Source organism: Calothrix sp. CBUCES-K 9914 (assembly GCF_059640475.1).
Window position 1 is genome coordinate 1 of the sequence record NZ_JBXXZH010000063.1, and the last position, 41,019, is coordinate 41,019.

Annotated in this window: 18 protein-coding genes; 10 read left to right on the forward strand and 8 right to left on the reverse strand. The window is 39.4% G+C overall.

The window, feature by feature from the left end; genetic code table 11:
* Positions 1-85: 85 nt before the first annotated feature.
* Both AC2JBO_RS16235 and AC2JBO_RS16240 read right to left on the reverse strand, forming a co-directional pair.
* Positions 86-1,432, reverse strand: coding sequence for a cytochrome P450 (locus AC2JBO_RS16235; protein ID WP_496954687.1), 1,347 nt, complete (start codon positions 1,430-1,432; stop codon positions 86-88).
* 59 nt (positions 1,433-1,491) lie between these two features.
* Positions 1,492-3,384 carry a lipoxygenase family protein gene (locus AC2JBO_RS16240; protein WP_496954688.1) on the reverse strand — a complete coding sequence of 631 codons (1,893 nt, stop codon included), beginning with the start codon at positions 3,382-3,384 and terminating at the stop codon, positions 1,492-1,494.
* Positions 3,385-3,636: 252 nt separating this feature from the next.
* Here AC2JBO_RS16240 and AC2JBO_RS16245 point away from each other — a divergent pair, with 252 nt between their 5' ends.
* Both AC2JBO_RS16245 and AC2JBO_RS16250 read left to right on the forward strand, forming a co-directional pair.
* The gene (locus AC2JBO_RS16245) at positions 3,637-4,197 is read left to right on the forward strand and encodes a sigma-70 family RNA polymerase sigma factor (RefSeq protein WP_496954689.1); all 561 of its coding nucleotides are present in this window, start codon (positions 3,637-3,639) and stop codon (positions 4,195-4,197) included.
* 27 nt (positions 4,198-4,224) lie between these two features.
* Positions 4,225-4,812, forward strand: coding sequence for a cupin domain-containing protein (locus AC2JBO_RS16250; RefSeq protein ID WP_496954690.1), 588 nt, complete (start codon positions 4,225-4,227; stop codon positions 4,810-4,812).
* A 50-nt stretch (positions 4,813-4,862) separates the two neighbouring features.
* Here AC2JBO_RS16250 and AC2JBO_RS16255 read toward each other — a convergent pair whose 3' ends face one another.
* A complete protein-coding gene (locus AC2JBO_RS16255) occupies positions 4,863-7,187 on the reverse strand; it encodes a hybrid sensor histidine kinase/response regulator (RefSeq protein ID WP_496954691.1) in 2,325 nt (774 codons plus the stop codon).
* A gap of 448 nt (positions 7,188-7,635) precedes the next feature.
* Entirely contained in the window at positions 7,636-13,041 is a 5,406-nt protein-coding gene (locus AC2JBO_RS16260) for an ATP-binding sensor histidine kinase (RefSeq protein WP_496954692.1), read from the reverse strand.
* A 365-nt stretch (positions 13,042-13,406) separates the two neighbouring features.
* On the opposite strand from AC2JBO_RS16260, the gene AC2JBO_RS16265 reads away from it, so the two are divergent.
* Together AC2JBO_RS16265 and AC2JBO_RS16270 are read left to right on the forward strand one after the other, a co-directional pair.
* Positions 13,407-13,592: a hypothetical protein gene (locus AC2JBO_RS16265; protein WP_496954693.1), complete on the forward strand. Its 186-nt coding sequence runs from the start codon at positions 13,407-13,409 to the stop codon at positions 13,590-13,592.
* Positions 13,593-14,371: 779 nt separating this feature from the next.
* Positions 14,372-18,796: a two-partner secretion domain-containing protein gene (locus AC2JBO_RS16270; protein ID WP_496954694.1), complete on the forward strand. Its 4,425-nt coding sequence runs from the start codon at positions 14,372-14,374 to the stop codon at positions 18,794-18,796.
* A gap of 258 nt (positions 18,797-19,054) precedes the next feature.
* Here AC2JBO_RS16270 and AC2JBO_RS16275 read toward each other — a convergent pair whose 3' ends face one another.
* Positions 19,055-19,462, reverse strand: coding sequence for an ExbD/TolR family protein (locus tag AC2JBO_RS16275; RefSeq protein WP_496954695.1), 408 nt, complete (start codon positions 19,460-19,462; stop codon positions 19,055-19,057).
* Positions 19,446-20,102: a MotA/TolQ/ExbB proton channel family protein gene (locus AC2JBO_RS16280; protein ID WP_496954696.1), complete on the reverse strand. Its 657-nt coding sequence runs from the start codon at positions 20,100-20,102 to the stop codon at positions 19,446-19,448. The genes AC2JBO_RS16275 and AC2JBO_RS16280 overlap by 17 nt, the downstream gene beginning before the upstream one ends.
* Before the next feature lie 430 nt (positions 20,103-20,532).
* Here AC2JBO_RS16280 and AC2JBO_RS16285 point away from each other — a divergent pair, with 430 nt between their 5' ends.
* Positions 20,533-22,374 carry an energy transducer TonB gene (locus AC2JBO_RS16285; protein WP_496954697.1) on the forward strand — a complete coding sequence of 614 codons (1,842 nt, stop codon included), beginning with the start codon at positions 20,533-20,535 and terminating at the stop codon, positions 22,372-22,374.
* Between the two features lie 301 nt (positions 22,375-22,675).
* On the forward strand, positions 22,676-24,844 hold the full coding sequence (locus AC2JBO_RS16290; protein WP_496954698.1) for an acylase: 2,169 nt from the start codon (positions 22,676-22,678) through the stop codon (positions 24,842-24,844).
* 37 nt (positions 24,845-24,881) lie between these two features.
* On the opposite strand, the gene AC2JBO_RS16295 is transcribed toward AC2JBO_RS16290, so the two are convergent.
* Together AC2JBO_RS16295 and AC2JBO_RS16300 are read right to left on the reverse strand one after the other, a co-directional pair.
* Positions 24,882-26,207, reverse strand: coding sequence for an MFS transporter (locus AC2JBO_RS16295; RefSeq protein ID WP_496954699.1), 1,326 nt, complete (start codon positions 26,205-26,207; stop codon positions 24,882-24,884).
* A 52-nt stretch (positions 26,208-26,259) separates the two neighbouring features.
* Complete coding sequence (locus AC2JBO_RS16300; RefSeq protein WP_496954700.1) at positions 26,260-29,058, reverse strand: TonB-dependent siderophore receptor; 2,799 nt, start codon at positions 29,056-29,058, stop codon at positions 26,260-26,262.
* 598 nt (positions 29,059-29,656) lie between these two features.
* Between AC2JBO_RS16300 and AC2JBO_RS16305 the strand changes: the two genes are divergently transcribed.
* The 4 genes from AC2JBO_RS16305 to AC2JBO_RS16320 form a co-directional block, all read left to right on the forward strand.
* The gene (locus AC2JBO_RS16305) at positions 29,657-35,020 is read left to right on the forward strand and encodes an amino acid adenylation domain-containing protein (protein ID WP_496954701.1); all 5,364 of its coding nucleotides are present in this window, start codon (positions 29,657-29,659) and stop codon (positions 35,018-35,020) included.
* A 37-nt stretch (positions 35,021-35,057) separates the two neighbouring features.
* Positions 35,058-35,918 (forward strand): TauD/TfdA family dioxygenase, encoded by an 861-nt coding sequence (locus AC2JBO_RS16310; RefSeq protein ID WP_496954702.1) that lies wholly within the window; start codon positions 35,058-35,060, stop codon positions 35,916-35,918.
* Between the two features lie 107 nt (positions 35,919-36,025).
* Complete coding sequence (locus tag AC2JBO_RS16315) at positions 36,026-40,639, forward strand: type I polyketide synthase (protein WP_496954704.1); 4,614 nt, start codon at positions 36,026-36,028, stop codon at positions 40,637-40,639.
* 30 nt (positions 40,640-40,669) lie between these two features.
* Positions 40,670-41,019: LLM class flavin-dependent oxidoreductase (locus AC2JBO_RS16320; protein ID WP_496954703.1), on the forward strand; the 350-nt coding region annotated here is incomplete at its 3' end.

Genomic DNA, 41,019 nt, shown 5'->3' on the forward strand with positions numbered 1-41,019 from the left:
GCTGAGTGCTGAGTGCTGAGTGCTGAGTGCTGAGTGCTGAGTGCTGAGTGCTGAGTGCTGAGTATAAGAACTCAGCAATCAGCGCTTATAACTGTTTTGTGAAGCCTTGTAAAATTAAGTTGTTTGGGGTAACTGCGGTGACTTTTTCAAAATCCCATTTGACTTCTGTAAAAGATTCCCACTGGTATTTCTTGAACAGGTATAAACAAAACATCTTGATTATACCAACCGATAAAGACCTACCTGGACACGCGCGTTCGTGTTCTTTGCCGTTCCAAGATAAAATATCTGAAAAATCACGCTCGATGTTAAAGGTGTCTGGATTTTCGTATTTTTTCGGGTCGCGGTTTGCTGTGAAAACTGAGCCAAGTAATCTTGTACCTTTTTGAAATGGACATTTTTGGCTACCTATTGTTACTTCACCTGGTTGTTTTGCTAGCTGGCTAACAAATCTTACGGGTGGATAGAAACGCGCGGTTTCTAAAATGACTTTATCGACTGTTTCTAATTGCTCCAGCGCGCGTCCATCTGGTGTTTCCTGTTCATTCCAAACAGCGTGTACTTCTGATGCTACGTTATTACTGAGAGCTTTATCTAGACATAATACTCCAATTACAGAACCTAGTAGTGCGCTTGTTCCTGCTGTTCCAGCTATATGAATTGTATCGAAAAGACTGTTAGCTATTTGATGTTCGTTTAATTGGTATTGGGCGCCTGTTTCAAGATAAGCTTTCCATTTAGGAGACTGTTTGTATTTCTCGATTAAGCGCTTACGATGTTGAATGCTGGGTCGAGTTTTGAAAGCTAGGAGCGTTTTACTAACAAAGTTGGGCAAGGAAGAGAGAATTAGGTTTTCGATAAATCCCACTGATGCTGTGACTTCTTCTTCTGATAATGATATATCGAAAACAAGTTTGTGCAACATCCAAACAATCATCCTAGGCAAATCTTTTCCAACGTGCAATTTGCCTTTTTGTGCTGCGTCTGCTAAAACTTTATCGACTAGATGCGCTAAAGTATCCGCGTTTTCAATTGGGTTTGGCAATGCTTGTAATATGACAGCGCGACTTCCCGTATGCTCTAAACCATTCATTCCCAAGGTTAGTGGGTTGTTGAGCATGTAACTTGGAGCTAATATTTTAATAATGCCTAAATCATTTCCTCGCCATTGAGGTTCTGTTTGCATTAGTTCTTTTACATCAGCATGGGAAGCGTGTATTATCGCTTGGTCTACTGCGTAAAATTTATCACCGATATTTTGTTTGCGAACGTTAAGAACATCTGTCCATGCTCTGAGTATAAGCAAACCATCTGTATAATAAACCCACAACCGCAGCAGCTTACCAACGGTTGTATCATAACCGACTTTGGCGATAATGCGTGATAACCAGAGTTGACGGTCGTGTGCTTTGAGTATTTTTTTCGGTTCCATAATTGTTTACCAGTTGTTTTAGTTCAAGCGTTTTGTTTCAATTCAAATTAGATATTTATTTAGATATTTATGCTTTGAGGAATTTTAGAAGGGAGTAGGTAATCGTAAGATGGACGCTTTGAATTACGCTCGTTGATAATAGCTTCAATTTGCTTGAGCTTTTCGTGGAACTTCTCCAACCTCGGTTTAACCTGTGCTGGAAAGTGATTTACTGGATAAGCACCCAGATTTTTGTAGTAAATAGAACCAAGTAAAGTCAGTATATTTAGTTGTCGTTGAGCTTGTTCTAAAGGTGGAAGTAAGTTTAAATAATCTTTTTCAGTTACTTCACCTTTGAGCGTCGAAGTTGGCATGTAACCTGCTAGTGGAACTGCGGGTGCATAGCTCATTACATTTTTTTGTGGATAGTTGACGGCGCCATGTTGTGCGCTAGCGGTGAAAATAATTAGCGTCGCAGCATCGATAAGATAATTGAGCGTCTGGATACCTCCATTTTGTTCACCAAAATCTGGTATACGTCCCCCGTCGAAAGCTTGAACTTCTGCTGCCCATACTTGGAGGTCTGTATCTTTTTGAATATCTTCATCCTTTGAATAATAAAGGCTTAAGTAGTCAGATACCCATTGATGAATGGCGTTCCAAATTAGCAGTGCATCATCTCGGTAGGGATAAACGGGCAGTTTTTCAGGATCGTCTACTCCGCGTTGTTTGAGTTGCTTCGGTAACATGGCGCCGTTGAAACTATAGCTTTGTAATCCAAGTGCGACTAAAACCCGTGAGTTATCAATTGTCGAACCGAGTAATTGATCGACTCCACCAACAGGTGCAATTAGAAGTCGTTGAGCTGCATCGTTAATTGCTAGAGTGCCTTCAAAATGAGGACGTAGAAGTAAACTCAAAGGATGAGTATTCGGTAATTGTCGGTGAGTTGCTATAACGAAAGGCCCTACAAATAAGTGAGTTCGACCTAAATGGCTGACAGCTTCATGGAAATTCGCATCTGCAATAGTTACGATTGTTTTGGCAAATAACCAGGCGTATTTGTCAGATTTGGGCGTGATAATTGGGTTATTGGCGCCACTCGTTTGACCGCACTGAATTGCAACCGCGCGCAGTAAAGGTGATGCATTTGAATTTTTAGGAACAGCAAAAAGCGCTATGGGAGCATATAAATACTTTTGATACTTTAGGTAAGTACCGTTGACTGCGTTGTCTAAAATTTTGTAGTCTGCTAAGTACAGCCTTCCAGAGTCGAGCGCTGCTTCCAACGAATCATCACTACCCATAACCTCTTGATACTGAGTATCTTGGATTGGAAAACGCGCGTCTAAACTAGTTACTCGTTCAATCATCAAGGGGTTAAAACCAGCTACTTGCATGTAGGCAAAGCTTTCATCTGCTTGGAAACTAGCTGCAAATTGTGGTGGCTTAAGCACCGGGAACAACTTATTGTAATCATTGAGACTGGTTACATGTCCGGTAGGATGTCCTCTTTCCAAACGGGCATTAACACGACCCAAAAGGTCTCGGAAAATTGAGAGTCCACAGTCCTTGATAATCGATAATAGCAACTCATCAACTTCGCGGAAATCTTTGGACATTCTGGCAAGGAGTAACTGAGGTGCTATTTGTAGAACTCGACCCAAGATACTAAGCTGTGTTGGAAGTGCTTCGGAGCGTACTGACTCAAAGATAAAATTTCTGATATCGTCGCGTAATGACTCAGAACCACGATTACCTCGGTTAGTAATTAGCGTGTTTACGAAGATAATCTTTAACTGCTTAACCAACAAACGATACCAAGCTATGGAGAAATCTTCCTTTTCCGGAAGCTTATCAACCATTGCCAGAGGCGGAATTCGCGTATAATTGTATTGATATTCCTGCCTTATTTTGTCTGAGATATTTGTAACCGTGAGATTCCTTAAATTAACTTCTGGTGGGGTAGTCATAAATACTTATTATTTTATTATACTTAGAGAACCTTTTTTATATATAATTGCGTTATTGCATAGCTACAATCCGGACTTTTGCAATTACTGAAACAAAATAAAAGATGTAGAGAATCTTGGTGATGGTATTTTAAATCACGTATAAATAACCGTGTAAAATATCAATTGATAATTACACATGTTATACATTTGTTATTTGTGTCTTGATACTTGGTATAATTGGTAGTCAGATAAAAAAAACTAAGCCTGTAAATGGATTGCCGACCCGTAGCTTCTGATGAAGCATTGATAAGTAGAATCGCTGCTGCTGACCAGACTGCTTTGTCTGAACTATATAATCGCTATGCCAAAATTATTTATTCTGTTGCCTTTAACAGCTTAAAATCAGTTGAGGAAAGCGAAGAAGTTGTGCTAGACGTTTTTTCTCAGGTTTGGCGAATCGCTGAACGTTATGATGCTGAATTGGGCAGAGTCGATACTTGGCTTTTTATGCTTGTTCGCAGTCGGATTTTGGATAAACTTCGCAAACAAGCCCGAAGTCAGCTATTATCCCCTGTTATAGCTAAACTTTCAGATATCCAAACCTCACCCGCAAATTTTGACCCGACTGAGAATGTACTAATTTACGAGCGACGCACGCGCGTGTTAGCTGCGCTAAAACTTCTACCTCAGTCGCAGCGTCAAGTTATTGAGCTAGCTTACTATCATGGTTTAAGCCATAGTCAAATTTCGGTTCAAACCGGTATTTCCTTGGGAACGGTTAAAACTAGAATTAGATTAGGATTAAATAAGTTGAAATCTGCTCTCGAATAGCACCCGTAAAACACCGTAAAACTCCCAATGGCTATTGAAAACTACTGTTTCTGCGAATTAGTTCCACTTTACGTACTAGATTTACTTACTGACTCAAAGCGGGTTTGGGTCGAGCGAGAGTTACAACAATCTCCAGAGCTCGCAGAAGAATTAGCTTATTACCAAACTGCTGCAACGGCTATTCCTTACGGCGCCCCTATTGTGCCAATGGCTACAAACTTAAAAGACCGACTGTTCGCACGCTTAGAATTGGCGCCACCTCAACCCCAAGATGATTCAGAAATAAAGAAGTCACTAACAACGGTTCGTCGTCAAGATTTTCAGTGGCAACCTCATAATGTTCCAGGTGTAGAAATAGCAACTTTATATATAGATAATACTAAGCGCGAACTTGTAGGAGTTTTACGCGCGCAACCTGGTGTTAACTATCCATTGCATCGTCACGCAACAGCTGAAGAAATTTATATATTGGAAGGTGATTTAGTAGTTGATGGTCAAACTTATGGCGCCTTTGACTATATTCGCTCCGAACCAGGTTCAACCCATGCTCCTCATACAACAGGTGGTTGTATGTTCATATATCGTACTTCTATGGATATTGAGTACATAACTTAATAATTGTAGGTTGGGTGAGGAACCCAACCCAACCCAACCCACAATCAAGCTCAAAAGTTGCATACTAGGCTGGCTACTACAGCAATTAGTTCTTTTGGTTCGATCGGCTTGGAAATATGTATTTGGTAGCCTGATGTAATTGCCCTAACTCTATCTTCATCCCGTGTGAAGGCGGTAACTGCTGCGGCTGGAATTTTTGTACCTACCTTAACCTCCCACTCCCGAACCTTACGGATAAAATCGTAGCCGTCGCCCTGTGGCATACTAATGTCGGAAAGAATTACGGTGGGTTTCCACGTAATTACTTCTGCAAGCGCCTCAATAGTTGAACTGTATGCTCGCACTTCTGCCCCAGAGTTTGTGAGTACTGTTTTTAATAGGTCACAAGCATCAAGCTCGTCGTCTACTACAAGCACCCGCGCGCCCTGAAGCTGAGACTTATATAGTAAGTTTGTTTCATCTTTTGGTATTAGCGAAGTGCTAATTTTTTTCTGGTAGTTGACAACTGGAAGCTTGATAGTGAAAGCAGCCCCTTTGCCTTCACCGTCGCTCGATACCTGCACCGTTCCACCGTGAAGCTCAACCAAGTGGCGAACAATTGCAAGACCCAGCCCCAGCCCCCCAAATTCTCTTGTAGTTGAGCCATCGGCTTGACGAAAGCGGTCGAAGACGTGCGGTAAAAATTCTGCTTTAATACCGACACCACTATCACGCACTATTAATTCGGCTTGCTCTGATACCTGCCTTAAACTAATCTTAACCTGTCCACCTTGAGGCGTGAATTTAATAGCGTTTGAGAGAAGGTTTGATACTATTTGTTGAATGCGATTCTCGTCTCCCAAGACAGGTTTGGTGTCGGTATCAAGTTGCAATTCTAAATTGATGCCTTTTGCTTCGGCGGTATGGCGCAGCGAATCTACCGTACTTGTAATGGAGGTGCCTAAGTCGAGTAACTGTGTTTTAAGTCGGAGTTTTCCAGTAATAATTCGTGATGTATCGAGGAGGTCATCCACCAGTTGTGCCTGAGCTTTCGCATTCCGCTCAATAGTTTTGAGCGCATGTTGTACCTTATCCTCTTTGAGCTGCTTCATAGATAGCAACTGCGACCAACCAAGAATAGCGTTTAAGGGAGTTCTAAGCTCGTGAGACACAGTAATTAAAAATTCATCCTTAAGACGGCTAGCATCCTCTGCTTTGGCGCGTGCAGCCTCGACCTGCGCTAAATTTTCGTCCCGTTCGCGCTCACGCTCTTGAAGAAGGTTTGCTGAGAATTTGAGCGACTCGCCTAAATCGGCTACTTCTTTGATGGAGGATTGACTAATACAAGGATATTCTCCCCTAGCAAGTGCTTCTGCGGCGGTAGCTGCTCTTACAATGCCGTCAGATATTTTTTGCGAGAGAATAAGGGCGCCTACACCACTTACCAAGAACAACGCCAACCCCGACCCAACAACGAGCCACATCGCGCGGCGAGCCGGAGCTTCAATTACTTCGACAGGAACAGCGACGGCAGTCTTCCACTGTGAAAAATTGGTTTGACTAAAGGCAACATATACTTGTACATTATCCAAGGTGGTTTCGCGGTAAACTTCTTCGGTCTTTTGAGCGATACGTTGCAAGAAAGACTGTGTACTCTTTTGCCCTATAAAGCGCTCAGGGTTGCGAGTGCGAGCTACAACAGTACCCCGTCCATCGATAACTGTGCGCGTCCACTCTCCATCTGTAGGTGTCTGGGTCTTGATTACACTAGTGAGTGCTTTTGGAGTAATTACAGCAGTAAGTACGTACCGTAGCTTGCCACTACGCATTACCGGGACGCGGATAGGAAAAGCCCATTCTTTACCTGTGCGCCCTTTAACGAGGTAGCCCACTGTTGTTAGATGTGTTTCGACAGTACGGCGCAGGCTTTCTGGCTCGTTAACAGAAGGTAACGGCGTACCAAAAGGAAGAGACGTGTTTACAACTTGATGACCATCTGGTGTTAGAAGAATCACAGTTAACCAAGTTGATTGGGTTTGTGCGGCGCGTTGCGCTTCAGCATAAAAAGCTTTGAGGTTGTCTTGGTCGAGTTGTTCAGATGCAGCAAGTGCTTGAAGCGTTCGAGCCGTGCTTGAGACTTCCCGCTCAACATTTTGCGAGAGGTCGCGCGCTGCTATAAGTATACGGTGTTCAGATGCAGCGCGCGCCTCTGTTGATAGCCTATGTACTACAAAGACTGCAAAAAGAGCAACTGGGAGTAAAGCCCCTGCTACAAGCAGCACAAGGTGCCACTTTAGAGGCGCCGCCCTACCAAAAGTCGTCAAATCATGATTTTCACTTTTACGCAACCTAGCTCCCAAATGTGAGAGTAAATTAGCCTTGGTTGATTTTGCCACGCTTTTTTCCCGAAACACAAGCTCGTAACTGGTGATTATAATTACCAATTGAGCTACAGCAGTGATAGTTAGAAGACATTCTAGCTTCTCTGTGCCCTCTGCGTCTCTGTGGTAAATATACAGTTTGAAAGGTTAAATTAATTACTAAAAATACACTGGCAGGCGGGATGCTTATCCTACGGTTTTTATTAAACTTGCTCTATTTTCTAGAGTATTGGAAAAAGCACTCTATGCACGTATCTGCTGACTGCGGCGCTATGAGTCGGCGCATACTCAAACTTTACGCTTCTCAGTATTGATGGCACGGCTTCGCCGTGCCGAGACCAATTGTGCCAGTTGCGTAAGTTCTGGATTCATCACTCCTCAAACACTTTCTCCACGAATTTCTCGCAACAATCTTATAATTATTAAGATTAAGAAAGTTAAGTTATATCAAGAGCAAAGATATTTACATTGACATCTCAATAATAAATTCCGTACCCTGACCCAGAACAGAATTACAACTCAATTTTCCGCCATGTGTTTCTTCAATAATTTGTTTAGCGATAGCCAACCCTAAACCCGTACCTTTACCGACATCCTTTGTAGTAAATAAGTGGTCAAATATTTTTGATTTGACTGATTCACTTATCCCCTTACCATTATCAGCAATTGAGATTTTTACCTTGTCGTTTTCGATTGAGGTTGTAATTATTATTCTGTTTATATTTGCCTTGATTTCATCAAAACTGCGTCCTATATTTGACTCCTCTAAAGCATCAATTGCATTAGCCAAAATATTTATAAACACCTGATTTAATTGCCCAGGAAAGCATTTAAATTGTGGTAAGTTACCATACTGTTTAACAACTTCAATTGCGGGGCGTAGCTCGTTAGCTTTCAGGCGATGTTTGAGAATTAAAATTGTGCTATCAATACCATCGTGGACGTTAAAAGGAATTTTATAATCTTTATCAGCACGGGAAAAAGTTCTTAAACTGGTGCTAATGTTTTTTAATCTATCACACGCCATTACCATTGCATCTATAATCTTAGGTAAATCTTCTAAGCTATAATCCAAGTCAATTTTGTCTGCATGAGCAAGAATTTCTTCACCTGGATTTTTTAAGCTTTTTTGATAGAGTTTCAAATGGCTAACAATATCTGAAAGGGTGGGTTTAGCTTGTTTGAGACTCGCAGAAATAAAGCCGAGAGGATTATTCATTTCATGAGCAACCCCAGCAACTAAATTACCTAAAGCTGACATTTTCTCGCTTTGAACTATTTGTAATTGGGCTTGTTGTAAATTCTGTAATGCTTGTTGTGATTGTTGATAAAGTCTAGCATTTTCTAGGGAAATGGCAGCTTGGGAGGAAATTAGATTAATTACTTGCAGACGTTCCTGAGTAAATACCCCGCTTGTGAGTTTATTCTCTAAGTATAAAATCCCAACTAAATGCCCTTGATTAATAATTGGGGTACATAAAATGCTCTTGGGTTGATACTCTAGAATGTATTTCCCAATCAACCCAGGAATATCTGTTTGGCAATTATTTATAACAAGGTATTTTTGAGTATTCTTGACATAATTGATAATTTTTATGGGAATATCTTGGCAGGTATCTAGTAATTGTGGGTTAAGGATAGTTTCTGTTTCGCCTTGGAAACTATCTTGATAATTAAGCGAGGTAATTGCTCGTATTTGCCAAGTATCATCTTGAGGAAGAATTAAGACAGCTTTTTTCGCACCAGAATTTTTCAGGATAATTTTGGTGAGAGTAGTGACGAGTTGATCTAATTCGATGCTGCTAGAAATAGTTTGAGCAGCTTTGAGGATAGAGGTAAAATCTAGGGTATCAGAAATACTGGTGCTACTAGCAGTGGAGGTATTAGCAGATGAAGATGTTCGAGTAAAGGTAGTGTTGGCGATAGTTTCCCAAGGATTGAGGGTAAACTGTCGCTGTTGCAGGATAGGTTTGAGTAGTTGGGGATAGCGTTTTTCTAAGTCATCGGTTTTGCCTTTCGCTCCCCATTTGGCGTAGCAATAGTAGCCTTCTTGCATATAGCCTGCCGCGACTTTCTCTTTGCCCCAATTCAGGTATAATTTAGCTGTGAGTTCGTTAGCTAAGGCTTCTTCTTGAATAAAACCATTTTCTTTTGCTCCTTGGATCGCGCGCTCGTACATTTCAAATGCCCCGACTTTATTCTCTAAAACTCGTTGTTTTTCTGCTTCGACTAAACACCATTTATGTAAATAATTCATAGGAGCATTTTGCGCCCACTCGTGCAGCATAGTTTGATGGGTTTCCATTTGAGCAAAAATTTCGGCTTGCTGATGTTCTGCCTGTGTGGGGAAGAGTGCTAGGTAAGTTAATGCTGCATAAAAATGAAAAATAGGAACATAAAGCGTTCCCGATAATGCCATCAAATATAGCTTAAATTCGGCAATGTTGTTGATTGCAACAGTGTAATCATCAAAAGAGTAGGCAAGCAGAAGTTTGTAAAAATAAACCTCTGCGAGCGCGGTGAAATCATTATCTTGGTGGTGTTTGGGGATCATCACTGTTTCATCGTAGGCATTGCCGATTAGGCAATGAGGTTGACTGACTGATTCAATCAAGTTTTCTGCCACTTGTTTTGCCAAATCCACATATACTTGAGCAGAATATTGTTTCACCTGAGCCAAAGCCATACTATAGTCAGCCATATTTTTGACAAAACTGCCCAGTTCCGCACCACCAAAAAACTTGGCATTACTATGGGTAGCCAGAGAATAACCAGCATATGAGAAATTTCCAGTTTGTATACCTGTATCGTAGGCTGTTTTCAGAATAGGAATTGTAGCATTCAATCGCTCTTGGCGGTGTTGAATAAAAGAGCCAAACAGAAACATTACGATGGTCTTGTTGTCTTGTGTATTAAATTTTTCAAGTAAATTTATAGCAAGTTGACCAAAAGCATAGCCCGCAACTGCATCTCCCAAAAAAGCAGACATTACCATACCATGAATAGCATAGCCAATTGTTGATGCCACACTGTTGCCAGATTGGAGAGATAGGCTGACCATAGTTGAACTGAGCCACGGTAATAAACGAGGCATCCCTTGGATGATTGGTGCAAACAACATACCCATCAATTGCATTGCTGCTTGAATAGTACCATCAGTTGTTAGTGGCAGATCAATGAATTCTTCAACTTCTATATTTTCGAGTTGATGAGCAAGAGTTTGTAGTGCTTTGTCAATTTCGGTTTCGTCAGGTTCATCCGGCAGTTCAACCCCTAATTGCCTTAGTGCTTTTCTGCCAATAGTGACCGCTTCCAATACATTACTTTGTAAAGTTTGCGCTCCAATTTGAATTTCGTAGACTTTAACTTTATCTAAAACTATCTGAGCTTCTTGCAACACCTTTAATGCCATTTTTTCCATGCTTTCAAGGTCACCATTTAAGTAGGCAGTTTCAGTTGCAAGCACATGAAGGTTCAAAGTTAATTCATATTGACTTTCCCAACAGTTAGCCGTCAGCAACTCCAATCCTGTTTGTACAAAAGTTCTCGCCGCTGAATATGCTGTAGAATTCTTAGCTTTCTGTCCCGCTGCTAAGTTAAGTTGAGCTAAGGTTTCCTTTTTACTTGGTTGAGTAATTAACTCAATTCCTAAATTTAAATGCCCGACAATATCAAATAGCTTTTCTTCTTTTTCTATCTCTGATAAGTTGTCTTGGAGCAGTTGACCGATTTTGAGATGGGTTGCCTGTTTCTGCTCTTCTGGAATTAGGGAATAAGCAGCTTGCTGTACTCGGTCATGTAAAAATTTATAATTAACAATTTGATGCGCTTCTTGCTGATTAGCTTGTTCTTGGATCCCTAGATAAAACTTATAAACCTCACTTTGCGGTAATATCAATCCCTCCTGTAAAGCTTTCCACAAAGCGGTAGCAGTTTCCATTTCTGATTGTTCGGAAACAATCGCTAAAGTAGCTAAATCAAATTGATTACCAACACAAGCCGCTAATTTTAAAGCATTCTCAGTTGCTTCGGGTAACTTTTGCAACTGCAATGCCATAAATTTCACGACATCATCAGTTAAGGCTATTTCTCTTACTTTGGTAATATCACACTGCCAATAACCAGCATCTAAATTAAAACTAATTAATCCATCTTCATACAAAGCTTTGAGGAATTGGCTACTAAAAAAGGGATTTCCTTGAGTTTTTTGATAAATCAACTGAGTTAATGGCTGGGTAACATCAGCAGTACAATTTAAAGTGTCTGTGGCGAGTTGATTTAAGCTGTCTTGGCTCAAGGGTTCTAAAGTAATCGTATTAATGACCGTACCAGTTTTAGTAATCTCATCCAAAGTCATCATCAAAGGATGTGCTGGAAACACTTCATTATCTCGGTAAGCACCAATTAATAATAAATATCCTTGGGATGATTTATCCGTTAATAATTGCATCAGTTTCAAAGATGCAGAATCAGCCCACTGTAAATCATCCAAGAAGATAACTAAGGGATGTTCTGGAGTAGTAAATACTTGCAGAAACTTTTGAAATAATAAGTTAAAGCGATTCTGTGCCGCAGTTCCTGATAGTTCTCCTGCTGCTGGCTGCTGACCAATTATTCTTTCTAACTCTGGGATGACTTCAATAATTACCTGTCCATTTCCCCCTAAAGCATCTAATATTTGGCTTTTCCATAACTGATTTTGTGCATCGCTTTCTGTTAACAATTGTCCGATGAAATTGCGGAATGCTTGTACAAGTGCTGAAAAGGGAATATTACGGTTAAATTGGTCAAATTTGCCTTTGATAAAATAACCACGTTGTTTAACGATGGGTTTATGAACCTCGTTAACCACCGCAGTTTTGCCAATACCGGAAAAACCCGCTACCACCATTATTTCAGTTTTTCCGTTTGACACTCGCTCGAAAGCATCTAGCAACTTCTGTACTTCTTTTTCCCGCCCATAGAGCTTTTCGGGAATAATAAACCTGTCACAAATATCTCGTTGAGCAATTTCAAAAAATAAAAATTTGCCATTTTTTTGAAGTTGAGCTAAACATTTTTCTAAATCGTGCTTTAAGCCCAAAGTACTTTGATATCTATCTTCGGCATTTTTCGCCATTAATTTCTGAATAATATTATTCAAAACTTCAGGAATTTTATCACTGTTAATTGAAGGGGGCATTTTTGCAATATGACAATGCACTAATTCCATTACATCGTCACAGATAAATGGCAAATTACCTGTGAGTAATTCATAAAATGTGACACCCAAAGAATAAAAATCACTGCGGTAGTCGATTCCCCGATTCATCCTTCCTGTTTGTTCAGGGGAAATATACGTGAGTGTTCCTTCTAAGACGTTGGGACTTTTGATTTCTTGGGATTCTCTGGGAAGTAAAGATGCAATGCTAAAGTCTATTAATTTAACTTGTTTGGTTTCAGGGTTAATTAAAATATTGCTGGGTTTGATATCTTTATGAATAGTTCGATGACGATAGAGAATATCTAAAGTGTCACATAGATAAATTGCTATTTGTAAAAATTCTTCTAGAGATGGGATATGATTGTTGGCGAAGTAATCTTTGAGGGAAATTCCCCCAAAGTCTTCCATGACTAACACATAACCATTTTGGAACGGTTCTAGACTATAGGTTTGGATGATTCCGGGAAAACTGAGATTTTTAGCAATGGTGTACTGATTGCGAAATTGCAATAATTCCGAGAAGCTGGGGTAAGGATTTTTCAGTAATTTAATTACCACTGGTAATGAGTCAATTTCTCGGAAACCCCGATAAACTAGGGTTCTAGAACCATCGTAGAGTTGTTCGCTAATTTGATATCCGGGAATACTGACTTGAGTGCTAATCATAGTGTGTTCATCCTTGAAGTCGTTACATTTAGTATTCCCAGATACGCTAAGTAATTTACATCAAGAGCAAAAACAGGGGTGTTGGTAACAATTTCAACACGAAAGTATATTAATAGGTGTAAGGAATTGCAAACGTACATTTACAGTTTTTTACATTTAAGGATGGCTAATTTCAATTTATGCAGTTCTAAAATAGTGGCTAATTAGAGCTTATGTACTATCAAAGCGCAAAGTAATATATTTGTATTGTATAAATACTTTTTGACCCTAGTGGCGTTTATACAAAAATTTACATGCTTTACAACTTGCATAATTCCAAAATCTATCCCCTATAGATAGGTATAGTTTTTCACTGGTAAAATAATATGCAATTAGTTGACACTCCCAAGGATGCTGTAATCAGTCCACAATCCCAATCTTTAAGTTATTCTGTTAGCACTGAAACTACAAATATTAAACCATCACGCTCACAAAAACTATCGATGATTTGGGTTAAAGAATTTGACGGGGATAAATATTACTTAGTTGCAAAATGGGTATCCAACTCCTAATATAAATTAGGGTTTTCTCAATAAATGCATAAATTCATTTTAGTGTCCTTTCAATTTATCGATAATTTACTGTTAATTAGGAAAAAATCATGCTATTTAATTTTACATTAAATCTAGCCAAGTTCAATATAGAAACTGCCTTATCGAATCTAGGCATCGCAGTCAATAAAAATAAAGAATTGGATGTGGGCGATGAATCTTCAAAGCAGGCAACTAAAAATTCCAGGTTATCTCCTTATTCATCAATTTATTGGTCAAATGTGGTTAATCATGACATCAACTCAAAATTTGAATGGGAAAATGTACACGCAACTATAAACACAAGCAAAAACTCGATAACCAAAAAAGACCGCATCTATTGGTGGATGTAAATAGCTGTAATATCATGTCCGGTTGATTACTCACAATGTAAAGACGTTAAATGTAACGTCTTTACAAGCATTTTATTACGGTTACGCCACCGGACATGATATCATTAAAATTAATGATATTGAACATCAGTAATTACTCTCTTATGGTTTACAACATTGTCGAATCGGTAGCGTAAACCAAAATTTTCTTTGTCATAATAATTTACATTGAAGTTGCATATAATGGAGATAACTTGGTCTTTGTCTGTTTCTCCGACTTCTAACTGTGATGTGTATCCCAACTCAAGTTAAAACTCTAACTCTGAATTATTTTAATAATTATTTTATATTTAATATCTGTATTTTCTCTTAAGCTAAATTCATAAACAATACTTGTAAAAAAAATATTTATTGCAAGGAGGGCAATTTATGCCTAAAAGTTGGCTTCTAAAGCTGTCAAAATTTTTGGCGCCTGCTCTTGTCTTTGTATATTCTGGCACTAAAGCTTTTGGACAAAATATTACCTTGGATGGCTCTTTGGGAACTGCCGGAACTTTAACGGGACTTAATTACACAATTCCTCAATCGGTGGGGCAAACTGTCGGTAATAATTTATTTCATAGTTTTAGTCAGTTTAATCTTAATAGTAACGAAGCCGCAATTTTTCAAAGTAATCCGAATATTCAAAATATTCTCTCGCGCGTCACTGGTGGTAATCAATCTATAATTGATGGGTTAATTCGTACTACTAACGGAGTAAATCTTTTTTTCATAAATCCGAGTGGGATTATATTTGGACAAAATGCAAGGTTAGATGTGGGTGGTTCGTTTGTAGCGAGTACGGCAAACAGTTTCAAATTTGGTGAGCGCGGTGAATTTAGTGCAATTAATCCTCAAAAAGCACCACTGCTAGCAGTTAATATAACACCAGGTTTGCAGTATGGTTCGATTCCACAAGGTGCAACTATTACTAATGCTGGTAATTTAGTCACAGGACAAGACCTGATACTTATAGCTGATACTTTGGATTTACAGGGACAGTTAAGAGCAGGAAAAGACTTGACGCTGCAAGCCCAGAATACGCTAAAGGTTAGGGATAGCGTAACCATTCCCTTTGTTGCCAGTGCGGGGAGAGAGTTACTAGCTCAAGGTAATCAAAATGTGGATATCTTTGCCATAAACCATCCAAACAGTGGTTTTTTATCTGGTGGAGATATGAAACTGCGAAGTGCCAACACTGTCCGAGGTGATGCTCGTTACACTGTTGGGGGAAATTTTGACTTAGAAACACTAGACGGTAGCTTAGGTAAGTTATTTAGTACTCATGACCCCGTTATTCGTGCAAGTGGGAATGTGAGTTTTAGTGGTTATGAAGGAAATTCGCTGCATATTCTAGCAGGAGGAAGTGTAACTATTGCAGGAGATGTAACCATTACGGGTGTAGAAACTGCGGAAAATGCACTTTTTGAAACGCTACAAACCTCAAATGGTAAAACAGTGACGATTGATAGTACGGTTCGCCCTATACTAGATATACGAGCAGGAACAACAGCATTTGCAGCCCCAGGAATTAAAGGAGATACGGGCAATTTTTTGTCTGTTCCTACTAGTATAAATACATCTGCTAGTGCAAATATTAATATTGGTGGCATTATTAGTAATCCTAGCGGCATAGTTTTACTGACTAATCAATACCGACCAAACCTTGCTATTTCCAATGGCACGATTGTAACTCAAGATATTGACACCAGCAATAATTTTCCAGCCAGCAATGCTGGTGAAATTATTATTGATGCTCGTAACAGTATCAGTACAAAAGATTTGAATGCTTCTACATTTTCTGCTGTTGGTGATGCAGGTAAAGGTGGCGCCATTACTCTGATTTCTGCTAATGGCAACATTTCAACAACTGGTAATTTGAACTTAAAGTCTGCGTCAGAAGCACTGAATGGTAATGCGGGTGATGGAGGTGACATTACGCTCACTGCTCCAAAGGGTAATATTGACATTTACAGCATTGGCGATTTAGATGCTTCTTCCAGAGGCAATAATACAGGCAATGGTGGTAAAATTACTCTTACAGCTAATAGCATTAAAATTCATACTCCAAAAGATGTTATTACCTATGGTTTTGTACCAGTTTTACCAACTTTAAAATCTTATTCCTTTAGTAGTAACAACGCAGGCAACGGTGGAGCAATTACTCTCACTGCTACAAATGGCAGCATTTTTACTGACAGTTCCTTAAACTCTAGTTCTGTTTCTACCAATGGTAACGCAGGTAGTGGGGGAGTAATTACTCTGGCAGCGAGTAATAATATCCGCACAGACACGGTATTTTCTTATGCGGAAGCATCCAATGGTAATGCAGGAAATGGAGGAGATATTACTATAAATAGCTTGAATGGCAATATTTTAACAGAAGGTAATATTACAGCCAATTCGTTTGCTGATGCTAAGGGAGGGAATGGGGGAGCGATTACTTTTATAGCTAATAATGGTAATGTCGATACTAGAGCCGATTTAAATACTTCCAGTTCTGATAGTCAAGCAGGAGCTATTACTCTCACCGCTGGCAATGGCAATATCAATACAAATAAACTTATTTCTTTTGCTGGTTCAATTTTTCGTAATAAAACTACTGGCATAGGAGGAAATGTTAACTTATTGTCTAAACATGATATTGTCACTAGTGCCATTAATACAACTGGTAAGTCAGCTTCTGGAAACATTCAACTTACGGCTGGAGGAAATGTTTCTTTTAGGGATTATGATTACGAACAATATGCTAGAAGCAAACAGGGTGTTATCATTACCACTGATGCTTTTGGAACTGGCAAAGGTGGAAATATACAAATTACAGCTTCGTCAATTGATATTACTAATGGTACTCAGCTTTCTGCTTCTACCCATAGCGATGGTCAAGGTGGAATAATTACTTTACTAGCTTCTGATGTACTTGATATAAGTGGCACATCTGCTAATCAACCACCAGCATACCTATTTGCTCCAAATGGTTTAACTGGTATCCTAGAAGGAACATATTTAGGCGGCTATATTCCTAGTGGTGATATTTCAAGTCTTAAACCATCAGATAACAGCGGTGTTGTTTATCCTAGTGGTGTATTTACTCAAACTACACAGGAATCTACAGGTAATGCTGGCAAACTATTTATTGAAGCAGGAAAATTGATTGTTAGTGATGGAGCAGCTATCGCTGCTACAACTTTTGGAGAAGGTAATGCAGGCAATATTACCATCAAAACCTTCAATAATCCAGTATTAATCGATAACGGCGCCATTTTGAGTGGAGTCGCACAAACATCATCAGGAAACAGCGGCGCCATTGATATTCAAGCTCAATCTCTTTCTATAGAACGGGGAGGATTAGTACAAACTCAAACTTTAGGACGTGGCACTGCTGGAAAAATTAAAATCATGACAAATGATACTGTTAATCTGTCTGGAACTGACAGCAGCATTCGCTCAGGTAGTGGAAATGGTATCGTTGAAAAAAATCTGTTTGGTGAGGGTGGTAATATCGAAATAACCACAAAGAAATTGGGTGTATATAATAACGCTGTGATTACTGCCCAAACATATACAAGTTCTAAAGGTGGTAATATCCTTATAAATACAGATATGCTCAATGCTGAAAATGGTGGACTACTTCGCACCACAACATCTGGCAGCGGACGCGCGGGTAATATCATTGTTAATGCTTCTAAATTACAATTAACTAGTTCTAACAGTGGAATATTTGCAGAAACTACCAGCAATGCAACCGCTGGTGAAATAATGCTTCAACCACTGAATAATCAACAATCTTTGATAATTAATTTTCTGGATAATGCTCAGATATCTGCCTCCACTTCTGGCATCGGACAGGGAGGTAACTTAAAACTCATTGCTCCTCAGTCTATTACCTTGCAAGGCAATGGAGTGGTATCAGCAGGAGCTACTAATATGGGAATAGGTGGTAATTTGACAATTGAAACAGAAAAATTAACTATTAAAGATAGGGCACGCGCGACAGTTAGCGCTCCTCAAGGACAAGCAGGAAATTTGACTGTTACTGCTAAGACTATTAATTTAAATAACGGTAAGATAACTGCTGAAACTGCCATTAATAACGGTCAAAGTGGAGCAAATATCAAGTTAGAAGGTAATCATTTTTTGTTTCTACAAAATAATAGTCTTATTTCTGCAAAAGCACAAGGTAACGCGACTGGAGGAAACATTAATATTGATACCACAGGCGGATTTGTAGTCGCATATCCAGGGCAAGATAATGATATAATTGCGAGTGCTGCTTTTGGTAGAGGAGGCAATATTAATATCACAGCCGAAAGAATTTTTGGATTAACTGAAGGTAAAGCAATTCTGGGAAATACAACTAATGATATTGATGCTAGTTCAGATTTTAATTCACCCGGTCAAGTAACCCTCAACACTCTAGACATCGACCCCAATCGCGGTTTAATCGAATTACCGACTAACTTAGTTGATGTATCCCAACAAATAGCTCAAGGTTGTACTCCCGGAAACCGAAGAACTGCGAGCAAATTTATTTCCACAGGAAGGGGAGGAATACCAGAAAATCCCTACGAACCATTACGCAAGCGCGCAATTATCAATAATTGGGTGACAGTTCTCAATAATGAAAGTCAACAAACAAGGAAAATACAAGAAGAAATCACTACAAAACCAACCTCAGAAGCAATTGTGGAAGCGCAGGGTTTAGTCGTCAATCCTCGTGGAGAAGTCGAGTTGGTTGCCCAAGTTTCTGGGAGTAATTTTCATAATTCTTCACAGCAAACAGCATTTAGCTGTAATAATATAATGTCTCAATAGATTGCTTTTGTGAAATCGAGAATAAAATGATGGGGCATCGAACCTCATCATTTTATCGCGCTCCGGCACCCCACCTTCTTATAAGGTGGAGAATTCCGCGAATACGTTAAACTTCTAAGGGACTTCCAAATAAAAAAATACTCAAAAATTTCTTGTGGGGTGGGCATCCTTCGCTTACACCCACAGTTTGAACGGGCAAGGATGACCATTCCACAATAGGTCAAATAGGTCAAATTAAATTCTTGGAAGTCCCTAAAGTTATTTTGGACTTTGAGTCGCAATGGCTAATTTGGCGCCTTTGACTTGACGTACTTTGTCCATAACCTCAACAATATCGCCGTGTTCAACAGTTCTGTCAGCATTAATTACTACTACAGATTCAGGGTTTGCACCGACTATCGCCCGTACTTGTTCAGTCAAATCATTAATAGTTGTAAGCTTTTTATTCAGACTAATTTGACCGTTTGATTCGACTGTAACAGTGACTTTAGTAGGAACTTGTGATTTCTGTGAAGTTGCAGCAGAGGGAAGGTTTACAGGTAAACCTTCTTGTCGGGTTAAGAAGAGAGTAGACATGATAAAAAACGTCAGAATTGCAAAAATAACGTCAATCATCGGCACAATATTAATTTGTGCTGGAATATCAGGTTCATCTTGTAGCCGCATAACTTCTCTCTCCTCCTTTTTCGTAACGACGGCGATAAAGTAGCTCTAACTGCCCACCGTATTCTTGCATAAATGCAATTTGACGCTGATACAGTCCTCGAAACGTGTTAGAAAACATTAAAGTAAAAATCGCAACAATTAATCCGGATGCCGTAGATACTAATGCTTCACTAATACCCGATGTCACACCAGCAGTTTTAGAACCACCTACATCACCGAGGTTGAGTGAAGCGAACGATGCTATTAACCCTAATACCGTTCCAAGCAACCCCAGCAAAGGCGCCAGGGAAATAATTGTCTCGAATATATTATTAAACCGTTTGAGAATTGGAATTTCAGCCTGTGCTTCACTTTCAAGTGCCAAACGAAACTCTTCTGGGTTTGCCCCTTCTAACTCTAAGGCAGAAAGAAAAATTCGCGCGATTGGCAAATCAGTATTGTTCTGCAATTTATCCAACGCACTAACTACATTATCCATCCGGTAAAAATTCAGCACTTCACGCACGACTTTATTTTGACGGTGGGTTACGCGATACCAAAAACGAACTCGCTCAATGATTAGTGCTATTGCTACAACGCTGAAAGCGAGTAGCGGCCACATGACTATGCCACCAGCGGCAAATAATTTATCTATTCCCATATCCTGTAAGTTAGAGCCTCAGATTTGCTTAGATTACCAGCTTTTCAGCCCAATTGATACATTTCTCAACAAAATCTTGAAATAAGCTGAAACAAAATTTCAACTTTATGTATATCATAATGACAGTAAACTGCTATTTTTTTCAAGCCGTCATTGGTATCAATCAAACCAAAAATTGGTATCCTTGTTTCAGTCAACATGAGCGTAATTGCTTGTAAAGCATGATTATAAAGGCTTTTTACTTGAGTAGAGGGCGCCTTCGTCCAGCAGTAACTATAAGAAAATAGCGTGATTTGACGGGACACCGTAAAAAAAGAGAATCATGTTCAATCTGAGAGTACCTTAGCTTATTGATTGAATTTCTTATTTGCAAATTGTTTGAGATACATATATACTGAAAAACTCTAGTGAGAATTGGTAGCAACAGCTTATGAGCTTTTCCAACACTGCTTTTGAACAACGTGAGAGAGAATCAAAGGCTCTTAGAGGTTTTCTCGCTCTTAGTCTAGTTGGTTCATTCTTGATACATTTGAGCGTGTTAGCCTCTGGGATAGGTAATTTTCTAGCAAGGGCACCGGAAGTAAGCGAAGACCCGATAGAAGTTGCTGTTGTAGATACCCCTATCGATAAAAAGCTTCCAGAAGTAAAAGAAACTCCACAAAAAACAGAAGTCAGAGATGACGCAAAAGTTTTAACGAGTTCGGCAAGTGTACCTAAAACCGAAGGAGTTGTTCAAGAAAATACTCAAGTTAAAACACCATACAAAGTAAATCAACCTCCGATACCAGTACCTATACCGATACCACAAAGGGAAGTGGCACCATCTCAACGAATTTCAAGAATAACTGAGACACAAAGAGAACTACCACAAGAAAAAGTTCAGCCAAAAACAGTTGAACGTACCACAACTACTCAAGATAAGAACACACCACGCACCTTACAGCGTCAAGTTGCTAGCAATACAAATTCGGTTCGCAGCACAAATAATACACCTGACAAAGCAGTAGAAACAAATCAAGCATCGAATAATAGCTCGAACTCTTTACATGAAAAGCTTCGAGGAGTAAGAGACTCTCGTAATAATTCAGTTGCAAGTAGTACCGAAGGTTCTGGGACACCAGGGAACGGTGATATTGGAACTCGCGGTAATGGCGGCGCCCCTGGTGGTACAAGTGCCTTAACAGGTAGTGGAACTGGTACAATCGGTGGTGGCAGTGGCACAGGTACAGGTAACACAGTTGGTACTGGAAATGGTGGTACAGGTGGAAGTGGCGGTACGGGAACTTTCGGTACAGGTACTAGTGGCAGCGGTGGTACGGGAAATACTGGTATTGGTACGGGTAGAACTGGAAACGGTAGTGGTGCTGGTATAGCTTTAAATCCTGGTAATGGTGGCACTGGCAACCGAAACTCAGAAGGTAATGGAAATCGAGTTGCAACAGCCCCCACTATTCCCAAATTACCCAGCAACACTGAAGATGATGAAGGTAGTTCACGTCGTAGTGGTGATGGTCGTGCAGCATGTCGTAAATGTAATGTAAAATACTCGGAAAGCGCACGGAAGAGGGGTGCAGAAGGGCGAGTAGAAGTATCTGTTGATACAGATAATGAAGGAAGAGTAACAAATGTACGATTAGCTCGTTCTAGTGGAGATAAAGAACTTGACGAAGAACATCTCAGACAAGCCCGCGAGTGGAAGTTAAAGCCATCCGAAAGGGGTAGACAGGGAGTAAATATTGCTACTGAGTATGCAATATCAGGGTCACAACGTTATCGTGATGTCCAAAGGCGCCAGCGGCAGCGTGAAGAGCGTGAACGAGAGCGGCAAGTTGCAGCAGTATCATCAAACAACGACTCAAATACAGAATCACCAACAAGACGCAGACGTAGTTTCGATACATCTTCAACAGCTTCTAACGATGTACCAACATCATCAAGAAGGCGCCGGAGTTTTAGCAACGAATCACAACAAGCATCTTCTTCAAATAGTGAAGAGTCAACAAGTCGTAGATTAACTCGTCGTTTACGGCGCCAACCAGTCGTCTTACAAACAACTTCTAACCAAGAAACACAGAGACGCAGAACTAGAGAAGTTACCGCAGACTCTAGAACATCAGGGGAAACACGTCCAAATAAAAGACGGCGCCGTGAGTTTAATCAATCTGGGTCTTCCACAGACTCTGGTAGCCGTTTACGTAACGCACTACGCCGCAGTCGCGAGTCTGCACCTGCCACGGCGCCAAGCAGTGGAGAAAGTAGTAGCAACGAGTGAGGGCAGGAGTGTAGGCGGATTTCGGTATTTATTAGACTTCCCCTAACACCCTTACATTTTCGGTTCTTCTCTGTCCGGCTGATCACCATAATTACCGATAATGTAGAGACGTGTAAACCGGAGGTTTTCCCGCAGGGATTAATCACGTCTCTACAATGATTTTATTCTGTTACGTTACCGGATATGAACGATGAATTCAATTACTTTTATAGAATTTGGATTTAACCGTCAGGTTTTGATATCAATACTGTAATACTTGATACATAAAGTAGTTTTTAGTTCTGTAATTAGTGAGTGCGTTATGTTTATCACTATGGTGCATTTAATTCCCTTTAGAAGTATTCTGCCCTGTTGGAACGTGTGGCTTTATACACTTCGGGTGTTGAGAAAAAATCCTCTTCGAGTCAGGGTGTTTATCATCGCTCTTGTTTTTGTCTTGGTTATTGGGTGTCAAAGTTTTGGTGCCCTACCAAGAAGTACTGAAATACTTTGGGATACTTACGGAATACCGCATATTTACGGAAAAAATGTCCGAAGTGCATTCTATGCTTTTGGATGGGCACAGATGCAGAGTCATGGAAACTTGCTTTTACGTCTTTACGGTCAAGCAAGAGGACGTGGCGCCGAATACTGGGGAGAAGAATATTTAGAATCTGACAAATGGACTACTACAATGGGAGTCCCAAGTCGCGCGCGCGACTGGTATTCAGCACAAAATCCGACTTTCAAGAGCTACCTAGATGGCTTTGCAGAAGGCATAAATGCTTATGTCAAAGAAAATCCTAATTTGATTGATGATTCTGTTGAAGTTGTATTGCCAGTAAAAGGAGAAGATGTACTAGCTCACTTGCAACGAGTGTTACATTTCACGTTCATGGTTAACCCAGAGCAAGTTTTAGGTATAAGTAAAGAGAAATCAAAAGCTGGGTCTAACGGTTGGTCAATTGCACCAAAACGTACCGCGAGTGGTAATGCAATGCTTCTAGCTAACCCGCACTTACCTTGGTCAGATTTATTTCTGTGGTATGAAGCACAAATAACGGCGCCAGGAATTGATACTTACGGAGCGAGTTTAGTAGGAATTCCTGTTTTAAGTATTGCCTTCAACGATAATTTGGGCTGGACTCATACGGTAAATACTCATGATGGGTGGGACGCATATGAACTTAAGCTTAATGGTGATGGTTATATATTTGACGGTCAAGTTCGACCTTTTGAAACAAAAACTACCCAGTTAAAGGTAAAGCTTTATGATGGGACGTTGCGTTCGGAACCATTAGAAATCAAAAGTTCTGTTCACGGCCCTGTTGTTACCCAAAAAGATGATAAACCGATAGCACTGCGGGTTGTTGGTCTTGACCGTCCTGGGACGTTAGAAGAGTGGTGGGATATGGCGCGCGCGCAGAATTTGTCACAGTTTCAAGAAGTACTTAGGCGCCTGCAACTACCAATGTTTACGGTGATGTACGCTGACCGTAAAGGTCATATCATGCACTTTTTTAACGGACAAGTTCCTGTACACTCCAATGGTGATTTTAAATACTGGCAAGGTATTATCCCTGGCGATACATCGAAAACCTTATGGACAAAAATTCACCCTTACCAAGATTTACCGCGCGTGATTGATCCCCCAAGTGGTTGGTTGCAAAATACCAATGACCCACCTTGGACTACTACCTTTCCACTCGCTATTAAACCAGATGATTATCCAGCTTATATGGCACCGCGTTTTATGGATTTCCGCGCGCAGCGTTCTGCAAGAATGTTAGACGAAGACGAAAAAATTTCTTTTGATGAAATGATTAAGTATAAACATTCTACGCGGATGGAATTAGCTGACCGCATTTTAGATGACTTGATTGCTGCTACGCGGAAGTATGGCAATGAAGTAGCACAACGCGCGGCTACTGTTTTAGAAACATGGGATAGACAAGCAAATGCAGATAGCCAAGGGGCAGTGCTTTTCGCAAACTGGGCACAACAACTAGATTTTTATAAAGCTTTTAGTAAACCTTGGATTGAACGCTTACCACGTATTACACCTGATGGTTTAGCGAATCCTAGTGGCGCCGTTGTGTTACTGGAAACAGCAGCAGCAAAGGTAGAAAAAGCTTATGGAAAGCTAGATGTTGCTTGGGGAGAAGTTTTTCGTTTAAAACGTGGCAATGTAGATTTACCAGGGAATGGTGGCGATGGAAACCTTGGGATTTTCCGTGTAATAAATTTCGCTCCCTCCTCTCTTGGTAAGTTTCAACCAGTTGCCGGTGATTCTTATGTTGCTGCAATTGAGTTTTCCAAACCTGTAAAAGCAATGGCACTAATTGGCTATGGTAATGCGACTCAGCTAGGTTCACCACATGCTACTCAGCAATTGCCAATGGTAGCTGAGAAAAAGTTACGCCCAGTTTGGCGCGCGCGAGAAGAAATTTTAGCTCATTTGGAAGAGCGTAAGGTATTTTTAATGCAATAATAAGTTATTAACTTATTAACAATTAAATATATCTCGATTATAAGGAAACCTGGTCATGGTCAGGGACAATCTTCTCCAGATTCCACAGCAAGGGAAAAGTAAACCCAATTAAGCCAACTAAAAACATGCACATACCACAAATAAAATACAGCAGCGCGATTCCTGCACCTGCACCTGTACCAAATATTTTGCCAAAAATATTTGCAATTTGATTACCTGACTTCATCGCAGGTTCAAACACATTATCAGCCAAAAATCCAGCCGTTAATAAAGCTATAGCCTGTACTAACTGCAATACTAAAGAACGTGCCGCGAAAACCCGTCCCTGTATGTTCGGTGCAACCTTTGCTAACCAAATCGCATCTTCAGAACTGCCATTTAAAGGAAAATTTAAAGAGGAACAAAATTGAGCGGAAATCCAAATGAATGGTTTTCTACCCAAAGCAAAAACCATTTTACTCAAACCTGCGCCAATCATTCCAAACAAAACACCTTTGATGCGACGTTGAAATCCTCCCCAACTGCTAAATATTATTGCTCCTACGACTCCACCAAAACCTGCGGCAGAAACTAAACTACCAAGCACTAAGGAATTATTATTCGTGCGAGATAAAATCATTGGGTAGTATAGTACATCACCAATGTCGTGGGGAAACCAAAAAAGTAATCCTACAATTAATAAAGCTAAAAGACTTTTACGTCCAAAAATATAATGTAAGCCAAATATGAGTTGCTTCCAGATATTTTCTCGATTTGTATTTTCAAAATTGCTGATTTTTAATTTTGGAATCGAAACAAATAATATGCTAGTAATAGCAATCAAAAAAGTTATAAAATCAATTAATAAAATACCCGATAAACTAATTATATAATAGAGATATCCAGCCAATGTAGGGGCGATAATATTGGCTCCATAACTAGATAAAAATTCCATGCTGCTGGCACGGGTATAATATTGTTTGGGAACCATCAAAGAAATTGATGCAGAATAAGCAAGTCTCTGAAATTGATTGAATGTACCAACAACTGCGCCTGTGAAATAAAGATGCCATACCTGTAAATTTTTATTAAGGTAGAGTAGCAGGATAACAATTGTCGAAGCGACAGCAATAGTATCACCAATTATCATTAATAATTTGCGGTTATATCGGTCTACAACTATACCGCTAATCGGAGCAATTATAATGCTGGGAAGTAGGGAGAAAAAACCGACTAAAGCGAGGCTGGTTGCTTTACCTGTAATTTCCCACGCCCAGATTTCAGTGGCGAAACCGGTCATGTTACTGCCGATTGTAGAGACGAGTTGACCTAGCCAAACGATGAGAAAGATACGCAGTTTAGGAGGAGAGTTTTCTTGTGTCATTTATGAGCTTTTAATTTTTCAGATTTAATAATATGGGATGAGGATTAAGGAATCAAAACTGGAACGAAACTGTTCCCTGAACAGTAAATGGCGCACCCGGAAGTAAATAATAACCTTGAGTTTCATAGTACCTAGTTCCAGAAATATTTTTGAAATTAAGACCAAGGCGCCAGTTATCACGCCGATAAAAAAGGGCAGCATCTGCTCTCACATAAGACGGAATTTCAAAAGTGTTAGGTAATTGTGCTTCGCGCTCGCCTACATAAAATGCTCCAACACCAAATCCTAATCCTTTCAAACCTCCTGTTTGAATTTCATATGTTGTCCACAAACTTGCACCTTGCTTGGGAGCATTGACTAATGTTTCACCTTTTAAGGATGGGTCACTATCTTCGCTGACAAATGTATCATTTAAGTAGGCAGAGGCTATAATATTCCAACCCGGTAAAATTTGTCCTCCTATGTCAAATTCAAGTCCGCGACTTTTGACTTCACCAGCCGGGATCGGAAAATTAGGATCGGGAAAATATGTGAGGACATTAGTTTTGGTAATTTCATAAGCTGCCAGGGTTGCAGACAAGTTCTTAGTCAGGTCTGCCTTAATGCCCACCTCGAACTGACTCCCGCGAGAGGGTTCGATTATGCTTCCGTCGCGTGTTCGGGCATTATTCGGCACAAAAGAGCGGCTATAGCTGGCGTATAGTGAAATCGGTTCGATAGGTTGATAAACAATGCCCACACGAGGTGAAAAGGCTTCATTGTAAAATTCTGTTCTCGTAGTTTCGCTTGTAAGGTTGCCAGTGCTATCAAACGGTTGAGTGATGCTACGCTGGTTGACAAAATCATATCTGCCGCCAAGTAGAAGTTTTAAATTTGGTAGCAAGGTTACTTGATCTTGCAAATAAATTGCATATGTGTCGTATTTATCATCATAAATGGCGCTACCTCCATCAAACTGGGTTGGGATTGATGCACCGTATATTGGATTAAACAAGTCGATAGAAGGAACAGTCTCTCCAGAAGCAGATAAATATGGATTATATCTGTTAGTTCTCTGCCAATCAAAACCGAGTAGTAATTGATGACCAATTGAGCCTGTATTAAATTTAGCAATCAGATTGTTTTGCACAGAGTAAATGTCAGAGTCATTAGAAATATCTCTGCTATAACTTCTAGATACAGTGCGACCATCAGCTTCTAAGCTACTGGGTCTAAAAATTGAGTTCTTGGTTCTATCTATCTGGGCAAATGAAGTACTCCGAAACTCTAAATTATTATTGAAGCGATGCACGAATGTCAGATTAATAAGGTTAGATTTTACTTCAAAATTGTTTGTGGGTTCCCCTAAAAATCGCTCAATAGGAGCCTTAAAGACGATTTGATCGGGGGGAAAACCGTCATAAAAAATGCCATTAGAATTTATGTACTCATAACTTAAGCCTAATGTTGTCGCGTCGCTAATTTTGTAGCTTAACGCGAGCGAGTTGGAAAATGTCTTCTGCTCAACAAAATCTACAAAGCTACCGGAGGTTTTGTAAGCAGTATTCAAGCGATAAAGTAGCCTTTTATCGTCTGTCAACGGACCTGAAATATCAAGCGAAGGATAATAAAGGTCATAGCTGCCAACCGTAAACTCACCAGCATAATAGGGTTCACTCAATGGCTGTTTTGTGATGTAGTTTATGACTCCTCCTGGTTCAAACTGACCATACAATACCGAAGCTGGCCCCTTTAAGACTTCAAGTCTTTCAATATTATTCGTTGGTGTCACACCTCCAGCTCCTGGTGGTACAGAAAACCCATTTCTGAGTCCGGTATAAGTAGTAAATCCTCGAATATTGTAGTAATCTACGTAGTCACCAAAGCCTCTTTGAACATTGACACCGGAGACATTACGGACTGCATCCGAAATGCGTGTTATTTTCTGATCCTCAATCACCTGTTGGGGTACTACCTGAATCGACTGAGGTATATCGCGCAGGGGGGTATCAGTTCTAGTTGCACTTGATGTCTCGGGTGCGCGATATCCGTCTTGTTCACCTGTTACTACCAGTTCAATCGGCTCATCCTGCTGCGCCGAAGGTTTATTCTGCGGCGCCTCAGTTGCAGGCTTTTCTGCTTCTGGCTTTTGCTGCGCCTCTGGTTGCTGTGATGGTTGTGTTGCAGTTGCATTTTTGCTCACTCCAAAAACCAAACCAGTATCATCATCAAACAACTCAACTAAAGGTTTACTTGCCTCACCTGCCACCGTCACCCGAACAGTATTTGCATCAATATTAGTAACCGTTATCTCAGTAACTCCTGCAAGTGGCTTAGAGGAACGAAACGTGAAGGCATCGCCCGATGGTAGCCGCAGTTGGGCGCCAAGTACATCAGCAATAAAGTTGTTACCTGTACTACGATTTGTGACTTGCAGTTGATCCCCAAGAGTTGTCTGTAAAATTATTTCCACACCTTTATCGGTGGGATTTGCTTTAACGGACGTTATTGGCACAACTCCACCCCCCTGTGAAGGCGGGTTTGGCGCCTGTACAAGTACCGAAGCACTCTTAGCAAAATGCTCAATCTCATCCAAATGAAGAATTTTTTGATTTACCTCAGATAACTTTGCTGTTTGTTGTGAACTTGGAACTTGCGATACGAAGAATCGAGGTTTTCTAGAAATCGATTCACTTATTGATAGAAATTTACCTGTAACGATGCCTGTACTATCTAGTGTAGATTTGCGCTGCGTCTCGGTAGAACTATTGTTCTGGACTGACTCTCGTACTTCCTCACTTTTTGCAGGAGTGCTTGCAAAAGCAACTACACCCAAAAGCAGTAGGCTTTGAAACAATTTATCTAACTTCATTTATTTCCTCACACAATAAAAGCGCCTGGTTGTGCTTGAAAGCACAATTCAGTTAACAGAAGCAATTGTCATTTAGTTGAAATTAGCCTAATGATATTACGAAGCAACGTAATACACAAGATAATTAATAATTTGTCTCAATTAACTTGATTATCTTGATCATACAGGTGGGAAGCAGCAATCCTTCTTAAATGAATGGTCTTCATTTGTCACATAAATATAAAGTATGTTACGAGTTAATAGCTTTCCCAGCAAGTATTTCAAAAGCCAGAAACGACTTCTTCAACACGTAGTGGCGCCTAATAAGGCAAAGCTTTTATCTTTATATAATTTTATGCATCTATCTAAAGATAGATTTAGCAAATATATAACTAAAATAAATACACATTTGCCAAAAGTATAATACATACCGATATTATCAGTATTGCTAAAGCCGTTAATTATTGTTAGGTTGATTAGAGTTAAGTGAAAATAAGTTGCAATAAAATAACGAGCGTTAACTCTGCTTACAGCTACTAGTTAGCATTTAGGTGGTGTTAGTGGTTAGCAGGACTAATTATCAAAGGTCAAAATCTACGTTAATCAAGTGAGTATAGAGATGAATAAATCTTCTTATTGCTTTATTGAAGCTCACTTCAATTGTTCTACGGTTGTTGAAATTTTGCGTTTTAGAAGTGCCACGCAACCAAATCAAGCAGCTTTCAGCTTGTTGCTAGATGGTGAAACAGAACAAACGAGGTTAACGTATCAAGAATTAGATCAGCTTGCTCGTAGAGTAGCTGCTCATTTGCAAGAGCTAGGTTTAACAGGGAAACAAGCTTTACTACTATATCCAGCAGGACTTGATTTTATTGTTGGTTATTTAGGTTGCTTATATGCAGGAGTTGTTGCTGTGACTGCATATCCTCCGAAAAACGAGCGCAACACACCAAGAATTAAGGCAATTTCAAAAGATGCACAAGCAGCTATAGCTCTGACCACAACAGAAATTTTACCTACAGTACGGTCTTTAATGACTCAAAGTGCTGGTCTAGAAACTTTGCGCTGGTTGACTACGGACAATCTTGCTGTTGGACTAGAAGATAGTTGGCAAGAAGCGTCTATTGATAGCGATACTATAGCTTTTCTGCAATATACCTCTGGTTCTACAGGGATACCCAAAGGTGTAATGATTAGTCATGGAAACTTAATACACAATGCTGCCACAACTTACCAATTCATGGAGCATTCTTCAGAAAGTAAGTTTATAACGTGGTTGCCGAGTTACCATGATATGGGTCTAATTGGTGGAATTTTACAACCTTTGTACGGAGGCTTTCCTTGTATTATGATGCCTCCAACAGCCTTTCTCCAACGACCATATCGTTGGTTACAAGCAATTTCCCGCTATAAAGGCACAACAAGCGGTGGTCCTAACTTCGCCTATGATTTATGTGTGCAAAAAATCACATCCGAACAAAAAGCAACTCTAGATTTAAGTAGTTGGAGTGTCGCTTTCAACGGCGCCGAGCCGATTCGATATGATACTTTAGAGCGATTTGCAGAAACTTTTGCAGAGTGTGGCTTCCGTAAAGAGGCATTTTACCCTTGTTACGGAATGGCAGAATCAACTCTGATGATTACCGGAGTTCAGAAAGCTTCTCCTCCAACTATTAAAATATTTGATAAAGCAGCTTTAGAAGCTAATCAAGTAGTTACAGCATATGTGAAAAATAATAACTTGTCTCATTTAGTAGGTTGTGGTCAAAGTATACCACAACAAAAAATAGTAATCGCCAATCCCGAAACGTTAAGTACCTGTCAACCTAATGAAGTTGGGGAGATTTGGGCATCTGGTCTAAGTGTGGGAAAAGGTTACTGGAATCGTTCTCAAGAAACAGAGGAGATTTTCCATGCTTATTTATCAGATACAGGTGAAGGGCCTTTTTTGCGAACGGGTGATTTAGGCTTTTTAAATGAAGGCGAAATATTTATAACAGGTAGATTAAAAGATGTAATTATTATTCGCGGTCGCAATCTTTACCCACAAGATATTGAATTAACCGTAGAACGCAGTCACCCATCGTTGCGTCCTGGTGCTGGCGCCGCTTTTGTCGTAGAGCTTAACAATACTGAACAGCTAGTAGTTGTCCAAGAGTTGGAGTTCCGCGCTAAACCGAATGTTGATGAAGTTGCTGCTGCAATTCGTCAAGCAGTTACTGAACAACATGAAATAAAAGTCCACGCAGTAGTTTTAATTAAACCAGGTAGTATTCCGAAAACTTCTAGCGGTAAAATACAGCGTCGTGCAACAAAAGCAAAATTTCAGAAAGGTGAACTGGAAATAGTACATAGCAGCATTCTGGAGGCTATTGATTTTGTCGGAACAGAAATAAAAAACGCTTTAAAGCGTGAAAATCTTTTGGGGTTAACTCCATGCGAGTGTCAACTAATTTTAGAGTCCTATCTTATAAAGCAGGTGGCGCGCGTATTGTCGATACTACCTGATAAAATCGCTCAGGAGCAACCATTAAGCATCTTAGGACTCGATTCTTTAAAAGTTTTTGAATTAAAAAATCAGATTGAGAATGCCCTTAAAGTGACTGTATCAGTTGCAGACTTCTTTGAAGGTTTGACGATAACGCAGTTGGTAACAAAGATACTCGCTCAACTGACAACCGCAGCTTATATACCGTCTATCAATTCTACCCAAATCCAAAAAGGTACATTTCATCCTTTATCTTTTGCTCAACAGCGACTATGGTTCATTCATCAACTAGCTCCTGACACTCCTGTATATAACATACCTCTTGTTATTAATTTAACAGGACGGCTAAATACAAAAGTGCTGACACAAAGTTTAAATGAAATCATCAGGCGCCATGAAGTTTTAAGGACAAACTTTGTAGTAGTAGAGGGACAACCAGTTCAGGTTATTAATTCAGCTACAGCAATAAATCTGCCAATTGTAGATTTGCGAGAATTTTCGGATACGAAGCGCGCTGAAGAAGTGCAAAGCCACACTACAGAATTAGCTCAACAACCATTTAATTTATCCGACCAAGTACTTTTGCGTGGATTGCTCTTATGTTTAGCTGATAAAGAATACAAGCTGTTACTGACTCTGCATCATATTGTTGCAGATGCTTGGTCTGTTGGCATCCTTATCCGTGAACTAGCAGCACTGTATGAAGCATTCTCCAGTGAAAAAGCCTCTCCGCTTCCTGAATTGCCTGTTCAGTACATAACTTATACATATTGGCAGCAGCAATATTTACAGGGTGATACTATCCAATCTCTACTTGCATATTGGAAGCAGCAGTTGGACGGTCAACTTCCTATATTAAATCTACCAACTGACCGCCCACGATCGCCTGTTCAGACCTTTAAGGGCGCCCAAGCGAGATTAGTTATACCTCAAACCCTTACAGCAGCGCTGAAGAATTTGAGCGATCAAGAGGGTGTAACGTTATATATGACCCTGCTGGCGGCGTTTAAAACATTGCTTTACCGCTACACAGGGCAAACAGATATTTTAGTAGGTTCTCCGGTCGCTAATCGTAGTCGAACTGAGATAGAACCATTAATTGGATTTTTTGTCAATGTTTTAGTTCTACGTACAAATTTGAAAAGCGAACTCAGTTTTAGGGAATTGCTCGCACGAGTAAAACTAACAACCCTAGAAGCTTTTGTTCATCAAGACTTACCTTTTGGGAAATTAGTAGAGGAATTACAGCCAGAACGCAACCTGAGTTACAACCCTTTGTTTCAGGTGATGTTCGTTTTCCAAAATGTTCCGATACCAACACCAAAGTTATCAGAAATTTCAATAAATTGTGAGGAGGGTTATAGCGGTACTTCTAAGTTTGATTTGACTTTGTTTATGCATAAGCAAGAACAAGAGTTAGTCGCCACTTTAGAGTACAACACCGATTTGTTTGATACAGATACAATGAATCGGATGCTGGGACATTTTGCAACTTTACTCGAAGGTATCGTAGCAAATCCTGACCAGCATATAAATTATATGCCTTTATTGACAGCTTATGAGCATCATCAATTAACAGCTGAATGGAACAACACTAAGAAGAACTACCCACTCTGGGTTTGTATTCATCAATTATTTGAGCAGCAGGTCGAACGCACACCTGATAGTGTGGCATTGATATTTGAAAATCAGACGCTAACTTACCGCGAGTTGAACAATCAAGCAAATCAATTAGCGCATTATTTGCAAAGCCAAGGTGTAAAGCCAGATGTTATTGTTGGCATCTGTATGGAACGCTCGCTAGAAATGGTTGTGGCACTATTAGCCATTCTCAAAGCAGGTGGTGCTTACCTACCTCTCGATCCTGCATACCCCAAAGAGCGCTTGGGGTTCATGCTGGCAGATGCTCAAGTACTATTGTTGCTAACTCAACAACATTTAGTTAAAGAACTACCCCAACATCAAACTCAAATTGTCTTTTTAGATACTAGTTTAGATAGTAACTGTCAAGCTAGATATGCAAATTATAGCCAAGAAAACCCAGTTAATGATGTGAAGCTAGATAATCTCGCTTATGTCATTTATACTTCGGGTTCTACGGGGCAACCGAAGGGAGTGATGAATTCTCATCAAGGCTTGAGCAATCGCTTGCTTTGGATGCAAGACACTTATAAATTAAATGCTTGTGATCGAGTTTTGCAAAAAACTCCTTTCAGCTTTGATGTATCAGTGTGGGAGTTTTTCTGGCCTTTGTTTACGGGCGCGCGGTTAATTTTAGCGAAACCAGGTGGGCATCAAGATAGTAGTTATTTAGTCGAACTTATTGCTAAGGAGAAAATCACCACGCTTCATTTTGTCCCCTCAATGTTGCAAGTATTTTTGGAAGAGGCAGGACTAGAAAAATGTTGTAGTCTCAAAAATGTTTTCTGTAGTGGTGAGGCTCTTTTTGCTGACCTTCAGGAACGATTCTTTGCTCGTCTGGATACAGGACTGCACAATTTGTATGGTCCAACAGAAGCAGCTATTGATGTTACTTTTTGGAATTGCCAGCGCAACTGTCATCAAGGAATTGTTCCCATTGGTCGTCCAATTGCCAATATACAAACATATATCTTAGACAGGCATTTGCAACTTGTGCCAACTGGCGTAGCTGGCGAGTTGCATATAAGTGGTGTAGGATTAGCCAGAGGATACTTAAATCGTCCTGAATTAACTGAAGAAAAGTTTATTTCAAATTGCTTTAGTAATGAAGCAAATGCACGGTTGTACAAAACTGGTGACTTAGCTCGTTACCTACCGGATGGAAATATTGAGTATTTAGGGCGAATTGACCACCAAGTCAAGCTGAGAGGTTTCCGGATTGAACTGGGTGAAATTGAAGCAGTATTAGTCAAACATCCAGCAGTGCGAGAAGCCGTAGTTTTAGCACGAGAAGACAAACCAGGTGATAAACAACTGGTGGCTTACATCGTTGCTCATCAAGACCAGGCGCCAACAACCAGCAAACTACGAAATTACTTAAAACAATTGTTGCCAGAATACATGGCGCCTGCTGTTTTTATGCTGCTAGACGCTATGCCACTTTTGCCTAACGGAAAAATAGACCGTGGTAATTTACCTTTACCTGAAGGTTTACGTCCAACATTAACAACAACTTATCAAGCTCCTCAATCTCAGATTGAACAAGAGATAGCTAATGTTTGGCAAGAAGTACTACATCTGGATAAAGTAGGCATTCATGATAATTTCTTTGATCTCGGTGGTAATTCATTACTAATAGCTCAGGTTAATAATAAACTACGAATTAATTTAAATAAAGACTTATCTATTGTAGAATTATTTCAGAACCCAACCATTAATTCACTGACACAACATTTAGGTTCAAAGCCAGAAAAAATATCTGGTTTTAAAGAAATACGTGACCGAACTCAGAGGCAAAGGGAAGCATTTAGTAAACAAAAAAAAATTATGAATTACCCGAAAAAAAGTGTATAAAAAATTAAGTATTGAGTAAATATTTAAAGAATGTGCTATGAAAATGAAAGTAAAATCGCTAAAAACTAGTGCTGCCAAAGTAGTTACTAGTAATAATCATCAAAATATAATGGAATTGCCAAATCAAGAAATTTTAGAACTATTTAAGGCATATGGTTTGATTATTTTTCAAGGGTTTGGAGTTACTCATGAGCAAATGAAAGCTTTTTCAGCACAATTTAGTGATAAATACATCATAGACCCAACAAAAAACTATATTAATTCGCTTGATGGATTTTCAGTTCAAATTGCAGATGAAGGAACTCATCGTGTTCTTCCTCATTGTGAGAATGGTAGTTCCCCTTTTACATCTGATGTAATTTGGTTTTGCTGTGCTGTACCTGTAGAGGGTGGTGAAACATTATTCTGGAATGGTGTAGAAGTCTGGAATAAGTTAAGTGAGCAGGTAAAAGAAATATTTCTTTCAAAGAAAGTTAAGTATTGGCGTGATGTTACAGTCGAACAGTGGAAGTTATTTTTAGGACAAGATAGCACTATTGAAAATGTTAAGCACCTACTTGATAATACTGAAGGAGTAAATTATCAAGTAAATAACGATGAATCGATTTATTTAGAATATGTTTGCTCTGCTGTTAAAAAAACAAAATTTGATAATCAGCTTTCATTTAATAATTCAATATTAGAATACTTAGAGAAACAAAAAGTTTCTTTAGACGATGGTTCACCAATTCCTAATACAGTTATTGAGGAAATTAATACTGTTATAGATAAATTGACTGAAGCGATACCGTGGCAGACTGGTGATATGGCAATGATTGACAATTCAAAGTTTTTACACGGTCGTCCGGAATTTCAAGATAAAAAACGTTTAATTTATACTCTTCAAACTAATTTTTAAAATTAAATATTTGGTTAAAAATAATTAACAATAAATCAAATTTTTATGTATTTTCAACGATAAATTTAAATGAATACTACTAATTAAGCAAGGCGGAAATATAGATGATGGACAACTATAAAACTTATGATGATGAAATAGAAGGGATTGCTATTATAGGTATTGCCGGACGTTTTCCTGGTGCCAATACTATCGAGCAGTTTTGGAAAAATTTGCGTTCTGGAGTGGAATCTATTTCTAATTTTAAAGATGAAGAATTAATTGCTTATGGAATAGAACCAACATTATTAAATGACCCTAATTATATAAAAGCAGGCGCTGTTTTAAAAGATATTGATTTATTTGACGCTTCATTTTTTGACTTTAACCCTAAAGAAGCAGAAATGACTGACCCGCAACACCGATTGTTTTTAGAGTGTGCGTGGGAGGCACTGGAAAATGCTGGGTATGATTCCCAAAGGTGTAAAAGCCGTATTGGTGTATATGCAGGTGTTAGTTTAAATAACTATTTATCATTTAATATCAACCGCGACCAAATTGGTTCAGCTAACAGTTTTCAAAAGTTAATTGGTAACGATAAAGATTTTCTTACTACCCGTGTTTCTTATAAATTAAATCTTTCAGGCCCAAGTGTTACAGTTCAAACTGCTTGTTCCACTTCGTTAGTAGCAATAAATCTTGCTTGTCAAAGTTTATTAAATTACCAGTGTGATGTGGTATTAGCTGGTGGAGTTTCAATTCGAGTGCCGCAAAAAACAGGTTATTTATATCAAGAAGGGGGAATTTTATCTCCAGACGGTCATTGTCGCGCTTTTGATGCTAAAGCACGGGGAACGATTATTGGTAATGGTGTAGGAATCGTAACTTTAAAGCGTTTGGCAGATGCCATTGCTGAGGGTGATTATATATACGCTGTTATTAAAGGAACTGCTATCAATAATGACGGTTCTGGTAAAGTTGGTTACACAGCACCCAGCGTTAATGGTCAAGCGGAAGCTATCGCTGAAGCACTTGCATTCGCTGATGTTGAACCTGAAAGCATTAGCTACATTGAAGCACACGGTACTGGCACTAGTTTGGGCGATCCTATTGAAATTACTGCTTTAAGCAACGTTTTTCGCAACAGTACCAATAAAAAAGGTTTTTGTGCCATTGGTTCTGTGAAAACAAATATCGGTCATTTAGATGCTGCTGCTGGAGTAGCAGGGGTAATCAAAACTGCTCTAGCTCTCCAGCATAAATTAATACCACCAAGCTTGAATTTTGAGGCGCCCAATCCTGAGATTGATTTTGCTAATAGCCCTTTTTATGTCAATACAAAGCTTACAGAATGGCAAGTTTCTAAAACCCCGCGTCGTGCAGGTGTCAGTTCTTTAGGGATTGGTGGTACTAACGCTCATGTGATTTTAGAAGAGGCGCCTACACTGCCAAAGTCTAGTTCTTCTCGTCCTTGGCAGTTGTTACTGCTTTCTGCCAAAACTGAATCTGCCTTGGAAAATGCCACGAAAAATCTAGCTCAACATCTAACTCAACATCTTGAAGAAAACCTGGCAGATGTAGCTTATACATTGCAAGTAGGGCGTAGAGAATTTAATCATCGTCGAATGTTGGTATGTCAAAATATTGAAGATGCTGTAAGTCAATTAAATACTCAAGAACCACAAATTTTAACCCACTTTCAAGAACCAACAGAGCGTCCCATCGCCTTTATGTTCCCTGGACAAGGCGCCCAATATGTAGAAATGGGTAAAGAACTGTATCAAACAGAGGCAGTATTTCGCCAACAGGTGGATAGTTGCTGTTTAATACTAAAGCCTCACTTAGGAATTGATTTGCGCTCGCTATTGTACGAAAGTGGAGATGCAACAGAAGCGGCTGAACAACTCAAACAAACCAACATCACTCAACCAGCATTATTTGTAATAGAATATGCCTTGGCTCAGTTGTGGATATCGTGGGGAATTTCTCCAGGCGCCATGATTGGTCACAGTATTGGTGAGTATGTAGCAGCAACTCTTGCAGGTGTTATGTCTGTTGAAGATGCTTTAGGTTTGGTGGCAATCCGGGGACGACTGATGCAGCAACTACCAACGGGCGCAATGCTTTCTGTTGCACTTAAAGAGGAAGAAGTAAAAACTTTACTTCATCAGCAGTTATCTTTAGCCGCAAGCAACGCTCCCAATTTATGCGTAGTTTCAGGAAGTCATGAAACTGTAGACGCTTTTGAAGAGCAACTTAAACTCTTAGGTGTAGAATGTCGCCGCTTGCATACCTCCCATGCTTTTCATTCCCAAATGATGGCGCCTATATTAGAGCCATTTATTGCTGAAGTTGAAAAGGTAAAATTAAATACCCCAAAAATACCTTTTATTTCTAACGTCACGGGAACTTGGATAACAGCAGAAGAAGCAACAAATCCAAATTATTGGGCAACCCATTTATACTCCTGTGTTCGTTTTAGTGCAGGAATATCTCAGTTATTGCAAGAACCAAATCGTATTCTGTTAGAAGTTGGACCAGGACGTACTTTGTGTACACTAGCTAAACAACATTCGCATCAAGCAATAGGACAAGTAGTTTTACCTTCCTTACGTCATCCACTAGATGAACAATCAGATGTAGCTTTCATCCTTAATATTTTAGGTAGACTATGGTTGGCAGGAGTTGCAGTTAATTGGTCTGGTTTTTACACCGATGAACAACGTCACCGTGTTCCATTACCGACTTACCCATTTGAGCGTCAGCGTTATTGGATTGAATCTCAAGTAGAAGTAGAAAAACCCAGTCAAGTAGAAAGTAAGCTTGGTAAAAAGTCTAATGTTACTGACTGGTTTTACGTTCCTTCTTGGAAACAAGTTCCTCTAGTAGAAACCTCTGATATCACCTCTACTTGTTATCTAGTTTTCGTTGATGAATGTGGAATAGGCGCGCAAATTGCTCAAAATTTGCAACAAGTGGGACAAAATACGATATCAGTTTTGATAGGCGATAAATTTAGCCAAGTTAATAGTAAAACTTATACTATTAATCCTGAAAAACTTGATGACTATAACACCTTGTTCCAAGCTATTCGGCACCAGGGAGAAATGCCAACAGATATAATTCATTTGTGGAGTGTCACTAATTCTACACATGAATCGTTAGAAACTATTCAGAATTATGGTTTTTGGAGTTTAATTTACTTAGCTCAAGCACTAGGACAACAAAATATTAGTGAACCAACTAAAATCACAGTTATCAGCAATCATCTTTATGATGTAACTGGTAATGAAGAATTATCGCCAACAAAAGCTACGATTTTAGGACTTTGTAAAGTTATACCGCAAGAATATTCAGGTATAAAATGTCGTCATATTGATGTAGTAGTACCTAGCTCAGGAATCAAGAATCTAGTAGAACAATTGATTGCGGAATTTACAGCAAAATCACAGCAATCAATCATCGCTTATCGAGGTAATCATCGTTGGGTACAGGTATTTGAACCTATAGTATTAGAAATCAACAGCAAAACACGATTACGGCAAGAAGGAGTATACTTAATCACTGGTGGTATGGGAGGAGTAGGGCTAGAGCTTGGCAAATACCTTGCCCAGACGGTAAAAGCTAAACTTATCCTTGTTGGACGTTCAGAATTACTACAAAAAGAGTATTGGCATGAATGGCTAGCTACTCATGATACTTCTGATACTACTAGCCGCAAAATTCAAAAAGTTCAAGAATTAGAATCACTAGGAGCAAAAGTTTTAATCTTAACTGCTGATGTTACAAATCATGAGCAAATGCAATCAGTAGTTTCTAAATCTTTAGAACGATTTGGTGCAATTAATGGTCTCATTCATGCTGCTGGAGTAGCAGATATTGATATGATTCAATATAAATCATTAGAGAGAGGGAAAAATATTTCTGAGCCAAAGATTACAGGAACATTAGTACTCCATGATGTTCTCAAGAATATGAGTTTAGACTTTTGGGTACTTATCTCAAGCCTCAGTTCAATTTTAGGTGGATTTGCAGAAGTAGACTATTGCGCGGCCAATGCCTTCTTAGATGAATTTGCTCACTTTAATACCTGCAAAAATCATCAATTTACAGTAGCTATAAATTGGGATGCATGGAAAGAGGTGGGCATGGCTGTTAATCCTAATGTGCCAGATGAACTTAAAAAATTACGAAAAGAAACCATAAAAAATGGTATGTTATCTACAGAAGCGGTTGATGCGTTTAGCAGAATTTTAGGAAGTTCTCTTCCTCAAGTTATAGTTTCAACCCAAGATTTAAGTTATGTTATTGATAAAGTTAATAAGTTTATTTTATCAAATTCTCTTAATTCCACACTCGATACTCAGAATCAATCATTTAGTGTTAGACACTCACGAACTCTCAAAGAAAGTACTTATGTTGCTCCACGTAATGAAATTGAGCAAGGTATAGCAAATATTTGGCAAGACTTAATAGGGATTGATAAAGTAGGAATTTATGATAGTTTTTTTGAATTAGGTGGGCACTCTTTACTTGCTGTGCAAACAATTTCTCGGCTACGGGAAACGTTCCAAGTAGACTTGTCTCTACGGACTCTCTTGTTTGAAGCTTCAACTGTCGCTCAACTTGCTACTGTTATTACAGAAAAACAACCAAAGCTTGAAGAATTACACGATATAGAAGCGCTATTAGCGGAGGTAGAAAGTCTTTCACTTGATGAAATAAAACAACAACTGGTTTAATGAACTATTTGATAATTCTAATTACTAAACATGGAATTCAGCTTATTATATTTTTCCGGTAATGGGTCAACAAACCAAGTAGATAAGTATAATATCTTGCTTGAAACAGCCAAGTATGCTGACCAACATGGCTTCTCAGCAGTATGGACTCCTGAAAGACATTTTCATGCTTTTGGAGGATTGTATCCTAATCCGTCAGTAATCAGTGCGGCTTTAGCGATGGTAACTAAGAAAATTCAGTTACGTTCTGGTAGTGTAGTAATGCCACTACAACATCCCGCAAAAGTTGCTGAAGAATGGGCTGTAGTTGATAACCTCTCAAACGGTAGAGTCGGTATTTCTTTTGCATCTGGTTGGCACGCTGATGATTTTTTGTTAGC

Bases quoted from the DNA above. Each gene is read 5' to 3' on its own strand.
- AC2JBO_RS16265 (WP_496954693.1), top strand. From the start codon at position 13,407: ATGCAATTAGTTGACACTCCCAAGGATGCTGTAATCAGTCCACAATCC.
- AC2JBO_RS16235 (WP_496954687.1), bottom strand. From the start codon at position 1,432: ATGGAACCGAAAAAAATACTCAAAGCACACGACCGTCAACTCTGGTTA.
- AC2JBO_RS16285 (WP_496954697.1), top strand. From the start codon at position 20,533: ATGAGCTTTTCCAACACTGCTTTTGAACAACGTGAGAGAGAATCAAAG.
- AC2JBO_RS16305 (WP_496954701.1), top strand. From the start codon at position 29,657: ATGAATAAATCTTCTTATTGCTTTATTGAAGCTCACTTCAATTGTTCT.
- AC2JBO_RS16290 (WP_496954698.1), top strand. From the start codon at position 22,676: ATGTTTATCACTATGGTGCATTTAATTCCCTTTAGAAGTATTCTGCCC.
- AC2JBO_RS16315 (WP_496954704.1), top strand. From the start codon at position 36,026: ATGGACAACTATAAAACTTATGATGATGAAATAGAAGGGATTGCTATT.
- AC2JBO_RS16295 (WP_496954699.1), bottom strand. From the start codon at position 26,207: ATGACACAAGAAAACTCTCCTCCTAAACTGCGTATCTTTCTCATCGTT.
- AC2JBO_RS16260 (WP_496954692.1), bottom strand. From the start codon at position 13,041: ATGATTAGCACTCAAGTCAGTATTCCCGGATATCAAATTAGCGAACAA.
- AC2JBO_RS16270 (WP_496954694.1), top strand. From the start codon at position 14,372: ATGCCTAAAAGTTGGCTTCTAAAGCTGTCAAAATTTTTGGCGCCTGCT.
- AC2JBO_RS16245 (WP_496954689.1), top strand. From the start codon at position 3,637: ATGGATTGCCGACCCGTAGCTTCTGATGAAGCATTGATAAGTAGAATC.
- AC2JBO_RS16250 (WP_496954690.1), top strand. From the start codon at position 4,225: ATGGCTATTGAAAACTACTGTTTCTGCGAATTAGTTCCACTTTACGTA.
- AC2JBO_RS16310 (WP_496954702.1), top strand. From the start codon at position 35,058: ATGAAAATGAAAGTAAAATCGCTAAAAACTAGTGCTGCCAAAGTAGTT.
- AC2JBO_RS16280 (WP_496954696.1), bottom strand. From the start codon at position 20,102: ATGGGAATAGATAAATTATTTGCCGCTGGTGGCATAGTCATGTGGCCG.
- AC2JBO_RS16240 (WP_496954688.1), bottom strand. From the start codon at position 3,384: ATGACTACCCCACCAGAAGTTAATTTAAGGAATCTCACGGTTACAAAT.
- AC2JBO_RS16275 (WP_496954695.1), bottom strand. From the start codon at position 19,462: ATGCGGCTACAAGATGAACCTGATATTCCAGCACAAATTAATATTGTG.
- AC2JBO_RS16300 (WP_496954700.1), bottom strand. From the start codon at position 29,058: ATGAAGTTAGATAAATTGTTTCAAAGCCTACTGCTTTTGGGTGTAGTT.